The sequence below is a fragment of the Bacillus sp. COPE52 genome (genome assembly GCF_003355115.1).
Classification (GTDB): domain Bacteria; phylum Bacillota; class Bacilli; order Bacillales; family Bacillaceae_G; genus Bacillus_A; species Bacillus_A toyonensis.
In genome coordinates this window covers 3116173-3171453 of sequence record NZ_CP031292.1, presented here as the reverse complement: position 1 = coordinate 3171453, position 55281 = coordinate 3116173, and the positions used below count along the sequence as shown (strand labels likewise).

The 55281-nt window shown below is 36.8% G+C and carries 73 protein-coding genes and 2 pseudogenes (1 of these 75 only partly in view); 70 read left to right on the top strand and 5 right to left on the bottom strand.

The features are described 5' to 3' along the window. Positions 1 to 507, top strand: partial view of an ABC transporter permease gene (locus tag DPQ31_RS15930; RefSeq protein WP_208730687.1) — the 3' end only. Its footprint begins 558 nt before the window's first position; the window shows 507 of its 1065 coding nt (coding positions 559-1065); the start codon falls outside the window, past its left edge; the stop codon is at positions 505 to 507. Further along, on the top strand, positions 507 to 1178 hold the full coding sequence (locus DPQ31_RS15925; RefSeq protein ID WP_000202616.1) for an ABC transporter ATP-binding protein: 672 nt from the start codon (positions 507 to 509) through the stop codon (positions 1176 to 1178). The genes DPQ31_RS15930 and DPQ31_RS15925 overlap by 1 nt, the downstream gene beginning before the upstream one ends. Positions 1179 to 1242: 64 nt before the next feature. Here the strand turns inward: DPQ31_RS15925 and DPQ31_RS15920 are convergent, their stop codons facing one another. Together DPQ31_RS15920 and DPQ31_RS15915 are read right to left on the bottom strand one after the other, a co-directional pair. Next, on the bottom strand, positions 1243 to 2355 hold the full coding sequence (locus DPQ31_RS15920; protein WP_208730686.1) for an LPXTG cell wall anchor domain-containing protein: 1113 nt from the start codon (positions 2353 to 2355) through the stop codon (positions 1243 to 1245). A 150-nt stretch (positions 2356 to 2505) separates the two neighbouring features. Further along, a complete protein-coding gene (locus DPQ31_RS15915; protein ID WP_208730685.1) occupies positions 2506 to 3087 on the bottom strand; it encodes an AAA family ATPase in 582 nt (193 codons plus the stop codon). 214 nt (positions 3088 to 3301) lie between these two features. On the opposite strand from DPQ31_RS15915, the pseudogene DPQ31_RS29705 reads away from it, so the two are divergent. After that, positions 3302 to 3373, top strand: a pseudogene (locus tag DPQ31_RS29705) (methyltransferase); the annotation flags it as partial. A gap of 25 nt (positions 3374 to 3398) precedes the next feature. Here the strand turns inward: DPQ31_RS29705 and DPQ31_RS15910 are convergent. Further along, the gene (locus DPQ31_RS15910; protein WP_208730684.1) at positions 3399 to 4772 is read right to left on the bottom strand and encodes a recombinase family protein; all 1374 of its coding nucleotides are present in this window, start codon (positions 4770 to 4772) and stop codon (positions 3399 to 3401) included. After that, positions 4772 to 5404 (bottom strand): LexA family protein, encoded by a 633-nt coding sequence (locus tag DPQ31_RS15905; RefSeq protein WP_208730683.1) that lies wholly within the window; start codon positions 5402 to 5404, stop codon positions 4772 to 4774. Before DPQ31_RS15905 ends, DPQ31_RS15910 begins: the two co-directional genes overlap by 1 nt. Positions 5405 to 5729: 325 nt before the next feature. Between DPQ31_RS15905 and DPQ31_RS15900 the strand changes: the two genes are divergently transcribed. From DPQ31_RS15900 to DPQ31_RS15645, 52 genes are all read left to right on the top strand, one after another. Then, the gene (locus DPQ31_RS15900; RefSeq protein WP_261797456.1) at positions 5730 to 5966 is read left to right on the top strand and encodes a helix-turn-helix domain-containing protein; all 237 of its coding nucleotides are present in this window, start codon (positions 5730 to 5732) and stop codon (positions 5964 to 5966) included. A gap of 270 nt (positions 5967 to 6236) precedes the next feature. Continuing rightward, on the top strand, positions 6237 to 6476 hold the full coding sequence (locus DPQ31_RS15895; protein ID WP_208730682.1) for a hypothetical protein: 240 nt from the start codon (positions 6237 to 6239) through the stop codon (positions 6474 to 6476). After that, a complete protein-coding gene (locus tag DPQ31_RS15890; RefSeq protein ID WP_208730681.1) occupies positions 6469 to 6705 on the top strand; it encodes a hypothetical protein in 237 nt (78 codons plus the stop codon). Before DPQ31_RS15895 ends, DPQ31_RS15890 begins: the two co-directional genes overlap by 8 nt. Next, positions 6702 to 6896, top strand: coding sequence for a hypothetical protein (locus tag DPQ31_RS15885; RefSeq protein WP_208730680.1), 195 nt, complete (start codon positions 6702 to 6704; stop codon positions 6894 to 6896). The genes DPQ31_RS15890 and DPQ31_RS15885 overlap by 4 nt, the downstream gene beginning before the upstream one ends. 11 nt (positions 6897 to 6907) lie before the next feature. Beyond that, on the top strand, positions 6908 to 7399 hold the full coding sequence (locus DPQ31_RS15880) for a siphovirus Gp157 family protein (protein ID WP_208730679.1): 492 nt from the start codon (positions 6908 to 6910) through the stop codon (positions 7397 to 7399). Between the two features lie 11 nt (positions 7400 to 7410). After that, positions 7411 to 7620, top strand: coding sequence for a hypothetical protein (locus tag DPQ31_RS15875; protein WP_208730678.1), 210 nt, complete (start codon positions 7411 to 7413; stop codon positions 7618 to 7620). Further along, positions 7613 to 8317, top strand: a complete 705-nt coding sequence (locus tag DPQ31_RS15870) for a Sak single strand annealing protein (protein WP_208730677.1) — start codon at positions 7613 to 7615, stop codon at positions 8315 to 8317. The genes DPQ31_RS15875 and DPQ31_RS15870 overlap by 8 nt, the downstream gene beginning before the upstream one ends. A 2-nt stretch (positions 8318 to 8319) precedes the next feature. After that, positions 8320 to 8637: a hypothetical protein gene (locus DPQ31_RS15865; protein WP_208730676.1), complete on the top strand. Its 318-nt coding sequence runs from the start codon at positions 8320 to 8322 to the stop codon at positions 8635 to 8637. A 21-nt stretch (positions 8638 to 8658) separates the two neighbouring features. Further along, on the top strand, positions 8659 to 9219 hold the full coding sequence (locus DPQ31_RS15860) for a hypothetical protein (RefSeq protein WP_208730675.1): 561 nt from the start codon (positions 8659 to 8661) through the stop codon (positions 9217 to 9219). Further along, on the top strand, positions 9212 to 9787 hold the full coding sequence (locus DPQ31_RS15855) for a hypothetical protein (protein ID WP_208730674.1): 576 nt from the start codon (positions 9212 to 9214) through the stop codon (positions 9785 to 9787). Before DPQ31_RS15860 ends, DPQ31_RS15855 begins: the two co-directional genes overlap by 8 nt. Before the next feature lie 12 nt (positions 9788 to 9799). After that, positions 9800 to 10636, top strand: a complete 837-nt coding sequence (locus DPQ31_RS15850; RefSeq protein WP_208730673.1) for an LvrA C-terminal domain-related protein — start codon at positions 9800 to 9802, stop codon at positions 10634 to 10636. Next, entirely contained in the window at positions 10636 to 10821 is a 186-nt protein-coding gene (locus DPQ31_RS15845; protein WP_208730672.1) for a hypothetical protein, read from the top strand. Before DPQ31_RS15850 ends, DPQ31_RS15845 begins: the two co-directional genes overlap by 1 nt. Then, positions 10818 to 10973: a hypothetical protein gene (locus DPQ31_RS15840; RefSeq protein ID WP_208730671.1), complete on the top strand. Its 156-nt coding sequence runs from the start codon at positions 10818 to 10820 to the stop codon at positions 10971 to 10973. Before DPQ31_RS15845 ends, DPQ31_RS15840 begins: the two co-directional genes overlap by 4 nt. Before the next feature lie 41 nt (positions 10974 to 11014). Continuing rightward, a complete protein-coding gene (locus tag DPQ31_RS15835; protein ID WP_208730670.1) occupies positions 11015 to 11680 on the top strand; it encodes a Rha family transcriptional regulator in 666 nt (221 codons plus the stop codon). 50 nt (positions 11681 to 11730) lie between these two features. Next, a complete protein-coding gene (locus DPQ31_RS15830) occupies positions 11731 to 12114 on the top strand; it encodes a hypothetical protein (RefSeq protein WP_208730669.1) in 384 nt (127 codons plus the stop codon). A gap of 186 nt (positions 12115 to 12300) precedes the next feature. Continuing rightward, complete coding sequence (locus tag DPQ31_RS15825; RefSeq protein ID WP_208730668.1) at positions 12301 to 12825, top strand: hypothetical protein; 525 nt, start codon at positions 12301 to 12303, stop codon at positions 12823 to 12825. 24 nt (positions 12826 to 12849) lie between these two features. Beyond that, positions 12850 to 13104, top strand: a complete 255-nt coding sequence (locus tag DPQ31_RS15820) for a hypothetical protein (RefSeq protein ID WP_208730667.1) — start codon at positions 12850 to 12852, stop codon at positions 13102 to 13104. Between the two features lies 1 nt (position 13105). After that, positions 13106 to 13381 carry a hypothetical protein gene (locus DPQ31_RS15815; protein ID WP_208730666.1) on the top strand — a complete coding sequence of 92 codons (276 nt, stop codon included), beginning with the start codon at positions 13106 to 13108 and terminating at the stop codon, positions 13379 to 13381. Between the two features lie 213 nt (positions 13382 to 13594). Then, entirely contained in the window at positions 13595 to 14935 is a 1341-nt protein-coding gene (locus DPQ31_RS15810; protein ID WP_208730665.1) for a replicative DNA helicase, read from the top strand. Beyond that, positions 14935 to 15177 carry a hypothetical protein gene (locus tag DPQ31_RS15805; protein WP_208730664.1) on the top strand — a complete coding sequence of 81 codons (243 nt, stop codon included), beginning with the start codon at positions 14935 to 14937 and terminating at the stop codon, positions 15175 to 15177. Before DPQ31_RS15810 ends, DPQ31_RS15805 begins: the two co-directional genes overlap by 1 nt. A gap of 186 nt (positions 15178 to 15363) precedes the next feature. Further along, positions 15364 to 15723: a hypothetical protein gene (locus DPQ31_RS15800; protein WP_208730663.1), complete on the top strand. Its 360-nt coding sequence runs from the start codon at positions 15364 to 15366 to the stop codon at positions 15721 to 15723. After that, entirely contained in the window at positions 15723 to 15905 is a 183-nt protein-coding gene (locus DPQ31_RS15795; protein WP_208730662.1) for a hypothetical protein, read from the top strand. The genes DPQ31_RS15800 and DPQ31_RS15795 overlap by 1 nt, the downstream gene beginning before the upstream one ends. A gap of 119 nt (positions 15906 to 16024) precedes the next feature. Continuing rightward, positions 16025 to 16171: a hypothetical protein gene (locus DPQ31_RS15790; protein WP_208730661.1), complete on the top strand. Its 147-nt coding sequence runs from the start codon at positions 16025 to 16027 to the stop codon at positions 16169 to 16171. Continuing rightward, positions 16158 to 16760, top strand: a complete 603-nt coding sequence (locus DPQ31_RS15785) for a DUF1064 domain-containing protein (protein WP_208730660.1) — start codon at positions 16158 to 16160, stop codon at positions 16758 to 16760. Before DPQ31_RS15790 ends, DPQ31_RS15785 begins: the two co-directional genes overlap by 14 nt. Beyond that, a complete protein-coding gene (locus tag DPQ31_RS15780; protein ID WP_208730659.1) occupies positions 16757 to 16930 on the top strand; it encodes a hypothetical protein in 174 nt (57 codons plus the stop codon). Before DPQ31_RS15785 ends, DPQ31_RS15780 begins: the two co-directional genes overlap by 4 nt. A 2-nt stretch (positions 16931 to 16932) precedes the next feature. Continuing rightward, positions 16933 to 17085 carry a hypothetical protein gene (locus DPQ31_RS15775; protein ID WP_208730658.1) on the top strand — a complete coding sequence of 51 codons (153 nt, stop codon included), beginning with the start codon at positions 16933 to 16935 and terminating at the stop codon, positions 17083 to 17085. Between the two features lie 205 nt (positions 17086 to 17290). Continuing rightward, complete coding sequence (locus tag DPQ31_RS15770) at positions 17291 to 17521, top strand: hypothetical protein (RefSeq protein WP_208730657.1); 231 nt, start codon at positions 17291 to 17293, stop codon at positions 17519 to 17521. 123 nt (positions 17522 to 17644) lie between these two features. Further along, positions 17645 to 17917: a hypothetical protein gene (locus tag DPQ31_RS15765; RefSeq protein ID WP_208730656.1), complete on the top strand. Its 273-nt coding sequence runs from the start codon at positions 17645 to 17647 to the stop codon at positions 17915 to 17917. 391 nt (positions 17918 to 18308) lie between these two features. Next, positions 18309 to 18536, top strand: coding sequence for a hypothetical protein (locus DPQ31_RS15760; protein ID WP_208730655.1), 228 nt, complete (start codon positions 18309 to 18311; stop codon positions 18534 to 18536). A gap of 1663 nt (positions 18537 to 20199) precedes the next feature. After that, the gene (locus tag DPQ31_RS15755; RefSeq protein WP_208730654.1) at positions 20200 to 20370 is read left to right on the top strand and encodes a hypothetical protein; all 171 of its coding nucleotides are present in this window, start codon (positions 20200 to 20202) and stop codon (positions 20368 to 20370) included. Between the two features lie 48 nt (positions 20371 to 20418). Then, entirely contained in the window at positions 20419 to 20625 is a 207-nt protein-coding gene (locus tag DPQ31_RS15750) for a hypothetical protein (RefSeq protein WP_208730653.1), read from the top strand. Positions 20626 to 20684: 59 nt separating this feature from the next. Beyond that, positions 20685 to 20939, top strand: a complete 255-nt coding sequence (locus DPQ31_RS15745; protein ID WP_208730652.1) for a hypothetical protein — start codon at positions 20685 to 20687, stop codon at positions 20937 to 20939. A gap of 15 nt (positions 20940 to 20954) precedes the next feature. After that, the gene (locus DPQ31_RS15740; protein ID WP_208730651.1) at positions 20955 to 21431 is read left to right on the top strand and encodes a terminase small subunit; all 477 of its coding nucleotides are present in this window, start codon (positions 20955 to 20957) and stop codon (positions 21429 to 21431) included. Positions 21432 to 21527: 96 nt separating this feature from the next. Further along, entirely contained in the window at positions 21528 to 22850 is a 1323-nt protein-coding gene (locus DPQ31_RS15735) for a PBSX family phage terminase large subunit (RefSeq protein WP_208730650.1), read from the top strand. Between the two features lie 15 nt (positions 22851 to 22865). Next, positions 22866 to 24338: a phage portal protein gene (locus DPQ31_RS15730; protein WP_208730649.1), complete on the top strand. Its 1473-nt coding sequence runs from the start codon at positions 22866 to 22868 to the stop codon at positions 24336 to 24338. A gap of 6 nt (positions 24339 to 24344) precedes the next feature. Continuing rightward, positions 24345 to 25367: a minor capsid protein gene (locus tag DPQ31_RS15725; protein WP_208730648.1), complete on the top strand. Its 1023-nt coding sequence runs from the start codon at positions 24345 to 24347 to the stop codon at positions 25365 to 25367. Between the two features lie 4 nt (positions 25368 to 25371). Continuing rightward, positions 25372 to 25632 carry a Gp49 family protein gene (locus DPQ31_RS15720; protein ID WP_208730647.1) on the top strand — a complete coding sequence of 87 codons (261 nt, stop codon included), beginning with the start codon at positions 25372 to 25374 and terminating at the stop codon, positions 25630 to 25632. 67 nt (positions 25633 to 25699) lie between these two features. Then, a complete protein-coding gene (locus tag DPQ31_RS15715) occupies positions 25700 to 26335 on the top strand; it encodes a chalcone isomerase family protein (RefSeq protein ID WP_208730646.1) in 636 nt (211 codons plus the stop codon). A gap of 83 nt (positions 26336 to 26418) precedes the next feature. Beyond that, positions 26419 to 27258 carry a major capsid protein gene (locus DPQ31_RS15710; protein WP_208730645.1) on the top strand — a complete coding sequence of 280 codons (840 nt, stop codon included), beginning with the start codon at positions 26419 to 26421 and terminating at the stop codon, positions 27256 to 27258. Positions 27259 to 27297: 39 nt separating this feature from the next. Further along, positions 27298 to 27681 carry a head-tail connector protein gene (locus DPQ31_RS15705; protein WP_208730644.1) on the top strand — a complete coding sequence of 128 codons (384 nt, stop codon included), beginning with the start codon at positions 27298 to 27300 and terminating at the stop codon, positions 27679 to 27681. Beyond that, positions 27668 to 28006 carry a hypothetical protein gene (locus DPQ31_RS15700; RefSeq protein WP_208730643.1) on the top strand — a complete coding sequence of 113 codons (339 nt, stop codon included), beginning with the start codon at positions 27668 to 27670 and terminating at the stop codon, positions 28004 to 28006. The genes DPQ31_RS15705 and DPQ31_RS15700 overlap by 14 nt, the downstream gene beginning before the upstream one ends. Next, the gene (locus tag DPQ31_RS15695; RefSeq protein WP_208730642.1) at positions 28003 to 28416 is read left to right on the top strand and encodes an HK97 gp10 family phage protein; all 414 of its coding nucleotides are present in this window, start codon (positions 28003 to 28005) and stop codon (positions 28414 to 28416) included. The genes DPQ31_RS15700 and DPQ31_RS15695 overlap by 4 nt, the downstream gene beginning before the upstream one ends. Continuing rightward, positions 28417 to 28797, top strand: a complete 381-nt coding sequence (locus DPQ31_RS15690; RefSeq protein ID WP_208730641.1) for a hypothetical protein — start codon at positions 28417 to 28419, stop codon at positions 28795 to 28797. 18 nt (positions 28798 to 28815) lie between these two features. Then, positions 28816 to 29490, top strand: coding sequence for a hypothetical protein (locus tag DPQ31_RS15685; protein WP_261797453.1), 675 nt, complete (start codon positions 28816 to 28818; stop codon positions 29488 to 29490). A gap of 56 nt (positions 29491 to 29546) precedes the next feature. Continuing rightward, positions 29547 to 29960, top strand: coding sequence for a hypothetical protein (locus DPQ31_RS15680; RefSeq protein ID WP_208730640.1), 414 nt, complete (start codon positions 29547 to 29549; stop codon positions 29958 to 29960). A gap of 23 nt (positions 29961 to 29983) precedes the next feature. Beyond that, positions 29984 to 30268, top strand: a complete 285-nt coding sequence (locus DPQ31_RS15675; RefSeq protein ID WP_208730639.1) for a hypothetical protein — start codon at positions 29984 to 29986, stop codon at positions 30266 to 30268. Further along, the gene (locus tag DPQ31_RS15670) at positions 30268 to 32787 is read left to right on the top strand and encodes a phage tail tape measure protein (protein ID WP_208730638.1); all 2520 of its coding nucleotides are present in this window, start codon (positions 30268 to 30270) and stop codon (positions 32785 to 32787) included. The genes DPQ31_RS15675 and DPQ31_RS15670 overlap by 1 nt, the downstream gene beginning before the upstream one ends. Beyond that, complete coding sequence (locus DPQ31_RS15665; RefSeq protein ID WP_208730637.1) at positions 32787 to 33548, top strand: distal tail protein Dit; 762 nt, start codon at positions 32787 to 32789, stop codon at positions 33546 to 33548. The genes DPQ31_RS15670 and DPQ31_RS15665 overlap by 1 nt, the downstream gene beginning before the upstream one ends. After that, a complete protein-coding gene (locus tag DPQ31_RS15660) occupies positions 33548 to 35470 on the top strand; it encodes a phage tail spike protein (protein WP_208730636.1) in 1923 nt (640 codons plus the stop codon). The genes DPQ31_RS15665 and DPQ31_RS15660 overlap by 1 nt, the downstream gene beginning before the upstream one ends. 17 nt (positions 35471 to 35487) lie before the next feature. Further along, positions 35488 to 37863 carry a BppU family phage baseplate upper protein gene (locus DPQ31_RS15655; RefSeq protein WP_208730635.1) on the top strand — a complete coding sequence of 792 codons (2376 nt, stop codon included), beginning with the start codon at positions 35488 to 35490 and terminating at the stop codon, positions 37861 to 37863. A gap of 71 nt (positions 37864 to 37934) precedes the next feature. Next, positions 37935 to 38222 carry a hypothetical protein gene (locus DPQ31_RS15650; protein ID WP_208730634.1) on the top strand — a complete coding sequence of 96 codons (288 nt, stop codon included), beginning with the start codon at positions 37935 to 37937 and terminating at the stop codon, positions 38220 to 38222. A 47-nt stretch (positions 38223 to 38269) separates the two neighbouring features. Beyond that, positions 38270 to 39046 (top strand): N-acetylmuramoyl-L-alanine amidase, encoded by a 777-nt coding sequence (locus DPQ31_RS15645; RefSeq protein ID WP_208730633.1) that lies wholly within the window; start codon positions 38270 to 38272, stop codon positions 39044 to 39046. 32 nt (positions 39047 to 39078) lie between these two features. Here DPQ31_RS15645 and DPQ31_RS15640 read toward each other — a convergent pair whose 3' ends face one another. Continuing rightward, positions 39079 to 39594 (bottom strand): hypothetical protein, encoded by a 516-nt coding sequence (locus DPQ31_RS15640; RefSeq protein WP_208730632.1) that lies wholly within the window; start codon positions 39592 to 39594, stop codon positions 39079 to 39081. Between the two features lie 73 nt (positions 39595 to 39667). Between DPQ31_RS15640 and DPQ31_RS15635 the strand changes: the two genes are divergently transcribed. The 15 genes and pseudogenes from DPQ31_RS15635 (at position 39668) to DPQ31_RS15565 (ending at position 55118) form a co-directional block, all read left to right on the top strand. Continuing rightward, positions 39668 to 40552: a class I SAM-dependent methyltransferase gene (locus DPQ31_RS15635; protein ID WP_208732099.1), complete on the top strand. Its 885-nt coding sequence runs from the start codon at positions 39668 to 39670 to the stop codon at positions 40550 to 40552. Positions 40553 to 40917: 365 nt separating this feature from the next. Continuing rightward, complete coding sequence (locus DPQ31_RS15630; RefSeq protein ID WP_098226772.1) at positions 40918 to 41676, top strand: DUF975 family protein; 759 nt, start codon at positions 40918 to 40920, stop codon at positions 41674 to 41676. 173 nt (positions 41677 to 41849) lie between these two features. Next, a complete protein-coding gene (locus DPQ31_RS15625; RefSeq protein ID WP_016108773.1) occupies positions 41850 to 42263 on the top strand; it encodes a DUF6892 domain-containing protein in 414 nt (137 codons plus the stop codon). A gap of 91 nt (positions 42264 to 42354) precedes the next feature. After that, positions 42355 to 42564: pseudogene (locus DPQ31_RS15620) on the top strand (hypothetical protein); the annotation flags it as partial. A 473-nt stretch (positions 42565 to 43037) separates the two neighbouring features. Continuing rightward, positions 43038 to 44027, top strand: coding sequence for a beta-ketoacyl-ACP synthase III (locus DPQ31_RS15615; protein WP_208730631.1), 990 nt, complete (start codon positions 43038 to 43040; stop codon positions 44025 to 44027). After that, the gene (locus DPQ31_RS15610) at positions 44017 to 45180 is read left to right on the top strand and encodes an ATP-grasp domain-containing protein (protein ID WP_208730630.1); all 1164 of its coding nucleotides are present in this window, start codon (positions 44017 to 44019) and stop codon (positions 45178 to 45180) included. The genes DPQ31_RS15615 and DPQ31_RS15610 overlap by 11 nt, the downstream gene beginning before the upstream one ends. After that, entirely contained in the window at positions 45177 to 46163 is a 987-nt protein-coding gene (locus DPQ31_RS15605) for an NAD-dependent epimerase/dehydratase family protein (RefSeq protein WP_016108769.1), read from the top strand. The genes DPQ31_RS15610 and DPQ31_RS15605 overlap by 4 nt, the downstream gene beginning before the upstream one ends. Then, positions 46160 to 47011 (top strand): MBL fold metallo-hydrolase, encoded by an 852-nt coding sequence (locus tag DPQ31_RS15600; protein WP_016108768.1) that lies wholly within the window; start codon positions 46160 to 46162, stop codon positions 47009 to 47011. The genes DPQ31_RS15605 and DPQ31_RS15600 overlap by 4 nt, the downstream gene beginning before the upstream one ends. After that, positions 47004 to 48341: a F390 synthetase-related protein gene (locus DPQ31_RS15595; RefSeq protein WP_208730629.1), complete on the top strand. Its 1338-nt coding sequence runs from the start codon at positions 47004 to 47006 to the stop codon at positions 48339 to 48341. The genes DPQ31_RS15600 and DPQ31_RS15595 overlap by 8 nt, the downstream gene beginning before the upstream one ends. After that, positions 48338 to 49483: a hypothetical protein gene (locus tag DPQ31_RS15590; RefSeq protein WP_208730628.1), complete on the top strand. Its 1146-nt coding sequence runs from the start codon at positions 48338 to 48340 to the stop codon at positions 49481 to 49483. Before DPQ31_RS15595 ends, DPQ31_RS15590 begins: the two co-directional genes overlap by 4 nt. A gap of 337 nt (positions 49484 to 49820) precedes the next feature. Beyond that, the gene (locus DPQ31_RS15585; protein WP_208730627.1) at positions 49821 to 50021 is read left to right on the top strand and encodes a helix-turn-helix transcriptional regulator; all 201 of its coding nucleotides are present in this window, start codon (positions 49821 to 49823) and stop codon (positions 50019 to 50021) included. Positions 50022 to 50026: 5 nt separating this feature from the next. Beyond that, positions 50027 to 50320 (top strand): hypothetical protein, encoded by a 294-nt coding sequence (locus DPQ31_RS15580; protein ID WP_208730626.1) that lies wholly within the window; start codon positions 50027 to 50029, stop codon positions 50318 to 50320. Positions 50321 to 50795: 475 nt separating this feature from the next. Then, positions 50796 to 52337, top strand: a complete 1542-nt coding sequence (locus DPQ31_RS15575; RefSeq protein ID WP_208730625.1) for a serine hydrolase domain-containing protein — start codon at positions 50796 to 50798, stop codon at positions 52335 to 52337. Between the two features lie 197 nt (positions 52338 to 52534). Beyond that, positions 52535 to 53767 carry a DUF4073 domain-containing protein gene (locus tag DPQ31_RS15570; protein ID WP_208730624.1) on the top strand — a complete coding sequence of 411 codons (1233 nt, stop codon included), beginning with the start codon at positions 52535 to 52537 and terminating at the stop codon, positions 53765 to 53767. 355 nt (positions 53768 to 54122) lie between these two features. After that, a complete protein-coding gene (locus DPQ31_RS15565; protein WP_208730623.1) occupies positions 54123 to 55118 on the top strand; it encodes a D-cysteate sulfo-lyase in 996 nt (331 codons plus the stop codon). The last annotated feature ends 163 nt before the right edge of the window (positions 55119 to 55281 follow it).

The window sequence follows — 55281 nt, the reverse complement described above, 5'->3', positions numbered from 1 at the left end:
GGCGCTATTTCACAACCAAATCAAAAAGATTATAGTGCAATTGCACTTAATACAGATAAAGAGATTAAAAATGCCCATGTTATTGATAAGAAAGAAGTACTGCAAAGTATTCCAGGATTTAAAGAAGAGCAAGGAACATTAACGATGATCATTGCATTCTTACTTGTTATCGCTGCGTTATTAATCGGTGTATTCTTCTACGTCATTACGTTGCAAAAAACACAGCAATTAGGCGTATTAAAAGCAATTGGTACTAAGAACTCGTATTTAGCAAATAGCTTAGTCGTGCAGGCGTTATTCTTATCAGTCGTTGCGATGGTAATCAGTATTGTTCTTGTACAAGGATTAGAACAAATTTTACCAGCAGGTATGCCGTTCTTATTAACAACACCGATGATTGCACAATATGCAACAATCTTTATCGTCATTAGTATTTTAGGAACACTTATTTCATTATATCAAGTATTAAAAGTTGATGCATTAGAAGCGATTGGAGGCGGGATGTAATGACTTCATTATTAAAATTAGACAATGTAAGTAAAGTGTACGGAGAAGGGAATACGGAAGTAACAGCCCTTCATCCGATATCGCTTGATGTGAAAGCCGGAGAATTTATTGGAATCGTCGGTCCTTCTGGATCAGGGAAAAGTACGTTATTATCAATCGCGGGTGCTTTATTATCGCCGTCAAAAGGGGATATATACATTCGTGAACAAAATATTACGCAGTTATCCGAAAAGGAAATGACAGATATACGTTTGAAAAAGATCGGTTTCATTTTCCAGTTCGCAAACCTTGTTCCGTATTTAAATGTGAAAGAACAGTTACTCTATATTGCAAAGCTGAAAAAAGACAACAAACAAGAGTCTGAAAAGCGTGCGGATCACCTATTAGCGGCATTTGGATTAGGAGAAAGAAAAAATCATTATCCAAATCAACTATCTGGTGGAGAAAAACAAAGGGTGGCAATCGCTCGTGCGTTCATGAACAACCCAGATTTAATACTAGCAGATGAACCAACGGCAAGCTTAGATTCAAAACGTGCGCGTGAAGTCGTTGAAATGATGAAACGTGAAGTGAAAGAAAGTCAAAAAGCAGCCATTATGATTACGCATGATGAAAGAATGCTTGATGTATGTGATCGTATATTGACGCTTAGAGATGGACAGTTAATATAAAGAAAAAGGCCAACCGCACATGCGGTTGGCCTTTGTATAATTGTTTTTAATAAGTATAATGGCTTTATTTTGAGAATAACGTTTTAATTTTATTTCGTGTTACTAATAAAACGCCGCCTAATACAGATAACATACCTAAAGCCATATTATTTGATTGCTCACTACCAGCGTTAGGAAGTTCTCTAGCGTTATTGTTTTTAGTGCTATTATCTGCTTGCGTTTGTTTCGATTGTGATATTTCATTAATTTTGTTATCAACATTTTGCTTCGTTGTATGTAACTCAGCTAATTTGTCGTCTATTTTTTTCTCAGTATGTTTAAAGTCGTTGATTTTAATATCTAAGTCTTGTTTTTTCTTTGTTAAATCGTCTGAAACAGTTTGTTTCGCTTGTTTAATTTCGTTAATTTTATTTAGTAAGTCTTGTCTAGCCTTTTGTAATTCAGCTAGCTTATTTTTCACATCTTGTTTAGCTAGTTCTAAGTTAGCGGAAAGACTATCTAAATTGCCTTTAATTTTCTTAAGTTCTTCTAACGTGTTACCAGTATTCGGCTTATTTTCTTTTAGCTCAGCAAGTTTATCCTCAGCAGTTTGTTTCGCTTTCTTTAACTCAGCTAATTTTTCATCTACTTGTTTTTTAACTTCCTTAAGTTCATTAACCTTCTGATCGATGTTTTCTTTATGTTGCTTAATTTCATTTACTGTTTCATCGACAGTTTGTTTATGTTCTTTAATCTCATTAACCTTTGTATCAATATTTTCCTTATGTTCTTTTATTTCAGCAACTTTGTCATCTACTTGTTTTTTATGCTCTTTAATTTCAGCGATTTTATCCTCGGCGATTTGTTTGTCTTGCTGAAGTTTTGCATCTAACTCTTGTTTATGTTGTTTCATTTCGTTGATTTTTTCATCAGCAACTTGTTTGCGTTCATGTAGTTCATTAACCTTCGTATCAACATTTTCCTTAACCTTGTTAAGTTCATTCAATGTTTGATCCACGTTTTCTTTGTGTTGCTGCAATTTCGCATCTAATTCTTGTCTATGTTGCTTAATTTCAGCTAATCGATCTCCCGTACTTTGCTGTGGAGTAGTATCATTTACTTCCGCATGGGCCGAGTTTGCGCCTGCAATCATAGCTAAAGCTAGTGTAGACGCAGCGATTGTTTGTTTTGTTTTCATATTTTTGTACCTCTTTTCTTTCATATGCATGAACTGTTTTGTGTAGAATTGAGCATATAGAAGTAGATTATTTTATTATTATATACCATGTACGATGTCTAGAGGAAGTATTTGCATAATAATCTATCATTATGTAATTCTTATAGTCTCTTATTTTGGGGTAGGGGACAAGTCTTTAGAAAGATGAACAATTTCTTCTATAGTAGAGTTTACATCCTTACTATTGCGAATAACAAACAAATAATCAGCCTCGTTTTCTATAGGATCTACCACATCATCGTGAAGTGATTCAGTTTGTTGTCGTTCAAGTACTTCTTTGAAACTAGAATATCCACCTCTAAAAATATTCGTACTTCGCGTGCTTCGAGCTACTCTCTCATAAAGTACATTATCTGGAATGTCAAAGTGAACGAGTATGCGTACATATCCATTTTGTGGAAATGATTCGTTTAGTAAATATAGCCTTCCATTTTTACTGCGATTGGAGTTACTAATAATAAGGTGTAAATTTGTATGTTCTTTTGCATAATCAACAATGAATTTAGAAAGACCGTGCTTAAAAGTATTAGCACCTTCAGCCGGTTGTAACTTTTCGTAATGCGTGTTAATAAATTCAGCTTGGTTATCTTGATCCATAACGAAAGAATGGGATAACTCTTTTTCTAATGCTCTTGCAAATGTAGTTTTTCCGCTGTGTGTTTTTCCTACTGTAATAATGACGAATCGTTTCATATTGGCCTCCATGTGTGTTGTTATAATCTGGAATATTCAATGTAGATTGAAAATTTTCCTGCCAGAGAATATATAAAGTGTCGGAGTGATAGCAGGCTGGAAACTTGACAAAAAAACTTATTTATGCTATAATTTACCAATGTGAAAATAAAGTGTATAATAGGGTTCTCCTGGCCAGGGGAACCCTATTTTTATTGTCAAAATGAAGGAGTGTATGTGCGTGAAAAAAGGTGAAGCAAGTATAACGTCGCTAGTATCGGCTTTCGGAAGGGCATATCACAGAGATAATGTTGTAATAACCCAAAAATAATTTAAAGTAAGGTGTGTTCTATAATAATCACTTGATTCTTTTCTTTTTTTATTTTTATGGTATCAAAAACACTTCTTATAGATTCGGATTTGGTTTTATCGTCTATTAAATGCCAAACACTTTCCAGTTGCTTTATTTGATCCTGAACAAATTCTACAGAAACGTTTTCCTTACATGATGTCAAATCTCTTTCTAATTTCTCCTTATCGTTAAGAAGTAAGTTCATTTTTTCGTTGTATTTACTTTTAGTAATATCTCCTTCTATATATAAATCACTCAATCTGTCTATTTTACTGTCTAAGCGCTTCAGTTCATGCTCTATATCGCTTTTAATATCTCTAGAATCTAATTTTATTGTAGCATTCTCAAAAGACTCTGAAATATATTCTGCGAAAGCTTTGTCAACTTGTTCGGCTCTAATTCGTTTTTTGTTAGTGCAATTATTACTCGCTCGTCCGTATACGCAACGATAGTAGCGATAGTAGTAATCTCCGTATTTAGCTCTATCACCAATCATTGTACGTTGACAATCAGGACAAAGTACAATTCCACTAAACGGATAATAAGAAACACTTCTTGATTTTGTTTGTTTATTATTACGTTTTGTTAATATTTTTTGAGTCGTCTTAAATTCCTCTTCACTTATTATAGGCATGTAACCTTCATTCTTAATCGGAACCCATTTATCATTAACCGTCATATATCCACAATAGAAAGGGTTGTGCAGTATTCTTTTTACCGTGGACTCACTAAACTTATTATTCCGCCTTGTTTTAACACCCATCCTGTTTAATTCTAAGGATATCTTAAGTAGTCCTTTGGTCTTGGATTGCTCAAATATATAGCGAACCGCTTTCGCTCGTTCTTCAACTATTTCAATTGATTTATTACCGCCACATTTATAACCGTATGGGGGGTGTCCTGTTGAAAAGATGCCGTTTTCTCTCATTTTCCCAAAGACATCTTTTATTCTTTCCGAAATTGTCTCACGTTCCCATTGAGCCGTTGTTCCCATCATATTTAGTATCATTCGTCCTGTTGCGGTTGTAGTGTCTATGGATTCAGTGGCGCTTTTAAACGCTATATTATGCTCTTTAATCGTTTCTAACATCTCGTTTAAGTCTTTAACCGACCTAGTGAACCTATCTAATTTGTATACAAGTATTACATCAAAGTTATCAACATCATTGAACATTCGTCTCAATGCAGGGCGATCCATATTCTTACCACTAAAACCATCATCAACGTAATCATCCGAAACTTCCCAACCTTGAGAAGTTGCAAATGATTCTAATCTTAATTTTTGATTTTCTAGAGAAAAACCTTTTTCCGCTTGTTCATCTGTAGAAACCCTTCTATATATAGCACACCTCATTAAAAATCACCTATAACTTTCTTTACTTGTCCAATTATCGAAAATAATGTTTTTCTATCATCTATAGTATCTTTTTTATAAATAGAGTCTAACGTTATTGTATTACCATCTTTATAAATTTTTCTTATCATAATCTCATTATTTACAGAAACAAGAGCCATATCTCCATTTTCTAAACTTGATGTTTGCATTATTAAAGCTTTACTACCTTCAAATATACCAGGTACAGAATTATCATTTACATTTATATAGAAGAAGTCGCCTTCACTAATCCAACTAAAAGGGGTATCAATATATTCAATAGGATCACTAAATGAAGTTGTTCCGAATTCGCTTTTTATATCTTTATATACAGGAACCTTTTTAATCCCAATTACTTCAATAGTTTTGGATTCATCTAATTCAACTATTTCGGACTTAGTAACTCCTAATGCATTTGCTATACGTTGTAAGGCAACCATTGGTATTATTGTGTTTCCATTAACATAATTACTAATAGTAGAACGTTTTATCCCAGTTTTATCAGATAAATCAATTTGTCTCATACCTTTCTTTTTCATTATCTTCTTTATGTTTTCGCTCATCTTTTTAGCCATCATATCATCATTGGCGGTTTTGAAATTTCTAGGCATAGTAAATTTCTCCTTTATAGTCAATTGTAATTATATTTATAGTCAAAAGTAATTACATTGTAATTACTTTGTTATTACGTCATTCATTATATAATAGAAAGAACCATAAAATCTACACATTTCGTTCAAAAAAATGAATTTTTTACCCAAAAAATTAAATAAATTTGGACAAAAGGTGTTGCATTTGTTTTTTTGACATGGTAAGATTATCTAGAAAGGTGAACAGATGTTCGTATTGGGCGGAGTCTGTTTAATTATATGAAGTAGTTTTATATGAACATTATGATGTTGCAAAAAATAATAGAATAGTGCGGAGGAAATTATCATGGAGTTAACTTTTAGATTAGCAAGACAACGTGTAGGCTTATCATTGAGGGAGGCGGCAAAAGCGGCGGGTATTGGTTATAATACCTTACAAAAGTTAGAAGGTGACACTTCTAAAATTAAAATGGAAACTGCTAAGAAGTTGGCTGACATTTATTGTATCGATCCATTCAAGCTTTATTACGGCAAAGAAGAAGATTACATAAAACAAGTGAAAAGCGAGTTTTTAGCAAGTTAGCCCTTGCACTTGCTCTTAGTGAAAGAGGAATTATGCTTAATGTTAATCCAATTCTATTTAACTAAATAGGAAGGAAAAATGTATTAATTGGCTTAGTTACATTAATTTAGATAATCACAATCAATTTATCAAACTATAAGTTAGGTAAGGAGTTAGATAACTTAATGAAAAAATTAAATCTAACACATGAACAACAACAACAGTTTTTGAAACCAATCATCAAGTTTATACAAGAAAATCCAAATTTATTTAACAAAGGTGGAGAAAATAGTGACAATCGAGAGATTAAGGGAACGAGCAATCGAGTTAAAGCAAGCTAAAAACAATTTTATTGCAAACCAACAATTGGTGCAAATGCAAGCTAGAAAGGCAACTAATGAACCTATAGAGGTAACGCGCGGTTTTGCGAAAGATATGATTCATTGGTTGGACCAGGAAAACAAGGCTAATGAGGAATTGAAAAAAGTAACTCTACAATTAAGGAAAATGGAGCGTGAATTAAATGCCTAAAAAGAAACGTTATTTTACTAAGCAAATCCAGAAGCACGAAATCACTTTGCAAGAAGCCTGGGACGTTGTAAGCAAACATATGGAGCATGAAAGCAATTACGGCGGCGCTTCAACTTTATTCGTCGATTGGCACGACGTATACGGTCAAGGGTGGTATAAACCAATTTTACATACGGCACAAGGTAGAATTATTGTTCAAGCATCTGAAAAGTGGGGTAGTAAACAATGAATGAATTTGAACTAGCGGCGGCAAAGGCACGACTAGAAGCGGCGGCGCGTCAAATAAACAAGCGTCTGGAAGCTATTGAAACCACATTTGAAAACGGTAAAGGTGACGGTCATTTAAAAGCTGAAGAAATCAACTTATACCTATTGTTATCAACTGTTACTGGAAAGCCAAATAAATATATCGAATTTTAGGGGGAAACATTATGACAAGTTTATATAATTTAACGGGTGATTTTTTACAGATTCAAAGAATGATAGAGGACGGCGTGGACCTGGAAGTAATTGCAGACACACTGGAAGCAGTGGAAGAAGCGATTGACCAAAAGGCTTTAAATACGGCGTATGTGATTAAAACGAATGAAGCGGTAGTTTCTATTATTAAAGAAGAAGAAAAGCGCTTAGCAAATCGTAGGAAAGCTTTAGAGAATGCAAATAAAAGATTAAGTGACTTCTTATCACAATCTTTACAGGTAGCGGAAAAAGAAGTTGTTAAAAATGAAACCATCACTATTAATTTTAGAAACAACGCGCCATCGTTAGATATTAAAGAAGGGGCAGCGATACCAAGTAAATATTACAATACACCAGTTCCCGCTCCTGTATTGGATCGTAAGAAACTTTTAGATGATGTAAAAGGCGGCTTAGAAATTGAAGGTGTAGGAACTAAACGTACTAAATCGTTACAAATTAAATAAGAGGTGAAGTTATGAAGAAAACAAGCCCGTACTTAGAAGCGGTAAAAGAAGATAGAATGAACGCTATGAATGGTCTAAAGGAATTGGCGGCACTACCTAAATTGAAAGAGAGTTATTCTTTGTACGCTAGAAATTGTATAAAAAGGGAAATACGTTGGATTATGAAATCAATTCATGATATGAACAAAATTGTTAAATTGGAGGAAAAGAAAAATGTCTAAAGAACAAGCGGCGGTAAAAGAAGAAGTGAAGCATGACCAGGTTGAAGTGACTGAAGAAGACTTATACAACTTTAAAAGCATGTTCGGAATCAACGTCAATGACAATGTAGAAAAGAAAAATGGTTTATCTTATCTTTCCTGGGCGTGGGCATGGGCTGAAACGAAAAAGATTGACAAACGAGCGATTCAAAAAATTCATTGGTTTCCATACGAAGGTAACAAAGACGCTCTTGTTCCTTACTTAAAAACACCTAACGGCTTTTTTGTCCAGGTATCTGTGACGATTCACGGTCATACAGAAACAGAAATGTTACCAGTGCTAAACCACAAAAATCAACCTATAGCAAATCCAAACGCATTCGAGATAAACAAGAATCAAAAACGTTGCCTGGTTAAAGCGATAGCGCTACACGGTTTAGGGTTGTATATCTATGCGGGTGAAGATATTCCAGAAGGTGCTGAAGGTGGACAAAAAACACTAACAGAGAAAAGCAATGTAGGCTCAAGGAACGCCGAAACCGATAAACTAGGTAAAGTGGTTTATGCGAAGAGAAAAGCACTAGAAAAGAAACACGAAAAAACTGAAGCTGAAGTAAATGAAGTCTTAGCGCAAAACATTGTAGGTTGGGTTCCTCATACGAAAGACCCGTCATTATTAGAACAAGCTAAACAACTATTACAATCCTGGGGTGTGTAGTCATGAAGACAATGGTTAGAAAAGGTACTTCTAATACAAGTTTTATGATCGTAGAAAAAAATAAAAGGGAAGGTTTGCCGTTCCCAGTAACCGCGCCTGATGTACTTACTTTAATTCGTAAAACGGATGAATTAATGGAAAGAGGTTATGACTTTAAAACGCAGATTTATAGAGTGATAGAAGTTAAAACGCTCGAAAATAGAGGTGTTTATACCAGGGCGCTTAATCCCGTCAAAAAGAGTAATGCAGATGTAAGAGGGCGACACGATAAAGAACGAATATATTTTGAGTGTCTAATGGTTAAAATCCAAAACTATTAAACAAACATGGAGGAATTTGCAATGAATCTACATTTTAATACAGATGTATGCAACGAAATGAACCTAACACCATCTTTATTAGTTGAGTTAATAAGAGATTTAGGAGAGTTATATGAAAGCGACAATATCGAACTATCATATGATGAAATAATTGAAACGTTCGGAATGTCGATAGAAACGGCGGCGCCCGCTCTAAAAACCGTTGAATCGTTTGGTTATATCAAGTGTAAGAGAAGGGCAAAAGATAGAGAGTTTTCTATAAAAATTATAAAGAATCCACCAGAAGCGGACAATTACTTGAAACTTTTTGAATGCGAAGGATTGTTTTCCCCTAAAAGGTTTCTTGTTCTTACAATCCTGGAAGAGAACAAACACATTGGCGGGCTTAATTCTGTAGAAGTTGCCGATATGTCTGGGATTATGTCAAAGGATTGCGCGAATGCAATGTTAAACAAAATGGCTAAAGAGGGTTATTTGATTAAAAAAGATGTAACAAAAGAGTTTGTCAAGTTGGGTCACAAGAAAAAAGGAATGCGGATAGAATTCACAATAACGGACAAGGTGGTTTGTAAATATGCATGATTCTTTAAAGTTTAGTTCTGAAGTCGCGGAAGGCACTCTTTCTATACATGCGGCATTAGTATTGGAATTGTTACAAGAGCGCTCACAGAGGGAAGGGGACATGTTAGAAATAGATTACAAAGGGTTGTTCCCAGAAATGAAAGGTTACATGGATAACAGGTTATTCATTTTAATAACATTAAAGCGTTTGGAAAGTGACGGTTTCGGAGAATTGATATTCGAAGGAAGAACAAGGCGTTTCTTTAAACTTTACATGGATCAATACTTTGAACCAGATTTAAAGATAAACAAAAAATATGTAACTGGTATAGGAATTCGGAGAGGGCTTATACATGACATTATGGTTCGTAAGTTCGGAGACGGCGGCAGGATAGATATTCATGAAGCGGCACTTGTTAAAATGTTACTAGAAGAAACGAATGACGTTGTATCAGAACAAACGGTACTAAAGACTTTTCATAAGTTAGTGACAGAAGGTTATCTTTCATTCACTAAAGGTAGTAACAAGGGCATACCGTACAAAGAAAGAAAAGGGTACAAGATTTACAAGGTTATAAACGCATTATAGGAGGATTTTACAATGGTTAGAACGCATTTATTAAGCAGTACGGATACAATGATATTCAAACCCGCACTAGCGGAGCAACTGGGGCTAAATGAAGCGATAGTGTTGCAACAAGTTCATTACTGGATAGAAAAAAGTAATCATTACCACGACGGGAGATATTGGGTATATAACACTATTGAGAAATGGAATGAGCAATTCCAGTGGTGGGGAAAGTCAACTATAAAAAGGTTGTTCGGAAGTTTAGAAAAGGACGGTTACTTGTTATCTGGTAATTATAATAAGGCGGGTTTTGACCGTACAAAATGGTATTCAATCGACTATGAACGCCTTACCTATGCATCGGTTCAAAATGAACCAATGGAAGAGGTCAATATGAACCAATGCAAGAGTTCAAAGTGGACCAATGGAACGGTTCAAAATGAACTATTGCAAGAGGTCAATATGAACCTAACAATACCAGAGACTACACAGAGACTACCAGAGAATACAACAGATACTAAAAATAATAGTATCGCTAACGCTGAAGTTTCTTCTAAACTGAAAAAGAAAGCAGAACCGTATTCACCAGAATTTATTGAGTTGTGGGAGATATACCCAAGAAAGCAGGATAAGAAAGCGGGCTTCAGAGAATATAAAGAAGCTAGGTCCAGGAATCATAGTCACGATGTAATAGCTTATGGAATACAACAATATGTAAAAGAGTGCGAAACAAAACGTACAGAGGTTAAATACATTAAGAAGTTTTATAAGTTCCTGCAGGACGAAAGATACCTGGAATATAGAAGGATGGAAGAAGCGCAAAAGAAAGTAGAAGTGAAGAAGAAAGAAAACGAATTGAGGTTGTTCTAATGGATGATAACATTTGTATAGAGTTGGTGTATGGAAAGTTTGGTGAAAGTGATATAGAGTGTGTAATTGCTATTGAACACTTTGAAACGTGGGATGATGTATGGGAACACCCTACACATGATAGCGATATACAACAAATATTATACTTACCTGTTAAATATAAATGTTGGGGTAAGGGTATATGAACGGCTATTCAATGAATGAAGAAAAGACACTCGTTGTCGGTTGGGTTGCTGAATATGTAGTAATCGACTGGGAAACAACTTTAGAATATGAACCAGTAGCGTTTCTATACCTACCAAGAAAAATGAAGTGTTGGGGCAAAGGTAAGAAATAAAATCCAAATTTATTTAACAAAAATAGAAAGAAGGAAACAAAATGACAAACTTAGTATTCATAAACAATAACAATGAGGTTGTAACAGATTCGTTGATGGTAGCAGAAGTTTTCGATAAAGAACATAAACATGTAATGAGAGATATTGAAAATCAAACAAACAAATTATTGCAAGCTGACGAGTCTGAATTTGTTGCGTCCAACTTTGGACTTATCTCTTATAAAGACACTTTGAACAGAGATAGAATGAAAGCAACTCTAACTGAAGATGCTTTTATGATGGTTGCTATGTCATACGTGACTGTGGAAGCTATGAAAATGAAAGTTAAATTTATTGAAGAGTTCAAGAAAATGAAAGAATATATCCAAAAACAACAAAAGCCAAAATCAGCTATCGAACAGATCCAAAGATTGCTTATGGAAGGTACGGTTGAACTAAATAAACGCGTTGATGTCCTGGAGGATAAACTCGACAATCGAATGACTATCGACTATCAACAACAACGTCAATTGCAAAACGTCGTAGAAGGGCGCGTACGCCATTTATGGAACAACGGAACCCCAATGGGTAGGATGACTAAGAAGCAACTGTTTTCGAAAGCGTACAGACGTTTAAAAGATAGATATGGTACTTCAAGTTATAAAGATATTCTTGTTAAAGATTTTGACGAAGCTATGAAGTACGTTAAAGATTGGAAGGGTGAATGATTTATTTTTATAATAAATTTTGAATTTTGTATAAAAAAGGGGAATGGAAGATGGACAAGCAAAAACGGATTGAAATCATAAATTCACTTATTAATTATTTTGCGGATCATGAGAGAGAATTCTTTCGTTATAAAGATAGCATTGCTCATTTTAAACACGATGGTAAAAACCTTTGGTACGTTGACCACGGCACGAATGTTCCAATGCGTATGACAAGAAGTTCTTACATGAACAAGAAGCAGGAACACAACTTCTCAGGTGGCGGAACAATGTGGGGATTAATAAGAGATTTCACAGACTTTATTTTCGGTAATGATAATTCGAACGGGAAAAATGGCTACGGCGGATTGTATTGTACTCATTGGGGATGGTCAGAAGAAGGAATGAAAAAGATGCGTGAATATGCAAGGGAAATCGGATATTTAAAATCTTAATAAAATTGTTATTCTAATAAAAATCCAATTTTATATAACTTAATGGGTAAAAAGTTGGATAAAATGGTTTACAAGTTTATAAAAGAGGTGATAAGATAAAGCTTGTCAAAGTGAAACGGCAATCAATTGTTGAGGTGGTTATGGACAAGAAAAGCCACTTGTTAAATAGAATTGGAGGAAAATGCAATGAATTTAGAACTTAATCGTAAGAAGGTTGACGAACTAAGTGAAGTGGCAACCATCAAATATAACATGTACGACAAAAAGCAACGTGAAGAACGCGGGGAAATGGTTTTCAAATTAGGAACTGAAGGTTTTAAACATGTAACTACAATTGAGCAAGACTATTGGAAAATAGATGTTATGCAAAAAGTAACAGAAGAAAAGAAAACAGATCGCAAACAGGTTGATGAATTACAAGACAGTGAGCACGGCACTACATTGTTCGACTTTGAAACGTTACCGTTCGAACCTGGAAAAGAAGACGATGAATCGGAACCGAAACAAATTCCAGAATGGTTTCATGTGGATATGATGGTAAACGTGAAAGATATAGCGTTATTCTACGGCGTCTCACAATCTAAAGTTAATAGTTTAATAGAAACACTAGGGTTCGAGACTTACAAAGGCTCTGGGAAGTATAACAGGCGTTTTAGAAGCATCGGCGGAACGGACCAGGATAGGTTAAAAGAAATACACGACAACATTTAATAACTACATAACGGAGGTTTTGCTATGAAAAAGAATCAAATCATTGACTTAATTGTTAAAGAAGTTAAAGCGACAACCGAAACAAAAGAGCAATTCATTGACAGTCTGTTTGGCTCTTGCATAAGAGTTGGAATACAACCAAGAAAGGCACGAGCAATCGCAGAAAAGATTCATGAAGGCGACAAGAAAAACGTAAATAGTAGGCTATCAAAAGAAAAGCTATATGACATTATTGATGATATGGAAATATTCAACGGTTTCCAGTTTGGAGGGTGTTAGTATGAGACAAGAAGTTTTTGTTAAACAGTTCAATAAAAACACTGGGAAAGTTACTCATTATGAGTTTGAAGGTCACGAAACGGCTGAAGCGGTATTCAATTTTATAGATTGGTGCATAGAAATAGATGGAATGCACGGGGAAGAAATGGAGTATAGTATTGTTTCTTGTATGGGAGTTCCGCAAGAATGCATAGAGTGTAGATGTGAGCATTACGAGGACTATGTATTATGTATGAGTTGTGATTTAAATAAAAGTGTTGTCACAGGGAGGTCGTGACGTTATGAAAAACGAAATGTTGAAAGAAGCGGTTATAATGGGTAGTGTTATCTTTTGTTTATTCCTGGCGTTCGTATACTCATATAGTTGGTTGCTTGTAACGTTTGTCATGTAATCCAATTCTATTTAACTCATGTGGATTTAAAGACGGAAACATAAAAGGCGTTCAACCGCGTTTGAGTGCCTTTATAACTCGAATAAAAGGAGATAGTAATGAATAATACTAACGGTCTAAAAAAATATGAAAACCATTCAGAAATGGAAATAAGCATTCTGGAAGCTATGCTTGATGATAACACCCTTATAGATGAATGTAGGTTGAGTTCGAAGCACTTTCTTGACTCGAAAAACAAAGAGTTATACAAAACGATTATTCACTTGAATGATAAAGAAATGGACATTAACCCTCAAACGATTGTCGGTCATTCTGATTTAAATATCCAGGACGTTATGAAAGTGATGACGTATGGATCGTTAACAACCAACTTTGAATTCTATCAAAGGAGAATGTTTGACTTTATAGAGGTCGAAGAAATGAGAAAAGCAGCTAGCGAATTTTTAAAGGAAACAGAGGACCGAAATAGTTCTGATTCTTCAGAAAGGTTGTTGAATAGCGTACTTAAAACAACGGAAGAGAAGATTGTGAAACAAGAGGACTTCAAAGACAAACTAGCGAACCGAGTTCAACGCCATATGGATATGAAAATTGACGGGCTATCTGGTATAGACACTGGTTGGGAAGGGTTAAATCAGTTCACGGACGGTTGGCAAAAAGGAGATTTAATTATTATTGGCGGACGTCCTGGAATGGGGAAAACAGCTATCTCATTAGACTCTATAAGAAAAGGTGCGGAAAGAAATATAAACGGAAAGTATTTAGGAAAATTCTTCTCGTGCGAAATGCCAGAAGGTCAATGTATTGACAGATGGATTGCGGGTCAATCAATGTTACCTGTATCATGCATGAAAAACCCAAACAAATTTTTACCTATGTACGAAAGAAGTGAAAAATTACAAGCGGGAACGGGATATGCAAAATATCAAATGGCAGTAGGTGAACTTTCTGGAATGCCTTTGCAGATATCAGAAGAGAAGGACCTACGATTAATGAAAGCGGAAATGAGAAAGACGGTTAAAGAAAACCCAGACAAAGAATGTATATTCGCGGTGGACCATATTTCTCATATTAACGTGGACGGAATGACGGAAGATATCGTTAAATTTGCTCATATTGTTCGCGAATTGAAAGACCTGGCGGTTAAACTTGATGTACCTATTATTCTATTGGTCCAATTAAGCAGGGCTAACACGAATAGGGAGGATAAGCGCCCGACAATGGCGGATATAAGAGCGTGCGGAGAAATTGAGCAAGTCGCGGACGTTATTGTAATGCCGCATAGAGAAAACTATTATGACAACGATACAAAGGGCGAACGTTACCAGGTCATGGAGGTTATATTTGACAAGTATAGAAACGGGCGCGCGGGTGTTTATGAAATGATGTTTGACACTGTAACCAACGTATTTATGGATATAGAAAAGAGTGTTTCATAATGAGTAAGGGTAATTGGTGCGAACTAAGAATAAAGGCTTACAAAAATGACGTAGAAATATTGGAACGCGACAACGAAAAACTAGAATTAGAGTATCAAAAGTTAGTTGCTGACGCTCGAAAGGTAGTCGAAAGAATGAGTGCCAATAACGTTAGAAGGGCGAAGAATCTGGAAGGGATTTATACAAATGCGAAACTCCTTAGAATTAATGGTGAGTGGGTGAAACATATTGATAACAGTTAAAGAAGCGTACAAGCGGGCTAGGGACGATGAATTAATGTCGTTAATCATTGTTATAGAAGTCTTATTACAGTACGGCAAAATAAAAATGAACGAAGATTCATGCATACTTAATTTTTATTTATGCAACGGAAAGGATAAGTGGAACATACTTATCAAAAAAGAAATGATGAAAAGAGGAATTGCGGCATGAGAGAATTTAAAAGATTTTATAGTGGTTTAGAAGCATATCAATTAATGTTATCTGGAAAGGTGGTATCTATACTAGGGACAGACACAAAAGTTTTATTCAAATTAGATGAAAAGCAAAACTTTTCGTTATGCGAAAAAGAGGTTAATGAGCGTAATTGGAAGAAGTCAAAAGCTGAATTCAACTTGTTTATGAGTCGTCAATTTATAGAACATGAAGCGAAGGTTATGAAATATAAAGTCGGGGATAAGGTTTTGGTAGAAGTTGAGATTACGCAAATACTGGACCACTTAGACGCTCCTTGCACAGTAGCAAGGGTTCCGTATGCGACTGAAGAAGAGATAAAGGGGTTGGCGTAATGAAGGAAGAAACAAAAACACAATTGCAATCTGAAGTATCACACTTGACGGATAAGGCGGTTAAACTCACGAAGGATGCTGAATATCATCTGAAACAATACAGGGCGTCTGTGAAGGAATTAAAGCGCGTAGAGAAAAGAAGAGATTCAATCATGACTGAAAATCCAAATTTATTTAACTAAGGTGGAATATTAATGAAATTCAACATTGATACATTTAACGCGGTGTTATTTCTATTCGTTGTAATTATCTGGGGTTCGGTTGGTTACTTGCTATTTGATGGTATAAAGGCGGTCTTCTCATGAAGCCGCTAAACGAAATGAGTATAACAGAACTTGAATTCGAGTTATGGAGATTAAAGCAAGCGCCGTACGACGAAATGGACCACGATAAAATGGGCGCTATTGCGTACGAGATTAAGGAGAGAGCATACATTGAAATTGAATAAAACATGGGTCAACAAAACGGGTTCTTTAACTTTTGAGGTTAGAGAATGCATTGATAAGAATTTATTGTCGTACAGGTATTACGTTATTACTGAAGACGGGAACGAAACATTAAAAGGCAGAGCGGGTACAAGGGCGACTGCTATTAAGTGGTTGAAACGCGAGTACGATATTGAAGGTATGTTCAAAGAGAAAAAGAAGAAAAGAAAACGAATTAAGGCTACTAAGGTTGAATATGACGGCTATAAATTTGATTCCATTTCCGAACGTGAATTTTATATCTATCTACAAAATAATAAAGCCGTCACAAACATCAAAGTACACCCGCGTTTCGAGTTGCAAAAAGGGTACACAATGACATCTATCGCCGATGATGCAAAGGACGGAATAAAGAAAGTAAGACCAATAACGTTTAGTCCTGATTTCGTGTGTGAGGTATTCGATATACCAAAAGCGTTCGATGTAAAGGGATCCAAACGCGCTATCAATGAAACGTTCCCTCTACGTCGAAAGTTATTTGAAAAAACCTACTGTATGGAGTGCCTGGTTGCTATATACAACGAGAAATCGAAGGAGTGGGAATTGTCATGACGTACAAAGAGAAAAAGATAAGCGATTATTCTGATACTGATTTGTATATCAATAAACACACTCTTTTGAAAGAGGTATATAACGCGGTTGATAGAGGGTATTACAACGCCGCTAAAGGATACATAAATACATTAATTGCAATAGATGAAGAACTAAAAAGGAGAAATTAAAGATGACGGAATTATTATGGCAAGTTAAATACATTCACGAGGACGGGAGAACGGTAGATATAAATATGTTAAACGCTACTAAAAACGGGATCATACTATCGTTATCAATGTTTCATAGTGTAAAAGAATTAATCAGTATCGAGGAAATAAGATAGTGAGTTACGAGGATTCAAGGCACATGTACCACATGAAAGCATATTTAACAGATAAATTAGGTTGGCAACGTCGAGAGGAAATAGAGTCCTGGAGCCTGGACAAGACGTTTGAAATGTTCCGTTATGTTTATCATGGAGGACTAGATAAGAAAACGGCGGCTAAACAACGTGAAATGGCTCAAAAAGCGATATGGAGGAGATAAGTATGGAACACAAAATATTTAAGATTGTTAGTTATGCGAAAGATTTACAGATAGGAGAACCAATATTCATTGATGATGATAACGGCGGCAAACACGGAATTGTAAGAGAAATAGTTTCGGTTAAATGGGCTGATTGTGACAGGGTAGAGATTCGCGGAATTGCAACGATCATAAACAAAGAAGAATATTCTAAGGAGTTGAGAAAGTTCTATGAACAGAAAGAAACGCATTAAACGTTATTACACGAAAAATAAACCTGTAAAGGTGTGCGGCATTAAATGTATTGAGTGCGGAAAGTTAATAGATGAAACTGAATTCCTGGAGTTCTTATTTGAAACATGTGGAGGTTGCCTTTAATGAGACAAATTAAAATAGAGTTAGAGAAAGACTTTCATCACTGTCCAAAAAGAGAAATGGACGAATTTAAAGAATTAGAAAGGGAATACATTAACGAACAAAAGAAAGGGAAACAACGTCACGAATGGACGAAAAGAAAGCCTGCTTATACCAATTGCGAAGAGTGCGATTGTGAATTGTGGGTATGGGACGATTACGGGCAAAAGCACGGAGTTTGTGGGGAGACTTGTTACTTGAGTTTAGTCGGAATGTCATGGAGTGATTTTTTCTAAAAACTTATCGAAAAACGATAAAAAAGAGCCGCGAACCCGCACCACTATGCATTGGTTCAATTTGAACCTATCGAGTGGACCAAAAACGAAATTGTGTATAATTTTCTGAAATAGTTGTCAAGGATTTTCTTGTTATACAGGACACGACGCGAACCCGCGCTACAACAACGTTTAACGGCTAAAGATATAAAATATATATTGTTGAGTGCGGCTTTTGGTTGTATCTTATATATAGGATATAACTTGTTTAATGTTTTCGGGGTTGGTTTTAAAAGAAAAAGAAAAAACAACATGTTGGTCTTAATGGACAGGTCTATTCTTGTCAGAATGAGAGAATAACGAAGAACATAAAACCTATTAATAGATTAAGAATTAAAAGGAGAACGAAAACATGAATACAGATTATAGAAATATTGACCTGGAAGAGTATGATAAGGATTTTAAACAGTTATTACATACATATACACTATATATCTATGAGAGGGTTGTTATTACTGATGAATCTATGATTAAAATAATAGAATCGTTCTGTAGTAAATACGGCAAACCTTATTTAGAGGTTGAAACTAGGTTATATCACGAACTACCCACGCCAGATAAAATAAATGATAAACAATAGGGACTCTAACGAGTCTCTTTTTTATTGCTTAATTAAATTGTATACACAATTATTTTTATGTTCTGGAAAAATCAATTAAATAAAAATGGATAGTTTGTTAAATAGAATGAGAGAATGGTATGATATTAGTTGTAAGGGACACCTTACCGCTACGGAAAATAGCGAATAAATAAATTTTGTATATTGAATACAACTTTTAATATTCTTTTTTCGTTAGTTGTAAACGAGCATACTACTCAAATTAGATAGTAATTACTCACATAACTACTATCGCTTGATACAAAGGAATGCGTCCTACTATGTATCTTGATTTCTCTAGATTTGTCTAAAATATGTATACGAAATTATGTCAATCGGTTCAAGTGGCATGTTGCTATTGAATGAATCGAGGGCGGGTTTGTAACCTGCCTAGTGCGTACGAGGTTTATCTAATACCATACAGACACCTCTTTAATATAGAACAATCTTTTTCACACATTCTTTTATATTTCTTTTCCCTTGTACGCACTAGGGTTGTTATGAACAACTACTTCTATGATACTTTTTAATCATTGTAGATTTCTCCTGGGAGGTTGCCCCCTCCTTTAAGGCTATCACATAAAAATATCAACTTGGCGATAGTGATAGTTTTAAAGGGGTTGGTAACTCTAACTTTTCATAATTGACAACTCAATAAAATTGCTTACTGAATTGTGTTCGACTTCATAAGAATATGGAGTCTGGAGTGGATAGGCGTTGAAACGTTATTCCCTCCTTTAAGGGTATTGATAAGTGTCTCTGATGCAAGCCGTGGAACGGCGAATGTCAGTACCTTTAAAGGTGTGTATAACACCCTCTATATGGATTGGAACAGACAAAAAAACAAATGTGTTTTATTTATCTTATGCGAGGGATTCACCATCCCTTTAAGGTAATGACGATAATGTATGTCTAGGGTGAGTCACTAGCCGTAAAATCGGAGTGGGACGGTTCGTTACTTTAAAGGGGCGAGTAATCGCTACTATTATATTTTTGGATTCTACTATTTTAGATAGTGGGGTAAAAAGGTATTTTTGCAATGTAACATCATTGTGAGAGGGAAGACACTAAAAATACATTCCTAGTCAGTAAAGACTTGAAAATCCAAGAGAAGGAAAACTCACGTACAGAAAACCATTTTCGCTTAATGGATCATATACAACCGAGACACATATATGAGATTGGATTTTTCCTCTCTCATAAGGTGCATGAGTTTTTGGGATATCTGGAAAATATCCCGTGGTTGTTGGGCATGCAACCACCTCCTTTTCTCGTGCATCTTATGAGGTATGGAAACCTCTTAGACACTGTTTCTATATACCAGTGATTCTATAAACACAAAACAGGTGATACCGTCCTATAACGGTAAATAAATCATCAAAGGTTATTATCAAACATTAATGATGATTTATAAACATGCTTACATTGATAACTAAGCAAACAATTACATGAAATATGATAACGATATGGATTGTGAGTCTACGGACTATAAACCGTTTCGAGGGTCTGACTACCCTCTATAACGTGTCCAGTTGTGACCATCTGGTGGCGTCAAAGATTCGCTTAGTAGGCTTTCTTAAAAGGTGGGTTCGATTCCCGCACTGGACCTTCTTTTATAGTTATAAGGTGAGAAAAGAGGGATAACATGTCAAAGAACATGCAAGAAGCTATTTTCTTCTTACTTCTAACATTAGTATTGCGGCACATGGATTCCGTTTGGTTGTGTGTGCCGCCGATGATTATGGCTACTATTTTCTATAGTAAACATGTGTTAGATGATATTGATTTAAAACGCCAGAATAAAAACGAGGAGTAAATATACTTCTTGTTTTTTATTTTCACTTATTTAAAGGAGGTGATAAACATGAAAAAAGCAAACGCGGCAAGTTCGGAATCAAATGTGGTAACACTAACTGCTTTGTACCGTGTAGATGTAGCGGATAATAACAGAATGGCATTTGTAAAGGCATCGACTGAAGAAACGGACATTACCGAATACATGAATGAAAATCCAATCGTTGGTGTAGGTGTTATGTACCAGACTTTAAGCAAAGATGTTGAATTGGGATAACGATCCCTTTTCTTTTTAAACGCTATATTGTTAAACAAGATACTGGAGGGAATGGGAAAATGGAAACTAAGGAATTGAGAGTTATTGCAACAGTTCACTTAAAAACAGGGAAAGCGGTTGACGTTCATAACGTCGTCGGAGAAATACCTGTAATCGTAGAACCTAAAGAGTTCCTAAAGACAATCGCGGAACAAATGGAAGACGTCGATTTTACAGGAATTAACGGATTAAACGAAGACGAAACGAAATACATTGAGATTCCGAAAGAAAGCATTGATTACATTACCTTCAGTGTCGAAGAAAACCAAGCCTAAAGGAAGGTGGAGTTAATGCATGGATTAAACGAACGACAAAAGCGGTTCGCGGACTACTACTTGGAGACAGGGAACGCATGTGAAGCATACAGGCGGGCGGGCTACAAGGCGGACAACGTCAAAAGCGTCGAGTCTCTTTCTTCTCGTCTGTTAGGGAATGACAAGGTTTTAGCCTATATTGATTCTAAGGCGTCTGACATGGACAATAAGCGCATTGCTGATGCAAATGAGGTGTTAGAGTTCTTGACCTCTGTGATGCGTGGAGAAGCGACAGGAAAGACGTTACGCGGTGTAGGTATGGGCGAACAAGTTATAAGTGAAATCGAGCCGTCTGTAGGAGAACGAAAAGACGCCGCCGTTCAATTGGGCAAACGTTATCGTTTATGGGTGGACCGTCAAGAGGTCGAGACAACGGGGACTGTCATTATTAAGGATAGTGTTGGTGATACGTGCGAAGAGTGCGGCAAACATTACGAGGAGTGTGAATGCTGATGTTAGAGAACTGGCAATCTATCACAATTTCTATAGTAATGTTGCTCATGATTACTGTACCATTCGCCTTATTGGATAGACACGAGAGAAACCAGAATGACAAGCGTCGATAAGACTGTAAACATGCGTAATGTGATAAGTCCCAGGTTTCGTAAAGTCTGGTATCTATCACGAATGCGTAAATGTTTACGGTACGTTCTAAAAGGCGGGCGCGCGTCTGGTAAATCGTTCTTCATACCATTCAGAATCCTAACGGATATCATGGAATACCCTATCTCCTGGCTTATCCTGCGGAAAGTACAGAATACTATTGTTAGGTCGGTATTTGAACAAGTGCTAGAAGCTATGGAAGTTATGGGAATAAGACACCTATTCCGCCCCGTTCCGTCACGCCTGGTCATTGAATATATACCGCGTGGCAATAAGATATATTTCTTAGGTTGTGAAGACCCAGAACGCATTAAGTCTATTAAGGATAGTAAATACCCGATCATGGGAATGTGGATAGAGGAATGCGGGGAATTCAGAACTGAAGAAGAAGTGTCTATTATTGAGAAATCAATATTACGTGGTGACTTCACTATTGCACCAGAACAACGCGAGGACCTGCCAAACTATGAATATACATTCTTCTTTAGTTACAACCCACCTAAACGCCGTGGGCATTGGTTGAATAAGAAGTATAATAGTGCGTTCATTGCTACGAATACCCATGTTAACCATTCGACGTATAAGGACAATAAACACCTTACAAAAGCATTCTACGAAGAAGCCGCGATTGAAAAGGAAATGAACCCTTTAAAATACCGATGGGAATATGAAGGAGAAGCAATAGGTTCTGGTATCGTACCATTCGATAACTTAATCATTGAGCAAATACCACAAGAGCAAATAGACGCATTCGACAACATACGTCAAGCGGTTGACTTTGGTTTTGCCACTGATCCAATGGCGTTCGTCCGTTGTCACTATGATAAGAAGCGCCGCACACTGTATATCTTTGATGAATACTACGGCGTGAAGATATCAAACAGACAGTTAGCCGCATGGATTAAGGCGAAGGGATATGACGCGCAAGAGATTACCGCCGATTCTGCCGAGCCTAAATCTATTAGCGAGTTAAAGAATGAACACGGCATACGACGAATTGCGGGAGCAAAGAAAGGTCCAGACTCCGTTGAGTATGGTACTGAATGGCTAGGAGAGTTATATGCAATTGTAATTGACCCTAAACGTTGTCCGAATGCCGCGAAAGAGTTTGAGAACATCGACTTTGAAACGGACAAGGACGGAAACCCACGCCCACGCTTACAAGATAAAGACAATCACTCTATTGACGCCGTACGTTATGCAATGGAGAAAGATATGAAGAAGGGCAACAAACTTAGAACGGCTAAACGTTCACAACTTGGATTTTAAGAGAGGTGAGAAAGAATGCTTACATTTAACGAAGCAAGAGACTTGTATTTTCGTTTTAAAATACAACGAGGTAAAGGCAAGAAGAAAGGCTTCAGTGACCTGCAACGCCTGTATAACTACTATATGGGAGAGCATGACATTACAAAGAAACCTAATCGCCCAAACAATAGGAAGACATACAGGGTATCACATAACTATCCGCAATATGTCGCTACTATTTCAACGGGTTATTTCATGGGTGCGCCTGTAACGTATACAACGCCCGATAAAGACGCGTTAGAACCTGCTCTAGATATCATTGAAGATAATGACGGGCAAACGGTGGACTATGACAATGCTTTGGATATGAGTATATACGGGAAAGCTTATCGCCTATTCTATAACGATGAAGACGGCAACCTTAATTTTAAGGACGTTGACCCGCGTTTCACAATCACTTTAGACGATGGAAGAGTAAAGCCGAAAATAACAGACGCTATCCGTTTTAGTGAACGATTGCTGAAAGAGAATGTTATTGAAGTTACTATGACTTTGTATGACGAACGCCATTCACAAGAATATACATTCAACTATAAATCGGAATACTTGAGTAATACGGAAGCTGATATTGCTGAAACGGTTGTCCCTAGCAATAATGGAGAACTAGAAGCGCACAATATTACAGACGATGACGACAAACCGCGCGTTCCTATCATTCTTATCCAGAACAATAAGTTTGAACTAGGAGACTATGAATCACACTTAGATTTAATAGACGCTTATAACGAAATGGAATCGAATGATTTTGAGGACTCGGCAGACTTTACGGACGCCATTCTTAAATTAGTTAATCTGAATGAAACGAACCCAGATGACATTACTCATTTGAGTGAAGATAAGGTTATGTTGTTAGATGCTGACGGCGATGCTGATTGGTTGATTAAGAAAGTTGATTCCCAGTTTAAGAAGGATACGAAAGAACGTATAGAAGCCAACATTCATAAGTTCACGTTTGTTCCGAACATGAATGATAAAGAGTTCGGCGGAAACCTTTCTGGTGTTGCTATCAAATACAAGCTACTGGCATTAGAGCAAGTACGCGGACAGAAAGAGCGAATGTTCAATAAAGCCGCTACGGACCAACTAGCGATTATTAAAGGCTATTTAAACCGTACTAATGAAGGTGACTTTGAACTGAAGGACGTTAAATTACAATTCACGCCTAACTTACCTCCGAACTTTATGGAAGAAGCTGAACTTGTTACAAAATTGCGTGCTGCGGGTCTACCTGACAAATTCATATTCACTTATCTGTCAAACGTTCAAGACGTTGAGCATTTAATTGAAATGAAGGAGGAACAGGAGGAAAAATCCTATGAAGATGAATATGCTAACATCGACGGGGAAAGTGATGGTGTGGGGAACGGGAAGAAGAACGATTCTGATAAAGACGGGTCCGAACGAAAACCACCTATTCCCAGTGACCAGGACGAAGGAAAAGAAGAGTAATAACCGATGAATACGGAAGAGTATTGGCAAAAGCGGACTGAAAAACTCGAACAAAGATGGGATAGAGACGCGGCAAAGATTGAAGCAAGGTTGAAGAAGTCGAACAAACGAGCCTTGAAAGAAGTAGAAGCCGAAATGCGTCTGTACCTTACTAAAAAAGGTTTCGACTACAACGAATTAATGAACCACCTGGACAAACGAGGTGTTAAACATAGACAAGGCGCGTTGCTAGACTTCTTAAATGAACTCAAGAGCAACGAAAGCACAATTGCTACCCTAATAGCACAAGACGTACAAGTTCACTTAGATATGAGGAAACTAAGTCGCTTAGATGCAATCATAAGTGAAATGCTTATCGCTTTAGGTGAACAAGCCTTGAGGGATAATAACGATATTTACGATCAATTGAAAACAGTCTATACAGATACTCTGTTACTGAATAAATACGATTTTAAGAGAATCGGAATTGAAACACCTGTATACAGACTGGACGAAAAGAAAATACAAGATATCCTTTCTTATCCCTGGACGGGCGCAAACTTCAGCACGCGCATTTGGAACAACAAACGAGTATTGATAAACGCATTACGTGAAGAACTCGTACAAGGCGTTATACAAGGCTTACACGTTGACGATATCGCGGAACGTTTTGCAAAAAGAATGGACGTACCGTTACATAGAGCGAATGCGGCTATATATACAGAAAGTGCATACATGCGAAGTCGTGCCGATATGGAATCATTCGAAGAAGCCGAGATTGAGAAGTACAAATTACACGTAACGTTCGATAGACGAACATCGCCTAAGTGTAGGGCGCTAGATGCTTCAAAAATCTATCTACGAAGTGAAATATCATTCGGTGAAAACTACCCGCCGTTGCACGTAAGGTGCCGCACAATGGCTATACCACATATCGAGGGTATCGGCTACAAAGGCGGTAGATGGGTGCGAGATAAGAACGATAAGAGCGTTTATGTTGATAATGTTGAAATGACGTTCAAAGAGTACAAAGAACAATTCTTGAGGTGATTACATGAGAAACACTGTTACAAAAGAAGAGATTGATAAGATCATGGAGAAAACGCATTTTGTAATTGACACTTATTTTAATAAAACTACGGTTGTTCTAGCTAAACTGCCAAACGGTTTTATTATTTGTGAGTCTAGTTCTTGTGTTGACCCTGCCAACTATGATGAACAACTAGGTTTTGATATTTGCAAAAAACGAATTGAGAACAAAGTTTGGGAACTAGAAGGATATCGACTTCAATGTGAAGTTAGTCAAATGATTTAAGGTGACGTATCACTATAACTACGGTACAAAATATAGTCACACCGACTTTAAATGTGGAGGTATAATTATGTTAGAAGGTAAACACGAACGTTTAGAAGAAAAAAAGACGGTATCATTCGCTTTACGATTAAGTGACATTCCGAAAGGTTTACAATACTTCAGCGAGGGCGGCGAAGGTGATACACCACCAGGCGACAACCCGCCAGGAGATACGCCACCAACTGGAGACACACCGCCAGGCGACACTATGACGAAGGCGGAACATGAAGCGAAACTTCAAGAGGAATTAAACCGTATTACAGGTAAAATCCGAAAAGAAGAACGCACAAAGGCGGTTAAAGCGGTACAAGCTGAAGCGGGCGCGGCGCATCAAACGGAAATGGAAACGTTAATGGACGAAATGCGAACTATTAAAACAGAGCGTGACGCGGAAAAGAAAACGGCTCACGAACTGAAAATGAAAGATGTTGCAATTGAAAAGTTAACGGCTGAAGGATTGAGCGCGGGGTTTGCTAACAATGTCAAAGGTGATACACCAGAAGAGATTGAAGCGAACGTAAAAGCATTCATGGCAATCATGGACGGCGAAATTAAATCGCGAGTAAAGGGATCTATTGCGGGCAAAACTCCACAAGGTTCTCAAGGTGTAGGCGGTCAAGAGGTTGACCCAGTTAAAGCGGCTTGGGACAAAGAGTGGGCGTAACAACCATGGACCAATGGAATTGACGTCACTATAAAAGCTATTCCAATTTTATTAAACAATATTGGAAAGAAGGTATAAGAAATATGGCTACATTAACATTAACTGACAAGTTTTCTAAATTAGTAGATGAGCGCTTTGCACCTGCGGCGGTTACTACTGCATCAACAAACCAGGACTACGAATTTGTAGGCGCAAGAGGTATTAAAATCACATCTGTAAACACGGTAGAAATGAACGATTACAAACGTTCTGGCGATAACCGTTACGGACAAGCGGACGAGTTAACAAACGAAATCCAAGAGGAACTAATGAAGAAAGACCGCTCATTCACGTTCACAATGGACAAAATGAATGAAGAAGAATCAGAAGTAAAGGTTGCTCCTGCTATTGCGCGTCAAATGCGTGAAGTAGTTATCCCAGAAATTGAAGCGTACCGACTAGCGCAAATGATTGCGGGCGCGGGTAACTCTGAAGAGGGCGAAATTACAAAAGAAAATGCTTATGAAGAGTTCTTAAAAGGTCAAGAAATTATGGATGATGCATTTGTACCAGAAAACCGCGTGTGTCACGGTACACCTACTTTCATCAACAAATTAAAGCTATCTGATAACTTTATTAAAGCATCTGAATTAGGGCAAGAAGTGTTATTAAAAGGTCAATTAGGTGAAGTTGACGGCGTCGCTATTATCAAAACACCTAAATCATTTATGAACGGTCACGATTTCGTAATTGCTCATAAGTCTGCGACTGTAGCACCTGTAAAACTAGCTGAAACAAAAGTACACCTTGACCCTCCTGGAATCAGTGGAACACTAGTTGAAGGGCGTTTCTACTATGATGCATTCGTATTAAACATGAAGAAAAACGGCTTATATGCTTACAAAGCTAAAGCACCTGCGGAAACTAGAGCCGCTAAAAAGTAAGAGGGGTTTTCCCCTCTGCCCACGAGGGGAGGATAAAAAATGAAGAATATAACAACATTCAAACGTTATAGTTTGTATGCACAAAAAGAATTCACTGTAATTCAAGAAGAGTTGATTGAAGATATCTTAATACCTGTAGTAACCGAATTTATCATAGGGTATACGGGAGTTGACTTTGAAGCTGAAGGAAGAGACTACCCTGCATCATATGAAGCCGTTGCATTCCGTCTTATCACATATCACCTGGAGGGTGAAGGTGCGGACGTTGTAAGCGAGCAAATGGGTAATTACAGAGTACAACATGGGGTTGATGGTATTTATCCAACAAACTTGTTAAAAGGTCTTAGCCGACGAATGAGAACGCCGTCCGCACGCATTAGGGGACGACAACCGAAAGGACGCGGTGAATATGACCAGGATTAAACGTTTGCTTCAAAAGTTCGGTAAACAATCGGACCTATTAAGGCGAACACCTAAAGATAAAAATAGTCCGTTCGATGACAAAGGCGAATTCACCGAGATAACGTCATTCGTTGCCATTGTCGATGAAGATACACAAGGCGGTAAAAGCGCGTTTTCTCGCGATAGAGTGGGTCAACAAGTCGATGCTATGTTGTATTGCAATATAGTTGATATCCGTGTAGGTGATAAAGTCGTACAACGCGGCAAAGAATACAAAGTTATGAAAGTATCAAACCCTTATAACTCTGACGATCATTTAGAGTGTGTACTGGAGCATTATTCATGAGTAACTTTGAATCTCGACGACGAGAGGTAGAAGCGAGAACAAGGCGGCTCCAGGAACTAGCTTTAAAGAAAGTGGGAGAACACATTAAGGGTGCGGCTAGAACGAATTCACGAAAAAGAACTGGTGATACTGGTGGTTCATTTACGTCGGAAGTCACTAATGATGGTAGCGGGTCAAAGGTTATTATCGGTAGCAACCAGGATAACGCCATTTATGAAGAGTTCGGGACTGGTATTCACGCCGAAAAAGGCGGACGAAAAACCCCGTGGGTGTACAAGGACAAGAAAACGGGTGAATTCTATAAAACACGCGGTAAAACAGGTACACGAGCGTTGCGAAATGCGGGCGAACAAAACAAAAGCCAGGCACAAACTATAATTCGCGGTGTTATGAGTGGGGGCATGGGATAAGTGGAAAAATTACTCGAATATATTCATGCATTTCTGCTTGAAAACATTTCCGAAAGTTTTAATATAGAAATTTTTTATGAAGAAGGAAACGAAGACGCGTTGCAACTTCCTTATATGGTCTACACAACGTCGTCGGATATGAGTCTTTCTAAGGTACGAGAGGACGTCACATTCACACTTAATTTCTGGGGAGTATCAGAGCATAAAAGAACGATTACAAAAGCCGTGGACAAGATTAAAGAACTTGTGAGCATGGGTGTAGTAATTGACGCTTGCAAACCTCTAGCAATCTCAACTGAATTCATGTCAAGAATGGATGTACCTGTACAAGACCAACGATTGCGTTGTACAGAAGTAAGATTCAAAGTTTCCCTATACTAATAACGAGGTGAGAAAGATATGAAACTATTAACTAACAAATTTCAACCAGAAAAGATTGTATTAGGTTCTGGAGCGTCTGTTTTCCTTAATTGGACAAAAGGCGACGAAGGAATTATTGATGTAGGCGTAACGCAAGGTGATGTAGCTTTTACTTATGCACCTACATTAGAACCAATTAAAGCGCGCGGTGTACGCGGTAATGTGAAAGGCTTGCAATATGTAACAGAGTCAGAAACGAAGGTAAAGGCGGCTTTCCTGCAATGGCTTGACAAAGATTTAATTACTAATTTCTTGCTAAATGCAAAAGTCATCGAAGTGAAACGCGACGGAACGAGCGAGGGCGGAAAGGGTACAAGTCATATTATCCGTGGTAATGAGGATTTAATTGGCGCATGTGGCGATGACCCTTACATTGATGACATCACAATAATTGGACGTAACAACGCGGGCGAGTTATACCGAATTACGGTATTTAACGCGCTTCCTACATCTGGTTTTGAAGCTATCTTTGCGGATACGGAGGTTGCAACGGAAGTCGAATTCACTGGTCACAACGATCCTAATGACCCAATGACGCCACCGTTCGAAATTGAAATTTTTACACCAGAAGATGCATGTAACGGAGTCCCAGAAACTACTCGTTATGTCGAGCCAATTATTGATGCAAAGAAAATCGCGAAAAGCGTTAACTAATTATTGAGGGGTTCGCCCCTCTTATAAACCAACTAAACGAAACGAGGTAATTTAAAATGAGTAAATTTGAAGCGTATTTCACTATTAACGGAAAAGAACACGAAATGAAAGGTATTTCAGCACTTGACCGCCTACGAATCGCGGGTATTGCGGGACGTCAAAATTTTATGGGAAGTATGAACCTGGAAGTCGCTGAAATGCAACAAAAGTTAGCAGGTAAAGACCCTGAAAAATGGACACGAAAAGAACGTGAAATGTCTTTAAAGGTTGCGGCTGAAGTAACAAACAAAATGTTAACTATCATTGCTACTGAATCAGACGAAATGTTTGCTTTATGGTCCAATATGACTGGAGTTAGTCCAGAAGATTTAAAGAAAATCAATTCTGATGATTTCGACTCTCTATTTGAAGCGTTCAAGAAAGTTGGAGGTTTTGAAGCTTTTTCGAAAGCCGTGACGAGTCTGAACTAACTATCTATAGATTAGTTGACGAAATGGCGGCGCGTTACGGTTCGCTAGAATATGTTTTAAATATGCCCTGGTTCGTTTTAGTTAATTTATATGGTAAAGCCACGCTTCCCGCGATTGAATTAAAAATGCGTTGGGAAGCGTATATAAACAATCCGTTTAACGAAATGTCATTCAGCGAGTATCTTTCCAATACAGGCTATAAAGGTGACGAACAAAAAACAGAGAAATTAGAAAACCTTTCAGCAGAAGAGATTATGAATGAAGCGAAAAGGTTAATGCCCCCACCTAATAAGAGCGGGGTGAAGTAATGGAAGTATTTAAGATATTTGGAACGCTAGGACTAAGGGACAATGAATATCGTCAAGGTCTTAGCAGGGCTGAACAACAAGGGCAACGAGCAAGTAATAATATCAATAAAGGTTTTAGTAATACTGGTAATATGTTCGGCGCTACTGGAGCAGCGGCGATGGGCATGGGGGCGTCTATGTTGGGGGTTGCGGGTGTAACTGTCGGCGTAGGCGCCGCTTTAGTTGGAACGATCTCTGCGGGCGCTAACTTTGAAAAGCAATTATCAAGCGTTAAAGCAATGACGGGCGCTACTGATGCACAAATGGCGCAAATGACTGCCCAGGCAAAACAACTTGGTGCTGAAACTAAATTCAGTGCATCGCAAGCGGCTGAAGGTATGGCGTTCTTAGGTATGGCGGGTTTCAAAACAAATGATATTATGGCGGCTATGCCTGGTATGTTAAACCTAGCGGCGGCAGGTAATTTAGATTTAGGGCGCGCGGCTGATATAGCAAGTAACATTATGGCGGGGTTTGGCTTAGAAGCATCTCAAGCGGGTCACGCGGCGGACGTACTAGCCTATGCGTCGTCAAACTCTAATACAAACGTTGAGCAACTTGGTGAAGCCATGAAGTATGCGTCTGGTACTGCATCGACTGTTGGTTTCTCGATGGAAGAGACAACGGCGGCAATGATGGCAATGGCTGACGTAGGTTTACAAGGTTCTGTAGCGGGTCAAGCATTCGCGTCATCTTTAGGACGTTTAGCAAAGCCATCTAAAGAAGCGCAAAAGGCTATTGATGCAATGAATATATCTTTCTTTGACCAACAAGGGAAAATTAAACCATTGCCCGCAATCATAGGCGAACTAGAAAAAGGAATGGGCGGAATGTCGGAGAAACAAAAAACGGCAACCCTACAAACCATTTTCGGCGCTGAAGCGTTCAAGAACTGGGCGGCACTAATAAAGAAAGGTAGTACGACTTTAGAAGAAAATACAACCGCTCTAGAAAAATCTAATGGTAAAGCAAAAGAAATGGCTGACACTATGAATGATAACTTAATAGGAGCGTGGGACGGCTTTACATCGAAGGTCGAAGGTTTGGCAATCACGATATTCGGAATATTAGCACCCGCCCTATACGGAATTTTAGCGGGAGCAACTGCGGCGGTTTCTGGTATTGACAGTTTCATTCAAGCTATTATCCCTATGGATTCTTATATTCAAGGGATCCAAAACATGACGGAAGCTATTAAGCTGATGTGGAAAACGGCAAGCGGAGACGGTGAAGCGGGAATTGCGGCGGTTGACCTTATGACGTCAATGGGGCTATCACCAGAAGCGCAAGAAATGGCAATGAGTGTTATCTATAACATACAAAACGGAATTAATTTATTGAAAGCTTTAGTTTCTGGAGACTGGGGCGAAGCTTCAAAAATTATGGATAAGCTAGGCATTACACCAGAAGCGCAAGCGCAAATTACTAGCATTGCACAATCTATTGGTGTTGTTATTTCGAATTTAGCGAACATTATCGGAACAATGATAGGAGTCGCGGCTCAATTGGTAGTACACGCCTGGGGTCTTATTATGTCGGCAACAACGGCGGTCTGGGGCGCTATCCTTCCATTTGTGCAACCTATCCTATCTGCATTAGCTAGTTTTGTAGGTTCCGCATCCACAATCATTTCTAATTTCTGGAAAAACAACATGGAGCCAATCAAAACAATTACTACGGTTGTGTGGAATGTTGTTACTAGCGTAACGCGTGCGGCAATGGCTATTTTTGGGGCGGTTATTTCTGCAACGATGGGTATTATAGGTCCATTAATCTCTCAAACAATGAATGTTATTTCAACGGTTATTTCCGTAGTCCTAAATGTTATTACTGGCAATTGGTCTGGGGCGTGGAGTTCTATAAAAGACTTCTTCTCTTCTACCTGGGATAACATCGTTTCGCTAGCGCAAGGTTTCGTAAATGGAATAGGTTCACTATTCCAGGGGTTCGTTTCTGCTATCGGTAATATTTTCGCTCCTGTAGCGGCGTTAATAGGCGCACCGTTCGAGGCGGCATGGAAAACGGTTGATAAGGTAGTCGGTTGGATTGGTGGCGCGGTTGATAAAGTCGCGGGATTCATCGGTAAAATCGGAGACGGAGCAAAGGCGCTTGGCGGTTTTGTTGGTCTTAGTTTTTCAGCGCCAGTTAATAACGTTCAAGGGTCTGGCGGCGGAGCAGTTGCGGCGTCAAGTGTCAACGGGTTCGAAAATGGCGGTTTATTCAAACCGAACAACGAACGAATGATTAAAATAGGTGACGCTAAAAAGTATGATGAAGCGGTGTTACCACTAGAAAAAGGCGTTCTTGGAATGATTGGGGATAAAATCAGTGAGAACATGAAAATGCAACAACCTGAAGTTATCGAAAAAGAACCACCAACGTTTATTATTGAAGTGAACGGAAAAAGGTTCGCCCGCGCTATTGCCGATGATATGAACCAGGTATTAGGCGGATTGAAAGTCAGAGAGGTGAGACAATAATGGTGTGTTCTTATACACAATTATGTTTAGAAAAAAATGATCACTTTTCTTTAGGTGGGGAGTTAAGTTCTGACTACGGACTCGTTTCCGTAGGTGAGCGGGACTTCTCCGCTCCTTCAAGGGAAGTCAAAAAAGTAAAGGTGTTAGGTCAAGACGGCGACCTCATTATTGACCAGAAGCGTTATAACAACTTTACAAGAAAAATAGATGGATTCATGATAGTTAGCGATTATAGGGAACTAGCGGCAAAAGTGAAAGTTCTTAGAAACTGGCTGAATAAAACGGCGAAGTACCAGGAATTAATATTTTCTTATGACGAAGAGTCGGTTTATATGGCGTCTCATTCGAGTGAAGTTCAAGCGGTTATGATTAGCCCGCAAATAGCGCAAGTTTCTATAGAGTTTGACTTGAAACCAGAGATATTTACACCGTATAGCTTTATGAGCGCGGAATTGACGTCTTCAGACACGTTAATAAACGAATTTAGTGTAAAAGCATTACCATACATTAAAATCACTGGAAATGGAGATATGACGCTTCATATAAACAATAGGTCATATAACTACAAAGGTGTTGACGGTTGGATTGAAATAGATAGCCAACTAAAGATAGTTTACAAGAAAGAAAACGGCGTGATTTCAAATAGAAGTGAAAAAGCGGTAAACAGAAACTTCCCTTACTTTGAAGAAGGAGAAAACAACGTTTCTTGGACTGGTTCTATTACTAAAGTTGAAATTGTCCCGCGTTGGAGGTCTAGATAATGGATATCACATTACATAAGAGTAGCGAACGTAATTTTAATAATTTAGGTTTGGGCGTCTTGACTAATATAGAAAAGGCGTCCGTAACTGAAGAAGCCAATGGATCGTTTGAGTTAGAGGTTGATATTGTACTAGAAGACGAAAATCTACTGCAACTCATTCCAGAGGAAGAACAAATATTGTTCGCAAAAGCAAATGATACCGACAAAGGGCAACCGTTTAGAATATACAACGTTGAAAAAGATGACGACTATTCTATATTCATACGCGCCAGACACGTTAGTTTTGATTCTAAGCGTTATGCGGTTTCTGAAGTAACGAAGGCTAGTAGGTCAATTGCGGCGTCGTTAGAATTAGTTAACGGAGCGTTAGAACCTAAAGGGCATCCCTTTAGATTCTCGACGGATATGGAAACGGTATCGACGTTTGAAGTTAGATTCAAAAACTTGATTGATATTTTGCAAGGCTCAAGAGGTTCTTTATTAGATGTATACGGCGGGGAAATAACCCGTGACCACTGGCACGTAAGATACAACAAGCGACGCGGCGATGATACAAACATCTACATAGAAGCAGGGAAAAATTTAACTGGTATTAGTGTTTCTATAAACACGGACGAGGTCTACACGAGAATTATTCCTTATGCTAAACGAAATGATGAGAACTCAAAAGATGAATCATACATTGAGTTAACAGAAAAATATATTGATAGTCCTCATGTTAATGATTACCCAGAACCAAGAGTCAAGATTGTTGAAATAGACGGGGTTGAAAGTGAATCAGAATTGAGAAATAAGGCTAAAGGCTACTTTGTTCGAAACGGGACCGATATTCCAAAAGTAAATCTCAAAATCGAATTCATTCAGTTGTGGCAAGTTGAAGGAAACGAAGAACTAGCAGGAATCGAACGCCTACACATTGGCGATAGAATACACGCGAGTCACCCAGAAATTACGGCGGACCTTTCCGCACGAGTTATTAAAACGGTTTATGACCCTATCAATGAATTGTATGAACACATTGAAGCAGGGGACTATAAAACTAGTATGACAACGGAATCCAACAAAGATTCATCAAACCTTATAGAAAGAGTTGACGATGATAGGTCTAGTTGGAAACAAGTAGTTGATATGGTAACGGACAAGATTACGGGTAATGATGGCGGTCATGTTGTTCTTCACCCTCGTGAGAATCCGCAAGAAATTTTTATCATGGACACTGATAACGTGAACACCTCTAAACAAGTTCTAAGAATGAATAAAGAGGGCATTGGTTTTTCCAAAAATGGGATCAATGGAAAATTTGAAACGGCTTGGACTGTTGACGGTGTTTTCATTGCTGATTTTATTAAATCTGGCACGTTAGATACTTCACTACTGAAAGCGGGAGTTATCAAAGGTTCAAAAGGAAACATGGTCATTGACTTGTCAAACGATAAGATGCAAATAAACAAAGGTGCTATATCTATTGTTCGTCCCGACGGATATGAAGTTATAAGCGACGGTATGGCGGCGTTTGATTTAACTGTAGACGCCCACGAACCTATGTATATTGGTGAAGGCGTTAAAGTTAATGGTTGGTGGTGGACCACTACTACAACAATTCCGCGAGAATGTAACGTTTATACAATTAGACATCAAGCGAGATATTTTAAAATGCATCTTGGGTTTTTCGTAGATGAAGGCGGACGAGGAAGAGTTGAGATTGCGGAAATTCGCGGTGGTACGGGTTCTGTAGTGGTAGCACAAAGGGAATTCACTAACGGTCAAGGCGGAAATGAAGCAAACGCGGGTGTTACGTTAACCGTTGATTTAGGTGTACCAGATGGGAAAATGAAATCGTTCATTTTATCGGTTGGAAGCGTAGGCGGCGGAGAAAAAAGAGCCTTTTTAAGAAAAATCAGGGCTTGGCTAGAAGGTTAATTGAAAGGAAGATAGAAATGATTAGACTTTTTGATATAAATTTAGATTTAATTAACATCAAACATCATGAAAAAATCGAGATTAGAAAAGACGATACTGACACAAATACATTAAACGTAACAGTTACAAACCGTAACAAGCCGTTTAATTTAGCAGGGTGGCGAATTGTATTCGAAAGCTTACTAGCTGACGGTACTTACATTCGCGATAAAGGCGATTTTAATAACATCAAGGTTCTTGACGCCGCTAAAGGTAAATTTAGTTATACATTCATTAAAGAAGCCCTTTCCGCTCATGGTAATGTCGTAAAAAGTTACTTTGCATTCGAGAAAGATGACCCTTCACTACAAAGTAAAGTGGACCGCGTTACAACGAAAGATTTTAGATATAAAGTTATTTCTGACGCCTTAACTTGCGCTAGTGGCGTAAAAGAACACTATTTGACCGAATTAGAAAAACTTATCAAAGAAATTGAAGAAGCGGCTGAAGAAATCGACGTTGAAGAAATCATGAAGAGAATCAAAGAAATTGAAGAGGCAATTGGTAAAGTTGACTTTGTTAAACGTAATGGAGACACCATGACGGGAGATTTAAATTTTGATTCAACTAAAACGCTGAAAAGAATAACTTCATATGACGGCGCTAAAGCGTTGTTTTCGTTATCGTTCGCTAATAGCGGAATGTTTTTCGCTGAAGATAGACAAAACCAAAACTTTAACGTTTTCGTTTATGATCCTGCTAAGAAAGAATTCAATGTAAATGCTAATTCAAATCTACTAAAGAAAACAGAGATATACAAAGACTGGGTAGGCACGGACGGAAGACCAAAAACAACGGCTAACGGTACGGATTTAGACACACTTCTTAATGGTGGTATTTATCAAGTTTTTGACGCAAAAAACGCTCCTGTTACTGGTTGGTTATTCGTAGAGGTAAAAGTCCACACAAGTGACTATGTAACACAAACGGTGACTACGTTTACAACGAAAGAACCTATGAAATGGGAACGTAACAAAACTGGCGGCAATTGGAATCCGTGGGCAGAAGGTGGCGGCGGTAACTTAAAAAAAATCGCACCTGATCCAATGACTCATTTAAATAACGCTAAAGTTTTAACACGCGTTCCTACGAAACAAAATATCAGTGGCGTGGATATGTGGTTACAAGGCGTTAACGTCAATGACAACAAAGAGGAAGTATATGTTGCTTATGTAGATGGTAACGGAACTAAGTTGCGGGTTGAAATTTTCGATTTCAAGTCTAATTCAAAAGGGCAACGGACGTTTACTACTCCACAAAACTCTTATACAGAGTCATTGCCTTACTGGTACAACTCTAGTAATCAATTACATTTCCTTATTCGTCTTACAAGTGATTCTAAGTATCATGTTCTAAACTTTGATGCAGGAACAACGGCGGGACCATTCCAGTTGCAAGGGCGTCGCACAATCGCCGTACAAGATGGGGACAGAATGATTACAGTGAAAGAAAACCCACAAGGCACAGATATTACAGGTATGTATATTTATGATTGGCTTAGTGTAAAGAACGGTCAACCAAAATTACTAGGCGAAAAGAATTTTGAAACTACATCTAACAAACCAGAAAAAACGCAAGGTGTAGCACAATTAGGCGGTTATACATTCTTGTGTCAAGGTGAGTGGAAAGGTCATCCGCATTTAACGGCTATTAACAACACAGGTAAAATTCAGAACGTCTTCAGATATTCAAAACGATCACTAGCGGAAATCATTAACGCGAAATATCCTGGCGCAATCCCTTCAAATCAAATGGACACATGGGAATATGAATCAGAGGGCGGTTGTACTTATCAAGGTAGACTTGTAACAACTCAAGTCGCTCCAGACTGGGGCTACCTATTTGTACACAACTGGGCTGACGGAACGCCTATTGTATGCGAACCAGATTCCACGCAAGCAAAACTTTCTGGAGAAGGTGGCGGTGGCGGCGTTCCTACTTCAATGTGGTATTATAGAAGCGACTTTAATTACAACCCAGGAAACAATGTTGTAAAACATGACAGAGAACCAAAATGGACTCAAGGGAAAGTACCTGTAACATACGACGGAACTTATTATAAAACCACTGCCGACGGTATGTATGATATGGACGTATTTCTTTCAACGCTTTGTAAAGGAGCGGCGGCAGAACATACTATTGCTATAGATTTCATACGTGATTCGGATAACTCGGTTGTTTTGACAACGGAACTAGATTCATTCGCGAATGGATATGAAAACAGATACGCGCGATTATACGGAAAAATGACCTGGTGGTTCGAAAAAGATACGAGATTCAGAATCATGTATAAAAACAATGACAATGCCGCATCGACTCACTATGAAACGCGTGTAACTATAAAAATGGTTTAAAAAGATACGTTTTATAATATAGATAGATAACTAATGGTAGTGTTATTATTAATCTGAAAGGACTGATAATAATGGAAAGCTTCATTTTAGAGCAATTAACTAGCGGCGGCGTAGTCGGCTTGTGTATCGGCGGTTTCGCTTGGTTATTTAGATATGTATTAAAGCGAAATGAGTACCGCGAGGAAAAGTTAGAGAAAGAGATCGAAAGAGGCGTTGAGCGGGAACACGGGTATCAAGGCGTTATCCGCGACAACCAGGAGATTATGAAGCAACAAGCGGAATCTTTACGCGATGTAAGTGAAATCAAGGCTATTTTAAAAATGAAAGTAAATACAGAGGAACGGGTAGAAACGCATTAATTTGCGACTCTATCCATTTCTATTTAACTTAATTGGAGGTTTTTTATATGGAAATCAAACAAATGATTGTACCAGAACACCGTTGGGGCGCTCTTTGCCCGAACCCTATGACGCCCACGGAAATAACTTTTCACGAAACTGATAATGACGCGCCCGCTATTAATGAACGAAATAACGTGGCTAACAACTCCACTGGGACTAGCTTTCATATTGCGATAGACGACAAAGAAGCTATTCAGTTAATACCTTTCTATCGAAATGCCTGGCATGCAGGAGACGGCACCAACGGACGCGGAAACCGTCATTCTATCGGTATAGAAATTTGTTATAATAAATCTGGCGGCGCACGATATGAAAAAGCGGTACAAAACGCTATTATTGTTATTCGCCAATTGATGAAACAGTTCAATATTCCAATCGAAAAAGTGAAAACCCACAATGAACGAAACGGGAAAAACTGTCCGTCACGAATGATTAGAGAAGGGCGCGTGCAATGGTTCAAACAAATGCTAGTTAACGGAACTAATATTGAACCACCAAAACCACAACCGACTCCACAACCAACTCCACAGGGATCATGGAAATCGGAGCGCGGCTCTTTTGTTCTAAATACATCTATTAAACTTAGAACTGGAGCAAACACATCATCAAGCGTGATTGCGGTTCTTGCTAGTGGAGAAACTGTTAATTACGACGCTTATAGAATTGACCAAAACGGTCACGTATGGATTAGACAACCACGAGCGGGCGGGACTTACGGTTACTTAGCTACTGGAGAGAGTGCTAACGGACGACGCGTTAACTACTGGGGAACATTTAAATAAACAAAAGCCCTTCATTGCGAAGGGCTTTTTTGTTACCAATTAATTCTATTACTACTAGTTGCTTTATATCCGTGAATAATTACGTTATCAGCGCTAGTACCTACAACGCCCCTTAAATCATAGTTATCAAAAACTTCTCCGTAATAATTCTTTTCTGGACCCTTGCCACCTGCAAACCCACCTAAATTTCTTACGAAGTTATCACCAATTTGTTTTGCCGATTCTTTTGTTACTGCATCGTTAACGATAACGGACATAGTAACTTCTTTTCCTTTGACTTCAATGTGAGCGTCTTTGACTAAAGGGTTACTTGTAACTTGTTCTATCGCCATTTTTTTTGCTTCATCCGAAATTACAAACGTTTCTTGTTTAACTTCTTTTTTAGTTTCTTCTTTTGGGATCTCTTCTCTATGGTCATTCATTTGTTTTTTTATTTGTTCAAGTTCTGACGGTTCTTTAGTTTCTTGTTTAACCTCAACATCTTTTGAACCGCAAGCCGCAAGCCCTAAAGATAGTATGATAGTCATGAATAGTAATAGTTTCTTCAATGCATGTTCCTCCTAGTTGTTTATACATGGTTTATCTTACCAGGAGAAAACCGAACACGCAACGAACGTATGAATATATTTTTGGGTTAATAAAACATATACTAGTGAATTTGATAGTCCGAAAATCTTTGATGATTATGTAGCTAAAGAGTTCATTTCACAAAAAGAACGTAACGACATTGAAACGAACATGGTTCAAGGAATACATTTTTTCAATACAGACATTGCAGAGCAGTTTCAAGATAATCCGAAAGAAATATTAAAATGGATTACGCAAGTTCAATTATCACCAACACCTTTAGCGCGTGCGGCATATTGTGAAAGAGTATTACTACATGAAATTACATTGGGAGCGAAACAATACGTCATACTCGGTGCAGGCTTAGACACGTTCAGCTTTAGAAACCGAGAGTTAGAGAATAAAATAGAAATATTTGAAGTAGATCATCCTTCTACGCAGCAGTTTAAGAAGGAAAGAATAAAAGAAGCAGAGTTTGAAATTCCAAACAACCTTCATTTTGTTTCGATGGACTTCACGAAAGGATTTTCCAGTGAACAGTTACAGAATGAAGGATTTGAAAATAAAAAGACTTTCTTTGGCCTTTTAGGTGTTTCGTACTATTTAACGAAAGAGGAACTTTCTAGTTTAATAGAATGTCTATTTGCGATGGTTCCAGAAGGAAGTTCTATCGTTTTCGATTATTCAGATGAAAACTTGTTTACGGAAAAAGGATTATCTAATCGAGTGGAAAATATGGTGAAAATGGCTGCAGTAGGCGGAGAACCGATGAAATCATGTTTTTCTTATGCCGAAATGGAAGCACTGTTAGAGAAGGCCGGCTTACTCATTTATGAGCATTTATCGCCAGATGATATTCATACATTATATTTTGAAGGACGAAACGATTATTTAAAAGCTTTTGAGACGGTACATTATGTGCATGCGATAAAGAAGTAAGGAATTAGTAGGCATGGGGAGGAATCTCTGTGTCTTTTTTTGTGGAAAACAAAAGGATGGGATTTATTGAAAAAGATAATGATAGGTATATTGCTACATGAGTTACTACATCTAAATAAATATCAGGAAGAATGTGGGGTGTATTTATATAAAGAAACAGAATATTCGACAAAAACCCACAATTATGTTATATAATGATTTTAATAAACCATATTTTAGAAATTAACCCCGATTGTGTAGAAATTATATTCTGTTTGGATAAGCTAAAATGTTTAGCTAAGAGAACTTGTAGTTGGGCTTGCTACAAGTTCTTTTATTTGTAAAATTTCTATTGGATAAAATATGGGGAAAGGGAGGGTGTAAGTTTGATAAGAAATTTAAAGAAAGCAGCACTTAATTCGTTAGATGGGAAATGGGGAGTAAGTATAGGGGGATCGGCGTTATACTATTTTGTACCAACTTTAAGTGCATCAGCAATCGCTAGTTTTATATATTTAATATTTGGCCTGTTTATTGGGGTAATTGGTTTGGATGTTTTCTTTATTTATTCAATTGGTGGGCAGCCGCAAGTAGATCCAACAGCACTAGTTTTACTTATTCTAAGTTATTTTTTTATAGGACTGATTTGTTTTTTTATTTACAGTGTCATACAAGGTATTTTTAATTATGGGTATTCTGTTTTCACCTTACGCTTAGGTAAAAATGAAGATGCTAAGGTGGACGATGTATTTGTAGGGTTTAGGAAGAACAATTTGTTTAGATCAATGAAATTAGGAGTATTGCAGGCTATTTTTCTATTTTTATGGAGTCTGTTATTAATTGTTCCAGGTATTATTAAATATTTTTCTTATTCAATGGCATATTACATTTTAATAGAGAATCCGGATTATACAGCAAGTGAAGCATTAAGGGAGAGTAAAAGAATAATGAAAGGACATAAGTTCAAGTTATTTGTTCTTTGGTTATCTTTTATTGGTTGGTTTTTATTAACTGCATTTATAGGCATATTTACATTTAATCTATCATTCATATTCATTTCCCCTTATTACAACACAACTGTCTCGCATTTTTACTTAGACTTAATTAAGAAACAGGATGATAGAGAAGCGAAGGTAAGTATATAAAGAATATAAGTAGTAAGAAAATATGTATAATGTATCTTTTCTCGATTGTGGACATGCAATTAAGCATATCCCTTTTTAATGTGAGATATTGAAAGAAATAAAGAAGCTGCAATTGGATATGTTTTACTTATAATAATTTGGATAAGGATGTTATAACATTGGAGGAATTTAAAATGGGGAAGAGTGAGATGTTTCAGGACTTTAATTTTAAATTAGTAGTAATTGAAGCTTTATTAGATAAAGAGCCATTATTTTTAAAAGGATTAAAAGACTTAATAGATAAGTATACGAATAATTTCGAATGGTATTCAGGAGCTGGCCCAATTGTTGAAATTAGAGATTTTTTAGAAGAGTTAATTTTGGAAACAAGTGATTTGGAAAAGATTGAATCCCTTTGCTTTGATGGGGGAAATGAAATTTATCATATCTTAAAGCCAGATTGGGATGGTGAAGACAGTTTATTTGATGTAATATCTGTTGAAGGATTTCAAAATTTAAAAAATCTAAAAACAGTGGAATATATTTCAATGTGTTACCCAAAAGTATTAGAACCATTTAAACAAGCTGGAATTGAAATTGAGGATTAATGAGAGATGAGTTGTATAATAATGGAAGTGATTCTTGTTAAGAAAGACTCACTTTTTCTTATGCAACGAACAAAGTAGAATGGAGGATACTATGATAATAATCGATAATGATGGTGAAGGCTACTGGAGTAAAACTGTTGATTTAGGCATTTTAGGTAAATTCAATAGCATTTTTATAGATTTAGATGGATGCGATATAACAGGGGCGACGGACAATATGACTCAAGAAGAAAAGGTAGAAAAAGCTACAAAATATTATGGTAATAGATTCAAAGAGTTAGAAACAAATGTTGGATGTATCATATTTCAATCTCGATAGAATAGTAAATAGGTAAAAAAGATATGGAGATACATACTTTAGGTTTTAAATTACAGTAACTTTTGTGGAATCAAAAGAGAAAATAGAAGATGTTTAAATTACATGTATATACGCTCCATATATTTATATTTGCTATTCAATAAACTATCATCTCACATAAGTTTGTACCACATATTCACTTTTATTTACAAAAAAATACTATTAATTATTTTCGGATAATTGTTATAATATAGTTAAATTGATATAAAAGTTTTTTCTAGATTATGTATTTGAAGAATTCTCATGCAAAAAGAGCCAGTTCTCAAGTAGAGAACTGGCTCTTTGTTGAAGAGAGGTAGGATTATATGTACATAATGGGATAGCAGAATTTTATAAAAAAATCTGTATGTATCCACAACAGTATTTAAATATGACGGAATTTTAAAATTTATAAAAAGATTAAGAGGCGATAGAAAATGAAAAGATATATTAGTATAAAAGGCATTGGCACCTATCTTCCAAAACGAAAGGTAGATTCTCTTGAAGTAGATCGTATGTTACACGTACCAGAAGGCTGGACGTTAAAAAAAGCTGGGGTGAAAACAAGATATTTTGTTGATGGAGAAACGTCTTCTTATATGGGGGCGGAAGCTGCAAAAAAAGCTGTAGAAGATGCGAAGTTAACTTGGGATGATATCGATTGTATTATTTGCGGAAGCGGAACGATTCAACAGGCGATTCCTTCTACTGCATCACTTATTCAAGAACAGCTCGGGCTACAGCATTCTGGTATTCCATGTTTTGATATCAATTCAACATGTTTAAGTTTCATAACAGCACTTGATACAATTTCATACGCAATTGAATGCGGGAGATACAAAAATGTTGTTATTATTTCTTCTGAAATTTCTTCTGTTGGATTAAATTGGGGACAAAATGAAAGCAGTATTTTATTCGGTGACGGTGCGGCAGCTGTTGTCATAACAAAAGGCGATCATTCATCTTCTATTATTGCTTCCCATATGGAAACATATAGCTCTGGTGCGCATTTATCAGAAATTCGTGGCGGTGGAACGATGATTCATCCTAGGGAGTATAGTGAGGAACGAAAAGAAGACTTCTTGTTCGATATGAATGGAAGAGCCATTTTTAAACTATCTTCTAAGTATTTAATGAAGTTTATCGACAAGCTCCTTATGGATACTGGTTATTCTATAGCCGATATTGATTTAATTGTTCCTCACCAAGCAAGTGGACCAGCTATGAGACTTATTCGTAAAAAATTAGGGGTAGATGAGGAGCGCTTTATGACCATTTTTGAAGACTACGGTAATATGATTTCCGCATCTATTCCAATCGCTCTTTTTGAAGCCATTAAGCAAAAGAAAGTGCAACGCGGAAATAAAATATTATTATTAGGTACTTCTGCAGGACTTTCTATCGGGGGCATCCTTCTTGAATACTAAGAAAACAGTATTAATTACAGGGGCACGTGCACCAGCAACTTTGCATTTATGCAGACTGTTTCATAACGCCGGACATACCGTTATTGTTGCAGATAGTATTCCGTATCCGTTAAGTAAAGTTTCAAAAAGTACGGATTACTTTTATGAAATCCCATCTCCAAAGTGGAAAACAAATGAAAGTATTCGTGCGCTACTATCCATTATTCAACGTCACAATGTAGATTTGCTTATTCCTACTTGTGAAGAAGTATTTTATATATCTAAATATAGAGAGGAATTAAGTGCATTTTGTCATGTATTAGTAGATGATTTTCAAAAACTTTCACTACTGCATAATAAGTGGGAATTTATTCAGTTCGTAGCGAATTTAGGGTGGCAAGTACCTGCAACATATAGAATAGATGATGAAGAAGCGATAAGGTCAATGATGCACAAAACAACAGCACATACTCCTTTTGTATTAAAGCCGATTTACTCCCGGTTTTCTGATAAAGTGGAATTTATTACAAAAGAGGATGCTCTAAAAGAAAGCGTGATACATAAGTCGAATTATATTATGCAAGAGTTTATACAAGGGACGCAGCATTGTTCCTACAGTATTGCACAATTTGGGGAAGTGTTAGCTCACTCTACGTATAAAACGGAATTTACGGCAGGCTTAGGTGCTACCATTGCGTTTCAGCATATGAATCATCCTAAAATTGATCAGTTTGTGAGACATATTGTAAAAGAGCTGAATTTCTCAGGGCAAATTGCTTTTGATTTTATCGTTACAGAGGATGGAGATGCAATTCCGATTGAATGTAATCCACGTACTACAAGTGGATTACATTTATTCGATGAGGAAATATTGCCGGCTTTCTTTCATGAAACAGTAAACAATACACGTATTCCAAGACCAAACTCTGAGTGCGCAATTCGGTTAGCGATTTTTTTATATGGACTTCCTTATTTAAAAAGTAAACAAAAACGTAAGCGATGGTTAAAAGTTCTATGCTCTTATCCAGATATCGTTTATCGTCACAATGATTGGAAACCATTTTTTTATCAGTTTTTTAGCATGTATAAATTATGGCGTGAAAGTCATAAAAATGAACGGACTATTTTAGAGCAAACAACATATGACATATCGTGGGATGGTGAAGATTTATGAAAATGCTAGTAACTGGTGGAACGGGCTTTCTAGGACAAAAACTCGCCTTTCGACTGAAAAATATGGGCTATGAAGTAACGGCAACGGGAAGAAATAAAACAATCGGTAAGGTATTAGAACAAAATGGAATCGAGTTTGTTTATTGTCCCCTTGAAGATAGGGATCGTGTGCTACAAGTTTGTAAAGATAAAGATTATATCTTTCATAGCGGCGCACTTTCTTCCCCTTGGGGCAAATATGAAGATTTTTATAATGCGAATGTGTTAGGAACGAAACATATTATCGAGGGAAGTCAAAAGTACGGTATAAAACGCCTGATCCACGTATCAACACCAAGTATTTATTTCTATTATGATGAGAGACAAAATGTAGTAGAAAACGCGAAACTTCCTGCTACATTTGTAAATCATTATGCAACAACGAAGCACATGGCTGAACAAGCTATTGATCAAGCTTTCATGCATGGTTTACCAGTTATCACAATACGTCCGCGTGCTTTATTCGGACCAGGAGATAACGCGATTCTTCCGCGTCTTATTAAAGTATGTGAAAAGGGTGCTTTACCGAGAATTGGTACTGAAAATGTTCTTGTTGATATTACGTATGTTGAGAATGTTGTAGATGCTTTACTTCTTTGTATGCATTCCCCAAAACATACATTAGGTCAAAAGTACAATATAACAAATGACGAACGTGTAAATTTATATGAGGTCATAGAAAATGTAATGAAGCGTCTTGATAAGGAAGTAAAATATAAAAAAATTTCCTACAAAACCGCTTTTTCACTAGCTGCTATACTAGAAGGAATCTCAAAAACTATTTTATTCGGAAAAGAACCTATTCTTACAAAGTATACTGTTAGTGTCCTTTCAAAAAGTCAGACATTAAATATTGATAAAGCTAAAGAAGAACTAGGATATGCTCCAAAGATCAGTATAGAAGAAGGAATTACAAAATTTGTAGACTGGTGGAAAATACAATGAAAATCAAATCTTTAAAGCTATATGATACAGGATATTGCACACATCCAGAAAAAATCGCATACTCCAAGGGCAGTTGGAAACAAATATGCTTTCCTGCTACAGTAGGGTTACTCGAGCATCCAGTATTAGGATATATTTTATTTGATACTGGATATGCAGGACATTTTAAAGAGGCGACAAAAAGATTTCCTTACTCTGTATATGCAAAACTTACGCCTGTTCATTTCACGGAAGAGCAATCGATTAAACAGCAACTTCTTCTTGATGGTATTCAGCCAGAAGAAATTAAATATATTATTCTTTCTCATTTTCATGGCGATCATACTGCTGGTTTACCTGACTTTCCAAAAGCGAAAATACTAACCTTCGCAAAAGCTTATGAGGATATTAAAAAGAGAAGTAAATTTGGTGCTCTATTAAAAGGGTGTCTAAAAGATACACTGCCGATGGATTTAGAGAAAAGAATGTCATTCATTGATCAAACTCCATCCCTTAACTTACCTTCTACATATGGAAAGTTTGAAGAGGGATATGATGTATTTGAGGATGGCTCATTATTTGCTGTTGATTTAACAGGACACGCAACGGGACAATTTGGTTTATTCGTTCATTTACAGAGTAATAAAATTGTCTTTCTTTGTGCAGACGCAGTGTGGCTAAGTAAAACGTATCAAAACCTTGTATTTCCTAGTAAGATTGCCAACCTTTTAACGAGCGATCCAAAATCTTACCGAAAGAATATCGAGAAGCTACACCATTTATCACAAACATCACCTGAGATTGAAATTGTACCAACTCATTGTGAACATACATGGGATAAAATTAAAGCAGGGGTGTACTATGAATAAACTACGAATTCTCAAGCAATACTTGAAAACAAAATATGGCTCGAGATTTTCAAATCGTAAACAGTTGGAACAGTTTCATAAACAACAAATAGAAAAACAACTTTTGTTCACGATAGAGGCGTCGCCTTTTTATCGCCAGTTATATACGCCGTTTTTACATGAAATTCAAAAGGGGAATTTGGCTGCACTCCCGATTATTGATAAAGAAGTAATGATGGAACATTTTGATACATTAAATACAGTACATATTTCAAAGGAAGAAGCGTTTCATGTAGCATTTGAAGCAGAAAAGACCCGGAATTTCTCACCAACCATTCGTAATATAACTGTCGGTTTATCATCAGGCACTAGTGGAAATCGTGGGGTTTTTCTCGTTTCCGAGGAAGAACAAACGTTGTGGGCTGGCTCGATTATTGGAAAGGTGCTTCCTTCTAGCATTCTACATAAACACACGATTGCTTTTTTCTTACGTGCAAATAGCAATTTATATGAAGCGACAAAAAATAAGCGAATCTCATTTCATTTTTTTGATTTACTAGATTCGTTTCAGCAGCATATCATGCGATTAAATGAAATACAGCCATCTATTTTAATTGCACCTCCGTCTATGTTACGAAAAATTGCTTACTGGCAGCAAGAAGGACTGATTACAATTTGTCCAAAGAAAATTATCTCTGTAGCAGAAGTGCTTGAAGATATTGATAGAGACTTTATTCGTGCAACTTTCAAGCAGACAGTACACCAAGTTTACCAATGTACAGAAGGTTTTCTTGCTACCACCTGCGAGCAGGGGACATTACACATGAATGAAGATCTCGTTCATATTGAAAAAGAATACTTAGATCAAGAGAAGGGGATATTCGTTCCCATTATTACTGATTTCATGAGGAAAACACAGCCGATTATACGCTATCGTCTCAATGACATATTAATTGAGAAAAAAACGCCGTGCAGCTGCGGCTCACCTTTCTTAGCATTAGAACGAATTGATGGTCGATGCGATGATATATTTATTGGAATAAGTGAATTGGATAATAGTGAAATATTTATTTTTCCAGATTTCATTAGAAGAGCAATTTTGTTTGCATCTAGTGATATTCAAGAATTTAAAGTAATACAACATAGCGTAGACAAAATTGAAATTAAACTTAAAGCACTACCTGAAAATCTCGAATTATGTCAATCAAAGGTAATGCAAGAATTACATACACTATGGTCTACTAAAAAGTGTACGATACCACAGTTCTTCTTTTCGCATTACGATATTCAAGTATATGATAAAAAATTAAAAAGAATAGAAAGCCTTGTAAGACGTGGTGAACATAAATGATTCAGTTACATGATGTTCATTCCTTGCATAGTATTGATTGGGAATCAAAAAAAGATGGAGCATATGTGCGAGATAGTTTCCTGCCTCTTTTTCAAAAGGGCGTTACAGCATTTATTAAAAATGTTAACACGGAGCTCTTTCTATTAGAGATTGATGATCTCATCTTGCCAGTTACTCTTAATAACGCAGAGTTCGAAAATTCATATGTATGTTCTCCTTATACGCATTACGTATCTTATGCGTTAGAAGAACTATGGGAGTTGAAAAAACCATGGCTAGAGAAGCTATTAACCTATCCGATTCATCTTATGGGAAATTGGCTAAGACGAACGAATATAAATAAAGTCATTGTCGTAAATAATTGGATGCTTTCAACAAATCTTTATCACTCTATCAACGAACAACAAATCGAACAAATAACGAAATTATTAGTTGGAAAATTTCCAGAGCATACCATTCTATTTCGCTCTTTAAATAACAAATTATATCCCGCAACGACAGAAGCACTAGCTACAGTCGGTTATAATAAAATTATGTCTCGTTCTATATACTTATTTGATCCGAAACACTATAAAAAAATGAATAGAAAAAAACGAAAAGACTTATTAAATGATAAAAGTTTATTAGAGAAAAGCAATTATGAAATCATTACGAATGAAGAATTAACAAAAGATGATATTTTACAAATTTACCAGCTATACAACCAACTATATATTGAAAAATATTCCGCCCATAACCCAATGTTTACACCCGCTTATTTATGGAATGCTCTTCAGCATCGTTTATTTGAGATAAAGGCCATAAAAAAAGGGGATACAATTGATGGTGTCATTGCTTATTTTATTAGGGATGGAGTTATGACAACGCCGATCCTTGGCTATCATACAAACTCTGACCAGCAACAAGGTTTATACCGTATACTTTCCCTCCTTATTACAATGGATTCTATCGAAAAAGATTTAATTTGTCATTGTAGTGCTGGGGCTGGAGAGTTCAAACGAAATCGTGGTGCAATACAGCAGATTGAATACAGTTATGTATATAACGCTCATTTACCACCTAGACAACAAAAGGTATGGAAAGTATTAATGTGGATATTGAATACATATATAGAACCGATGGCAAAAAAACATCGCTTTTAAACAAAAAGACTTTTATGATTGCTTGTTACCAGGAACTCTTTATTTTAGTGTAGCTGCAATACCCACGTTATGGAATTTATATAGTATATTTTTTATAATTTATTTTATGTTTATCGTTTGGATGAAAGAGAGAAGTGCTTGAAGAGTAGTTCTCTTTTTTATTATGTTTTTGAAACAGCCCATTATGTACATACAGTAAAGAAGTAGAAGATTAGTAGGCATGGAGAGAAATCTTTATGTCCTTTTTTATGAGGATTTTTAATTTTAAAAATATATTGTAAGAAATAATTTACAATTTGTAAAAAATAAATTACAATTATCTAAAGAGGTGTTACTATTGTTACATAATAAAATTGTAGTTTGTCGAGCAGAAAAAGGTTGGACTCAAGAAGAACTGGCAACAAAAGTGGGAGTTAGTCGTCAAACTATCGCTACTCTTGAAAAGAATAAATATAACCCTTCTCTAATTCTTGCCTTTAAAATCGCAAATGCATTTGAAAAGCCGTTAACCGACGTATTTGATTATCTAGAGGAGTGATACATATGTTTTTATTAAAAATTTTATTATTTGTTTTAATAGTGATCAGTAAGATGTATGTAATAAAATTTCAATCAAGTGATGAAGCAAATGACGAAAGAGGAAGAGAAATTCTATATAAAACAAATAATGCTTTGTACAATATTCTATATTTAGGTATCCTTTCCATTATTGTTTTACAATTAATTGATATTATTCCTTTGAAATTTCTACCTGATTTGTTATTATATTTTGCACTTTCATTAAGTGTGTTAGGCAGTATTTTTATATTTATCAACAGAAACAGTAAAAATTACTAATACGAGTTAAGTGTTTAATCTTGTTCTGTTAGCTGATTGAACAAAATGTATTTTTTAAAAAGTGAAATCTCTATGTTAAACATGAAGGAATATAGTTAAACGAATAGTTACGTTTACTTAAGCAGACTGCATAAAATAATTAATCTTTTTCATAAAAACTTAAGGAAGCCAAAAGAACCCAAACATTTTAATCAAAATGTGTGGGTTCTTCTTTTTATAAAATGAATATTTGTAGTGTGGAATATATCCAATTGATTAACCGAACTAGTATTTTAGGGGGATTAACTGAAACAATACATATAACTTCATATCAATCTTGTTAATGAATTTCATTGCCCTCGGATAAAGGACAATAGTAGAACTTTGATTTTTATTACAATTTTGTAAGGTTAAGTAATAAAAATCGATAGAACGGGATATTAGAATGGGATACTCTGATTTATGGATAGAATATTCTGAAAATAGGGTGAAGCAAATGAAGAATAGGCAAAAAGCATCGATAATATGCAAAAGTATTTTATGTTTAATGATTTGTATATTCATTACGAATGAAGTATGGTTTACAAATGTGGTGAGGGCAGAATCGGGCACGTTGACTAATAGAAGTATAGAGAATTTCAAAAAAAAGATGGATGAACAGGTACCAAAATGGCAGGAGAATTATGAGGTACCAGGGGTTGCAATAGGTATCGTACATGAGGGGCGTATTGCTTATACACTTAACTACGGTTATGTAGACAAAAAGACAAAAAAAGCGGTGAGTGATGATACATTGTTTCAAGCTGGTTCTATATCTAAAAGCCTTACAGCGTGGGGAATCTTGCATCTTGTAGATGAAGGTCGTTTATCACTAGATGATCCCGTTGGAAAATATCTGACCAAATGGAAATTACCTAATTCAGAGTTTAATAATAATGAAGTCACGATAAGAAGATTGTTAAGTCATACAGCAGGGCTGTCTGCACATAAAGGATACCTCGGGGTCTTACCAGGGAAACATCTTGACTCTATTGAGGAATCTCTGTCTGGAAAAGGATGGCTTAATGAACCAGTGGAGGTTACCAATAAACCAGGTTCAGAAACAATTTACTCTGGTGGCGGATATACAATTTTACAACTTGTAATTGAAGAGGTTACCGGAATACCGTTTGATCGTTATATGGAAGAACAAATTATGAAACCTTTAGAAATGAAATCTAGTTCATTCTTACAACGTCCTGAAAACCATAACCTTTCGAAAGCTTATGGATATTTTGGAGAGGAGCTCCCTAGTTACCAATTTACCGAACAGGCTGCTGCAGGTCTTAAGACAAATGTTACCGATATGATGACATTGATGCTTGCAAGCATGGATGCAAATAATAAAGGGAATGGTGTCATCAAAAGTGAACGTGTTACGGAAATGCAAAAGCCGGTATTAGGGGAGAATGGTTTAGGTATATTTGAAAAAAAACTATTTAATCAATGGAAATTACTTTATCATTCTGGTGACAATCGAGGCTGGCATTCTTTTTATGGTTTCATTCCTAATACAAAGGATGGATTGGTAATCCTTACAAATGGTGAAGGCGGTATAGACTTACGACAGGATATTTACTATGCATGGATTGAATATGAAACGGGAAAATTACCTGAAAGTTACTTTTCTCTAGCTGAGCAGAAAAAAAACAACTCTATTACATCAATTGTTATTGGAGCCACACTTGGTTTATATTTGCTGCTATTTGTGATTAGATTGTACAAAGGTAGAAGAACTTTCATTTTTAAGCAAGAGAAGAGATCCTACATCGGATTAGTAGTTAGGACATTTTTACTTATTATTACTGCTATCCTCGTATTTTGTGCTGCCTATTTGTGGAGAGTTTTCAGCTTGAATTCCGGTAATACAATAAATTTTATTCTAATAATGGTATGGATTATAACATTATTAATTAGTGGATTTTTCCCGAAAATTAAAAGTAATAAAAAACAACGTATGAAACGAAAAGATTTAACATCAAAATTTACATGTATGTAATGTTAAAGGCTAGAAAGCTAGATTGGCGCGAATCTCGAATTGTGGAGTGCAATGAAAAGACAAAATCTCTTAAAAAACAATTAATTTTTCACTCCATTAGCCTTTACAATCTCTCCCTATAATATGAATTGGACAAGCACCTAAGAGAAAGCAGAACATGTCAGTTTGCACATTCTATTAGTAGGGGGAGAATTTGTATGAAAAAGACAGTTGCTTCATTAGCTGTTATGGCGGCATTATTACCGACATTTTCAGCACATGCGGAAGGGAAAGAGCAAGTCCGAAAATCAGCTACAACTTTTAACGTTATTAGTGATATTCAAGGGGATTTAGGGGACTTTGATCACGTGTTAAAAGATATGAACAAAGTGACGCCACTTTCTAGAGCGCTTATTTTGAATGGGGATAAAACGCCAACTGGACAGCAGTCACAATATGATGATGTGAAGCGTGTGTTAAACAAAAATAAACATCCGGAAAATGTATGGTCAACTGTTGGGAATCATGAGTTTTATGCTGGGAAATGGACAGCTGATGGGAAACTTTCTCAAAATACATGGCCAAATGGTGTAACTGAGGAAACGCTATTTAACCGTTATCTGAAATTCAGTGGGCAAGAAAAGGTATATCATAAAAAAGAATTAGACGGTTATCCGCTTTTATTTTTAGGAACTGAAAAATATATGAAATACCACGATTCAAAAATGTGGGACGAAGTATATATGAGTGATGAACAATTAGGTTGGCTTAAACAAAATTTAGAAGAGTATAGTCAAAAAGATAAAAATAAGCCAATCTTTATTTTCTCTCATCACGTTTTACCTGATACAGTATCTGGATCAAGACAATCACCATATTTACAAGATTATTTAAACGTGGATAAATTGTACGATATATTAAAAGACTATTCGCAAGTTGTTTTCTTCACGAGTCATACGCATTGGGATTTAAACTTACCTGACTGGGCTGGTAAAAAGAAAATTAAAGGCGGAGATGAAAAAGGTTTCACTGTTGTAAATACGGGCGGGATTGAAACAGGCTGGATGTCAGCAGGACCAAGTGGTGGAGAGAAAACTGCTCCTGATGGATATTCATTTAAACAAGGACTGCAAGTGAAAGCATACGGTAACGATGTTGTCGTAACGGCTTACGATTATAAACGTGATAAGGATATTAAGAAATTATTAGTTAGTGATTCAAAAGTTGCGCAAATGGCACCAAATGTAACAGCTGATGATAGTAAAAACGTAATTGCCGGTGCAACTGAATACATGGAGTACTCTATAGAAGGAACGAATGAGTGGTATACGTATAATAAAGCAAATCCTCCGAAATTTGATGGAGATAAAACTGTATACGTACGTCATAAAGGTGAAATGAATTTAGAGCCGGGATTAACGCAGTTACTTCGTTTTTCGGTAAATAAGTGATTGGAGGGAGTCCACATTTGAATGTGTGGGCTCTTTTTTTGTTGATGAGAAATGGGTGCTTGTCTGTCGTTTTTTGTCGATAGATCGATATATTAAGAAAATCGTTGATATATTGCAAGTTACGATCGATATATTTGAAAAACCGTTGATATATTGTAAGTAATGAACGATATATTTAAAAAATCGTTGATATAAATTTCATGTACCGTAATTAAGTTAAAATCATTAATACGGTTTTACTTATCAAAATGAAATTCTAATACATTTTTAACCCAGAAAGATGACTTCATCATTTTTACATGTAATAATAGTATCGTTACATATATTGTGAAAGAAGTACAAAAGGAGCGTTACAATGAATTTAGCTAAATTCCCGAGAAAAAAATATACAGAATCATATACACCGATTGAAAAGTTAAACAATTTTTCTGAAGTACTTGGTGGGCCGACTATTTATTTTAAACGAGATGATTTACTTGGTTTAACAGCTGGTGGTAATAAGACAAGAAAGTTAGAGTTTCTAGTTGCGGATGCACAGGAAAAGGGTGCAGATACGTTAATTACAGCTGGTGGTATTCAGTCAAATCATTGCCGCCTGACACTGGCAGCTGCGGTAAAAGAAAAAATGAAATGTATCCTTGTATTAGAGGAAGGGCTTGAGCCAGAAGAGAAGAGAGACTTTAATGGAAACTATTTCTTATATCACTTATTAGGTGCTGAAAATGTAATTGTTGTACCAAACGGAGCAGACCTGATGGAAGAGATGCATAAAGTAGCACAAGAAGTAAGTGAAAAAGGTAGTACACCATATGTAATTCCAGTTGGTGGATCCAACCCTACAGGCGCTCTGGGATACGTTGCTTGTGCGCAAGAAATTATGGCGCAATCATTCGAGCAAGGAATTGATTTCAGTACAGTTGTTTGTGTAAGTGGTAGCGCGGGTATGCATGCTGGTTTAACTACTGGTTTTTCTGGAACGCAAAGCCAGATTCCTGTAATCGGAATTAACGTAAGTAGAGGAAAAGCTGAGCAAGAAGAGAAAGTTGCAAAACTTGTAGCTGAAACTTCAGCTCACGTTGGTATCCCAAACATTATCCCGCGCGAAGCCGTTACATGCTTTGATGAATATGTAGGACCAGGATACGCTTTACCAACACCAGAAATGGTTGAAGCAGTTCAGTTACTTGCGAAAACTGAAGGTATTTTACTTGATCCAGTGTATACAGGTAAAGCAGTGGCGGGACTCATTGACTTAATTAGGAAAGGTACATTTAATAAAGAAGATAACATTTTATTCGTACATTCAGGTGGCTCTCCAGCTTTATATGCGAATACATCTCTATTTGCGTAAGTGTAAAAAGCATTGGGTATCCAATGCTTTTTTTCAGGCTGTGGAGAAAGTCTTCTCCACAGCCTGTTTATGTGTCTGAACCTCTTTTTATGTGTCAACACTGATAAAAAAGAGGTAAAGGAGAGATTTTTTATGATGGGTGCTTTAAAAAATCATCGTGATG

Excerpts from the sequence above, each read along its gene's own strand:
- DPQ31_RS15925 (WP_000202616.1), top strand. The coding sequence starts at position 507 with ATGACTTCATTATTAAAATTAGACAATGTAAGTAAAGTGTACGGAGAA.
- DPQ31_RS15920 (WP_208730686.1), bottom strand. The coding sequence starts at position 2,355 with ATGAAAACAAAACAAACAATCGCTGCGTCTACACTAGCTTTAGCTATG.
- DPQ31_RS15915 (WP_208730685.1), bottom strand. The coding sequence starts at position 3,087 with ATGAAACGATTCGTCATTATTACAGTAGGAAAAACACACAGCGGAAAA.
- DPQ31_RS15910 (WP_208730684.1), bottom strand. The coding sequence starts at position 4,772 with ATGAGGTGTGCTATATATAGAAGGGTTTCTACAGATGAACAAGCGGAA.
- DPQ31_RS15905 (WP_208730683.1), bottom strand. The coding sequence starts at position 5,404 with ATGCCTAGAAATTTCAAAACCGCCAATGATGATATGATGGCTAAAAAG.
- DPQ31_RS15900 (WP_261797456.1), top strand. The coding sequence starts at position 5,730 with ATGGAGTTAACTTTTAGATTAGCAAGACAACGTGTAGGCTTATCATTG.
- DPQ31_RS15890 (WP_208730681.1), top strand. The coding sequence starts at position 6,469 with ATGCCTAAAAAGAAACGTTATTTTACTAAGCAAATCCAGAAGCACGAA.
- DPQ31_RS15885 (WP_208730680.1), top strand. The coding sequence starts at position 6,702 with ATGAATGAATTTGAACTAGCGGCGGCAAAGGCACGACTAGAAGCGGCG.
- DPQ31_RS15880 (WP_208730679.1), top strand. The coding sequence starts at position 6,908 with ATGACAAGTTTATATAATTTAACGGGTGATTTTTTACAGATTCAAAGA.
- DPQ31_RS15875 (WP_208730678.1), top strand. The coding sequence starts at position 7,411 with ATGAAGAAAACAAGCCCGTACTTAGAAGCGGTAAAAGAAGATAGAATG.
- DPQ31_RS15870 (WP_208730677.1), top strand. The coding sequence starts at position 7,613 with ATGTCTAAAGAACAAGCGGCGGTAAAAGAAGAAGTGAAGCATGACCAG.
- DPQ31_RS15865 (WP_208730676.1), top strand. The coding sequence starts at position 8,320 with ATGAAGACAATGGTTAGAAAAGGTACTTCTAATACAAGTTTTATGATC.
- DPQ31_RS15860 (WP_208730675.1), top strand. The coding sequence starts at position 8,659 with ATGAATCTACATTTTAATACAGATGTATGCAACGAAATGAACCTAACA.
- DPQ31_RS15855 (WP_208730674.1), top strand. The coding sequence starts at position 9,212 with ATGCATGATTCTTTAAAGTTTAGTTCTGAAGTCGCGGAAGGCACTCTT.
- DPQ31_RS15850 (WP_208730673.1), top strand. The coding sequence starts at position 9,800 with ATGGTTAGAACGCATTTATTAAGCAGTACGGATACAATGATATTCAAA.
- DPQ31_RS15845 (WP_208730672.1), top strand. The coding sequence starts at position 10,636 with ATGGATGATAACATTTGTATAGAGTTGGTGTATGGAAAGTTTGGTGAA.
- DPQ31_RS15840 (WP_208730671.1), top strand. The coding sequence starts at position 10,818 with ATGAACGGCTATTCAATGAATGAAGAAAAGACACTCGTTGTCGGTTGG.
- DPQ31_RS15835 (WP_208730670.1), top strand. The coding sequence starts at position 11,015 with ATGACAAACTTAGTATTCATAAACAATAACAATGAGGTTGTAACAGAT.
- DPQ31_RS15830 (WP_208730669.1), top strand. The coding sequence starts at position 11,731 with ATGGACAAGCAAAAACGGATTGAAATCATAAATTCACTTATTAATTAT.
- DPQ31_RS15825 (WP_208730668.1), top strand. The coding sequence starts at position 12,301 with ATGAATTTAGAACTTAATCGTAAGAAGGTTGACGAACTAAGTGAAGTG.
- DPQ31_RS15820 (WP_208730667.1), top strand. The coding sequence starts at position 12,850 with ATGAAAAAGAATCAAATCATTGACTTAATTGTTAAAGAAGTTAAAGCG.
- DPQ31_RS15815 (WP_208730666.1), top strand. The coding sequence starts at position 13,106 with ATGAGACAAGAAGTTTTTGTTAAACAGTTCAATAAAAACACTGGGAAA.
- DPQ31_RS15810 (WP_208730665.1), top strand. The coding sequence starts at position 13,595 with ATGAATAATACTAACGGTCTAAAAAAATATGAAAACCATTCAGAAATG.
- DPQ31_RS15805 (WP_208730664.1), top strand. The coding sequence starts at position 14,935 with ATGAGTAAGGGTAATTGGTGCGAACTAAGAATAAAGGCTTACAAAAAT.
- DPQ31_RS15800 (WP_208730663.1), top strand. The coding sequence starts at position 15,364 with ATGAGAGAATTTAAAAGATTTTATAGTGGTTTAGAAGCATATCAATTA.
- DPQ31_RS15795 (WP_208730662.1), top strand. The coding sequence starts at position 15,723 with ATGAAGGAAGAAACAAAAACACAATTGCAATCTGAAGTATCACACTTG.
- DPQ31_RS15790 (WP_208730661.1), top strand. The coding sequence starts at position 16,025 with ATGAAGCCGCTAAACGAAATGAGTATAACAGAACTTGAATTCGAGTTA.
- DPQ31_RS15780 (WP_208730659.1), top strand. The coding sequence starts at position 16,757 with ATGACGTACAAAGAGAAAAAGATAAGCGATTATTCTGATACTGATTTG.
- DPQ31_RS15775 (WP_208730658.1), top strand. The coding sequence starts at position 16,933 with ATGACGGAATTATTATGGCAAGTTAAATACATTCACGAGGACGGGAGA.
- DPQ31_RS15770 (WP_208730657.1), top strand. The coding sequence starts at position 17,291 with ATGGAACACAAAATATTTAAGATTGTTAGTTATGCGAAAGATTTACAG.
- DPQ31_RS15765 (WP_208730656.1), top strand. The coding sequence starts at position 17,645 with ATGAGACAAATTAAAATAGAGTTAGAGAAAGACTTTCATCACTGTCCA.
- DPQ31_RS15760 (WP_208730655.1), top strand. The coding sequence starts at position 18,309 with ATGAATACAGATTATAGAAATATTGACCTGGAAGAGTATGATAAGGAT.
- DPQ31_RS15755 (WP_208730654.1), top strand. The coding sequence starts at position 20,200 with ATGTCAAAGAACATGCAAGAAGCTATTTTCTTCTTACTTCTAACATTA.
- DPQ31_RS15750 (WP_208730653.1), top strand. The coding sequence starts at position 20,419 with ATGAAAAAAGCAAACGCGGCAAGTTCGGAATCAAATGTGGTAACACTA.
- DPQ31_RS15745 (WP_208730652.1), top strand. The coding sequence starts at position 20,685 with ATGGAAACTAAGGAATTGAGAGTTATTGCAACAGTTCACTTAAAAACA.
- DPQ31_RS15740 (WP_208730651.1), top strand. The coding sequence starts at position 20,955 with ATGCATGGATTAAACGAACGACAAAAGCGGTTCGCGGACTACTACTTG.
- DPQ31_RS15735 (WP_208730650.1), top strand. The coding sequence starts at position 21,528 with ATGACAAGCGTCGATAAGACTGTAAACATGCGTAATGTGATAAGTCCC.
- DPQ31_RS15730 (WP_208730649.1), top strand. The coding sequence starts at position 22,866 with ATGCTTACATTTAACGAAGCAAGAGACTTGTATTTTCGTTTTAAAATA.
- DPQ31_RS15725 (WP_208730648.1), top strand. The coding sequence starts at position 24,345 with ATGAATACGGAAGAGTATTGGCAAAAGCGGACTGAAAAACTCGAACAA.
- DPQ31_RS15720 (WP_208730647.1), top strand. The coding sequence starts at position 25,372 with ATGAGAAACACTGTTACAAAAGAAGAGATTGATAAGATCATGGAGAAA.
- DPQ31_RS15715 (WP_208730646.1), top strand. The coding sequence starts at position 25,700 with ATGTTAGAAGGTAAACACGAACGTTTAGAAGAAAAAAAGACGGTATCA.
- DPQ31_RS15710 (WP_208730645.1), top strand. The coding sequence starts at position 26,419 with ATGGCTACATTAACATTAACTGACAAGTTTTCTAAATTAGTAGATGAG.
- DPQ31_RS15705 (WP_208730644.1), top strand. The coding sequence starts at position 27,298 with ATGAAGAATATAACAACATTCAAACGTTATAGTTTGTATGCACAAAAA.
- DPQ31_RS15700 (WP_208730643.1), top strand. The coding sequence starts at position 27,668 with ATGACCAGGATTAAACGTTTGCTTCAAAAGTTCGGTAAACAATCGGAC.
- DPQ31_RS15695 (WP_208730642.1), top strand. The coding sequence starts at position 28,003 with ATGAGTAACTTTGAATCTCGACGACGAGAGGTAGAAGCGAGAACAAGG.
- DPQ31_RS15685 (WP_261797453.1), top strand. The coding sequence starts at position 28,816 with ATGAAACTATTAACTAACAAATTTCAACCAGAAAAGATTGTATTAGGT.
- DPQ31_RS15680 (WP_208730640.1), top strand. The coding sequence starts at position 29,547 with ATGAGTAAATTTGAAGCGTATTTCACTATTAACGGAAAAGAACACGAA.
- DPQ31_RS15675 (WP_208730639.1), top strand. The coding sequence starts at position 29,984 with ATGGCGGCGCGTTACGGTTCGCTAGAATATGTTTTAAATATGCCCTGG.
- DPQ31_RS15670 (WP_208730638.1), top strand. The coding sequence starts at position 30,268 with ATGGAAGTATTTAAGATATTTGGAACGCTAGGACTAAGGGACAATGAA.
- DPQ31_RS15665 (WP_208730637.1), top strand. The coding sequence starts at position 32,787 with ATGGTGTGTTCTTATACACAATTATGTTTAGAAAAAAATGATCACTTT.
- DPQ31_RS15660 (WP_208730636.1), top strand. The coding sequence starts at position 33,548 with ATGGATATCACATTACATAAGAGTAGCGAACGTAATTTTAATAATTTA.
- DPQ31_RS15655 (WP_208730635.1), top strand. The coding sequence starts at position 35,488 with ATGATTAGACTTTTTGATATAAATTTAGATTTAATTAACATCAAACAT.
- DPQ31_RS15650 (WP_208730634.1), top strand. The coding sequence starts at position 37,935 with ATGGAAAGCTTCATTTTAGAGCAATTAACTAGCGGCGGCGTAGTCGGC.
- DPQ31_RS15645 (WP_208730633.1), top strand. The coding sequence starts at position 38,270 with ATGGAAATCAAACAAATGATTGTACCAGAACACCGTTGGGGCGCTCTT.
- DPQ31_RS15625 (WP_016108773.1), top strand. The coding sequence starts at position 41,850 with ATGGGGAAGAGTGAGATGTTTCAGGACTTTAATTTTAAATTAGTAGTA.
- DPQ31_RS15615 (WP_208730631.1), top strand. The coding sequence starts at position 43,038 with ATGAAAAGATATATTAGTATAAAAGGCATTGGCACCTATCTTCCAAAA.
- DPQ31_RS15605 (WP_016108769.1), top strand. The coding sequence starts at position 45,177 with ATGAAAATGCTAGTAACTGGTGGAACGGGCTTTCTAGGACAAAAACTC.
- DPQ31_RS15600 (WP_016108768.1), top strand. The coding sequence starts at position 46,160 with ATGAAAATCAAATCTTTAAAGCTATATGATACAGGATATTGCACACAT.
- DPQ31_RS15595 (WP_208730629.1), top strand. The coding sequence starts at position 47,004 with ATGAATAAACTACGAATTCTCAAGCAATACTTGAAAACAAAATATGGC.
- DPQ31_RS15590 (WP_208730628.1), top strand. The coding sequence starts at position 48,338 with ATGATTCAGTTACATGATGTTCATTCCTTGCATAGTATTGATTGGGAA.
- DPQ31_RS15580 (WP_208730626.1), top strand. The coding sequence starts at position 50,027 with ATGTTTTTATTAAAAATTTTATTATTTGTTTTAATAGTGATCAGTAAG.
- DPQ31_RS15575 (WP_208730625.1), top strand. The coding sequence starts at position 50,796 with ATGAAGAATAGGCAAAAAGCATCGATAATATGCAAAAGTATTTTATGT.
- DPQ31_RS15570 (WP_208730624.1), top strand. The coding sequence starts at position 52,535 with ATGAAAAAGACAGTTGCTTCATTAGCTGTTATGGCGGCATTATTACCG.
- DPQ31_RS15565 (WP_208730623.1), top strand. The coding sequence starts at position 54,123 with ATGAATTTAGCTAAATTCCCGAGAAAAAAATATACAGAATCATATACA.